The sequence below is a fragment of the Natrialba swarupiae genome, assembly GCF_008245225.1.
In the GTDB taxonomy this organism is placed as follows: Archaea; Halobacteriota; Halobacteria; order Halobacteriales; family Natrialbaceae; genus Natrarchaeobius; species Natrarchaeobius swarupiae.
The window spans coordinates 1-55793 of sequence record NZ_VTAW01000002.1 but is presented as its reverse complement, the minus strand read 5'-3'; the positions used below and the strand labels follow the sequence as shown (position 1 = coordinate 55793).

Sequence of the window (55793 nt, the reverse complement as noted above, 5' to 3'; positions counted from 1 at the left end):
TTCATCAGGAGATCGAACTCGGACAGGTCGGTCTCCTCGATCGGGTCGCCGCCGCGCCAGGTTCCAGCGACGTTGAGCAGGTGATCGATCCGACCGTGGTCGTCGACGATATCGGCGACGAGCGCCGACACGTCATCTTCGTCCGTCAGATCTGCCTGGTGGAACTCGAACGCCGAATCTCCCTCGCGCTCGAGTACACTGTCGTCGTCGGGCTCGACGACATCGACACCGCAGACGGTCGCGCCAGCGGCGCGAAACCGATCGACCGCCGCACTACCGAGAGCGCCGCTCGCACCGGTGATCACGGCGACGGTTCCGTCGAACGTTACGTCGAACGTTGTCTGTGGGGACATAGCGGTGTGTGATACGGACTGGCGTAAGTCAGTTCCGGCGGATTCCGGAGCAGTTCGAGGGACATCCCAGCCCGGATCAGGTGCTCTGATACGTCTTCGGTGGTGGAAGCATCACCTGTTCGAACCAGAACTCGACCACGGAGTTTACCATCTCACCGTACTCGTCGGGATCGGTTGGTTTGGTCAGGTAGGCATTCGCTGCGAGTTCGTAACTCTCGAGGACGTCTTCGTTAGCCTCCGAATCGGTCAGGACCAACACTGGAAGGTGCGCGAGAACCGGTTTCGATCGAACGGTCTCGAGGAACTCGAACCCGTCGGTTCGCGGGAGGTCGAGATCGAGAAGAACGAGATGGGGGAGAGAGGGTGGACCGGCTTCGTTCCGGACGCCGAGTTCCTCGAAGGCTGCCTCGCCGTCAGTGGCGACGCGAATCGTCACCGCTGTCGACGATTCGTCGAAAGCGTCCCGAAGGAGGCGGACATCCCCTGGGTTGTCCTCGACGTGCAGTATTTCGATCGGCCCCTCGAATCGGTCACTCATCGTCAATCTCCACGTGCATCGTCGGTCGAGAACGCATACGCAACATTCGACACCGTCCTCGTTCGCCCGTATTCACGGAATCCGTTTAAGAGTACTTGCTAAACGGTTTGGAACGAGCGCACGTGGGACTTCTGTTGGGGGCTGTCCCCTATGTTACCGTCGTTCCCGGCTCCCCGATAGTATATATTATCATCGTCCCTTCGGCTACGTACGGAATGCGATTGATCGCTCATCGCGGATTCGCCTCGGAATCGCCGGAGAATACGATCGTCGCGGTTCGATCGGCGACCGAATACGCCGACGCCGTCGAGTTCGACGTTCGTCGGTGTGGATCCGGAGAACTCGTCGTCATTCACGACGAAACCATCGACCGCGTGACGGGCGGTATCGGAACCGTCGCCGACAGTTCCCTCGAGGAACTCAAAACCCACACCATCCTCGAATCCGACGAACGAATCCCGACACTGGAAGAGATGCTCGAGGCCATCCCGTCGACCGTCGAGGTCAACCTCGAGATGAAAGCGCCAGGCATCGCCGCCGACGTTCTCGGGGTACTCGAGGGCGTCGAGAACCGCGTCGTCGCCACGTCGTTTCTCCGTCAGGAGCTCCGGACGATCCGCGACCTCGATCCAACTCAGCCGACCGGTTTGCTCGTCAGCCGCCGACTCGAATCGCCGGTGACGACGGCGGTCGAACTCGACTGCGACGTCATCGGTGCGAACTACTGGCGGTGTCTGGGTACGCGACTCGTCTCCCGGGCGAAAGCCGTCGGCCTCGAGGTTCACGCCTGGACGGTCGAACGGCCGTTGACCGCGATGTTACTCGGGCTGCGGGGAGTTGACTGCGTCTCTGCGGATCGGCCGATCGACCTTCACTAGCGGGTAGGGCATCCTCGTTTTCCCCGATCGAACTCGAGCGAGAGTCGCCACTGCACGTCGATGCACACCTGATCGCACGACGAGAGCCCGGTTCGGAGTGGACGGCTGAACGAGAACCACGATGGAAACGGGGAGGAAGTGATCCGTGAGCGGTGCGATCAGTGTGTAAAACGGTACGGTGGGCGTGAAACGGTACGGGGTCGCAGTTCCGATCCCGTCACTCGATGGAGTCGACGCCTTCAGCGTCGACCGTTCCGCCGTCGTCGGCTCCGATCGGAACGAGCGTCGAGATGCGGGCGTTCTCCTTGATTCGAAGCCCGCCGTCCGCGACCGAAAGCGGGATCAACGGCAGATGGGATGCGACCAGCATCGACGGGTGAGAGCCACCGCGAGCGAGGAGTTCGTTCCGGGGCTGAAGCTGGAGCGACTCCTCGAGGTCGGTCAGGAACTCGTTGTGCTGGACGACGTACTGGCCGCCCTCGAGATTCCACCAGCCGAACTCGTCGTCGGGGTTCCGAGGCTCCGTTGGCATCGGCTCGAGGTCGGCGTCCTCGAGTTCGTCGCCGCCGAAGTCGATTCGGCCGGGTGAGGCGACCTCGTAGACGGCGCTGACCGTCAGATCGATCCCGTGTTCGTGAACCTGCGTCGGTTCGTACACCAGGTTGTCGACGGACTCGACGAGGGAGTGTTCCGCTGACATTTCGAGTGGATGAACGGTTCGTGGACGCAAAAAGGATACCGGTCACGATCTCTCCGCTGCCCGGATCGACGTGCACCCGGCCAGTACGTGACGGCTATCCGTTCCCGTGGACGTAATCACTCGGTCGGTGGCTCGATCGGAATCTCGAACGTGATCGACGTCCCGACGCCGGGAGTCGAGTCGACGTCGATCCGCCCGTCGTGGATCGCAACGATCTTCTCGCAGATCGCAAGTCCCATCCCGGTTCCCCCGCCGTCGCTCGTCCGATCACCGCGTTCGAAGAGATCGAACACCCGATCGGCATACTCGGGAGCGATTCCGACGCCCGAATCCTGGACGGTAAACACCCAGGTAGATCCATTTCGTTCCCCCGAGACCGTGATCTCCGGAGGCTCGTCGCCGCTGTACTCGAGTGCGTTCGCAAGCAGGTTCTGGAAGAGTCGTCGAAGCAGGTGGTCGACCCCGTGAACCGTCGGCAGCTCGTCGACGTCGACCGTCGCGTTCCGGTCGTCGATCTCGAACCGGAGCCCATCGAGGACTTCCGTGACGAGACGGTCGCAGTCGACGGGGCCGAACTCGTTCGTTTCGCGTTCGATCTTCGAGTATGCGAGCAGGTCGGCGATCATCCGCTGGGCGCGTTGTGCGTTTTCCCGTGCGACACGCACGAACTCCGCATGTTCGGGGTCGAGTTCGTCCGCGTTCGGCTCGACGATCGAGAGAGACTGCTCGATCGTCCGCAGCGGTTCCCGGAGATCGTGTGAGACGACGCCCGCGAACGACTCGAGTTCGGCGTTCGACCGACGGAGGCGCTCGAGCGTCTCCTCGACTTCCGCCTGGAGTCGCCGTGTCTCGGTTACGTCGCGAACGACGATCGATCGACCGAGTAGATCGTCGCCGACGCCGCGGACGGGAGTCGAGGTGAGTCGCAGATGTCGGCGGGTCGCTCCGCGACCGACGACGAACTCCGCTTCGTTAGGGGAGCTCTCGTCGGTTGGAGTGCTCGAGACGGACGGCCCCACGTCGACCGATTCCTCAGAGGATGGGAACTCGAGGAGTGGCGGCGGCACTGTCGTCCGGCCGGTCTCCGAGGAGGGCTCGGTCGTCGAATCGGGGTCGGTCGTGACGCCGCCATCAGTTCGCTCGGTGGGATCGTAGCGCGTCGGATCGACGAACGTGCCGTCGTCCGGAAACAGCGACTCGAACGGGTCGCCGATGACGTCGTCGGGATCGACTGCGAGCAGACGACCGGCGGACTCGTTTATGTCGACGACGCGGTCGTCCGTATTCAGGACGATCATTCCGTCCTGAAGGGTGTCGACGATCAGCGACCGTGCGACGGGCGTCAGATCGAACAGCCGGTAGTGATAGATCGCGAGGAAGAACAGAAAGCCGGAGATCGTGAAGCTGAACGCCGTGAGGTCGACGTACGGGAGAGGGCCGAAGCCGGCGTGATAGAGAACGTTCGTCGCGCCGGCGATCGCCGCACCGACGATCAGCAATCCGACCTGTCGCCGATAGACGCGAGGCGACCAGAACAGCAGATGGGTGAGTACCAGGACTCCGACGGCCATGAGCGTGTAACTGTACGCCGCGTGCGCCCAGAAGGCAATGCCGAACTCGTGTTGAGAGACGACGAGCGTTCCGTCAGCGACGTGTTTCGTCTCTATCGGCTCACGAACCAGGTGGTGATAACGGTTCGTCGAGACGAGCAAGAGATACACTGCCGGGACGACCGAGAGGCCAAGGATCGTCCGTCGGTTCAGCCAGCGGTCCCTGGCGGCGAACTGGAGCGTAAAACAAAACCAGGCGACGGGCACGATCGTGACGCCGACGTGGTTCGCGTCGGCCCAGAAACCGATCATCGCTTCGTTCGCACCCGCGAGTTGGAACGCGTAGGTGATCGCCCACAGCGCGGTCCCGACCATGAGGGCGGCAAAGCTACTCGCGCCGGTAACCTCGCGGTTTTGCCAGGCGTAAACACCGATCGAGGCCATAATCGACCCCGCGGCAAGCAGGATCGGCGTAAACGGGGTATACTGCCACTCCCACCCAACCGTCTCGAACACTGACGTCTCGTACACTGGGAGACCGGACTACTAAATCCACCGCCACAGTTCGATTCCCCGCGGGTTCGACGTTCGGCGTCTTCGCCGTGGGTCGGTCCGTGAATACTTCTATGGGCGTCGAATCCGTGCATCGAGCATGGACATCCTCACAGACGAGATCGTTCGCTTCGTTCGCGCGGTCGGCCCGAAGCAAGACGACACGATCCGCGAGATGGACGAGTTTGCCCACGCGGAGGGGTTTCCCCACGTCGGACCCGAAGTCGGCGCGTTCCTCCGGTTCGTCGCACGGTTAAGCGACGCCGAACGAATCTTCGAGTTCGGGTCCGGATACGGCTACTCGGCGTACTGGTTCGCCGACGCGCTTCCCGACGACGGCGAGATCGTTCTCACCGAAGTCCACGAGGACGAACTCGAGTTAGCCAGGACGTACATGGCCGAGGGTGGGTACGACGACCGTGCGCGGTACGAACTCGGCGACGCGATGGCAACCGTCGACCGATACGACGGCCCGTTCGACGTCGTGCTGATCGACCACCAGAAACATCGGTACGTCGACGCCTTCGAGGCCGTCCGACCGAAGGTGCCCGTCGGCGGCGTGATCGTCGCGGACAACGCGATCACCGCGGCTCCGATTCAGTTCGAGACGCTCCTCGAGCTCGTCGCGGGCGACTCGAGCGACGAACAGCGAGAACGACGGAACGCGAAGCGAGACGAACCGCCAGAGCCGAACGAACACACGCGAGGAATCGCCGACTACCTCGAGCGAGTGAGCGCCGATCGGGCGTTCGAGACGATCGTCCTCCCGTTAGGGGAGGGGATCGCGGTCAGTTACCGGGTGGAGTAATCCGAGCTCTCTCCGTCGAGAATCTGTTCTTCCGGTATCTCGGCACCGCCCGAGGCACCGTACTCGCGGAAGCCGAGGAAGGTAGTCGTCGAACAGGCAACGAACAGCGTCGCCCACGTAATCGCCCACAGCGAGAGCGCGAGGATCTCGGCTGGGCCGGGGATCGCACTCGCGACGACGTCGACGCCGACGACGTGAACGACGGTGATCGCCAGGAATCCGACCCAGAGCGCAAGCGAGCGGACGGCGAGCGTGCGTTTGGAGACGCGGTTTGCGTACCGGGCGACGCAGTAGACCCCGACGATTGCGAGTGTGGTCGCACCGGCCGTCGGCACGAGTGCGTCGGTGGCGACGGTCGTCCCACCGGCTGTCGCGAAGCAGGCGAACGATACGGCCAGCAGCAGTCGATCCGAACGGAGTGTTGTCGGAATCACGTCGTGCACCGCTTTGCTGGCACCTATAGCCGGTCGGATATATAGCTGTTGGCTGGCAGTCGACGGCAGCTAACCGAGCAGAAAAGGGGCGTTCCAACGGGTTAGGGACCGGGTTCGGGCTCGAGATCGGAGTCCGTGAGGAGTTCTTCGAGGGGGCGTTCGTCGAGCCACTCGAGTAGCGCCTCGAGTTGGTCCGTAGCGGCCTCGAACAGCTGCTGACCGATCTCGGGGGTTGCGTCGGTCTGATCGCCGAAGACGCCGTTCGGGCTGTGTTCGATCGTGTCGTAGAACGTCGTCGCCCCGTGGACGCGTTCGGCGTCGTGCTCGAACGTCGCCCCGCCGTCGCGGGCATCCTCGAGTCGGTCCTCGCGGACGAGGTCCGGGGCGATGTGCATGACCATCGCGGTCTCTTTCGGCCCGCCGTGGGGGCCCAGAACGTCGAAGGCGTCGTCGATCAGGTCGGGGATCGATTCGTTCCACATCCACTCGATGGCGAACGCGGTTCCATCTTGCTGGAGCCGGCGGCCGACCTCGCGGAGGTGGACGACGTTCCCGCCGTGGGCGTTGACGTAGACGACCCGGTCGATTCCGTGGGCGGTGAGGTTTCGTGTGAAACTCTCGACGAAGTCGCGAAACACCGGCGGTTCGACCCACATCGTTCCGGGGAAGTGGCGATGGTGACTGCTCACGCCGATCGGAAGCGTCGGCGTACAGAGGTGGCCCGTTCGATCGCTCGCTTCGCGTGCGAGCGCTTCGGCGATGAGGTAGTCGGTTCCCTCGGGGAGGTGTGGTCCGTGTTGTTCGGTCGAACCGATCGGGACCACGGCGACCGACCCGGTCACGTCTTGGAGTTCGGGCCAGGTCCGATGTGAGACGAGCATACCTCCATCTCGGTCCCTACGGACAAAACCTTGTGTGGCCGGTCGGACGCTCACTCCGCCGCTCCCGTTGGGTTCAGAGCCGACACTCCTGTCCGAGGACCACGTGATGATAAGGCTTAATAGAATTCTTCCGCTGAGTTATTATATGGCAGTCGTAAGCGTCTCGATGCCCGACGAACTTCTCGAGCGCCTGGACCAGTTCGCCGAAGAGCACGGCTACACCGGTCGAAGTGAGGTCGTCAGGGAAGCCTCGCGAAATCTCTTAGGCGAGTTCGAGGACACCCGACTCGAGGACCGAGAGCTGATGGGGATCGTCACGGTACTGTTCGATTACGAGACGACGAGCGTCGAAGAACGCATGATGCACCTTCGCCACGAACACGAGGAGCTCGTCGCCTCGAACTTCCACAGCCACGTCGGCGACCACTACTGCATGGAACTGTTCGTCCTCGAGGGCGACCTCGAGGATATCTCGACGTTCGTCGGAAAGATCCGTGCGACCCAGGACGCACTCACCGTCGATTACTCCGTAATTCCCGTCGACGACTTCGATCCGATCTCACAGGACCATTGATACGGATTGCTGTAACTATTTACCGGGGCAACCGCGCCTCGCCTTGCGGTTGCCCCGGTAAGGACTTACAGCAGTCAGTATGACGGTACCAACAGTCCGTCAGGGACGTAGCGAGCGAACGCTCGCTTCGTTGGGGAAAGTGTCGAGGCGGTACTGGGCGGTCAACGACCACAGCGGAACGTACCAATTCGCGACGGAACACGTAGTTTTACTGTCGTCCCGTCAAAGGATACCGTATGTCTTACCGGAAGGTGAACTACGAAGATGTCGATCAGGTCTCGAGTGCGATGCACTTTCTCAGCGACCCCCTCGAGACGGAGCGGGTCGGCGTGACGGTCGCACGCTGTGACCCCGGCTGGAAGAGCCGTCCGCACGATCACACGGACAACGATCACGAGGAGGTGTACGTCTTGATCGAAGGAGACGCGACGGTCGTCGTCGACGACGACCCAGTCGAGATGGAGACCGGCGACGCACTCTGGATTCCGCCGGAGTCGACCCGACAGATCCACAACGGCGACGACGAGAGCGCGTTCGTTCTCGTCAGTGCCCCTAGCATCGGCGACGACGACGGTGACGACGGCGAGTGGCTCCTCACCGGCTTCGCCGGCTGAGCGAAACCGAGTCGATCCGACCGCGTCCCCCGACCGGACGGTTTTGACGATCGACGTGGTCGTCGAAGACGGGTGATCCGCGATCTACTCCACACACCACGCAGCGATCTCGCTCGTCGTCTCGAGCGTCCTCGTCTACGCCATCGAATCGGTTGCCGTCTTCGGCCACGCCGTTCCGTCCCTCGTCCTCGTCGTCTACGGGACGCTCCTCGGCGTGGTCGTCGATCTCGATCACTTCTTCATCGCCCGCGCGAAGACCGGCAACTGGGCTGCGGTCCGCTACTGTTTCGCCAACCCGGTCGCAGCGATCCTCGACCAGCGTCGGATCTTCGACCGCGGCGACGTCGGCGTCCTCTCTCGTCTCCTGAGTCACCTGTTGATCGCCGGGGTGCTCGTCCCGTTGTTCGCCCTCGAGAGCGTCGCGGTGGCGATCCTCACCGGCGTCGTGCTCTACGTTCACGTCGTCTGTGACGTCGCCTGGGATCTCCGACGACTCCGCCAGGAGACCGATCCGATCGCGGAGAGCGAACGCGGATCGGCGGGTAACGGACTATGAGCTCGAGTCGTCGTCCGGAACCGTGGGAACCGACCCTGGCCTATATTCCGCCTCGTGTAGTGTGGACGGACATGAACCTGCTCGACGATGGCATCGTGCCGGAGCACGCACGCGAGATCAAAGCCGAGGCCCGCGAGTTCGCCGAGGAATACATCGAACCGAACGCCCGCGAGTACTTTCAGTCGGGCGAGTACCCCCACGAGATTCTCGAGGCCGGCCAGGAGGCGGGTCTCGTCGCACAAGACATTCCGGAGGAATGGGGCGGTCGCGGACTCGATCTCCCGAAGTTGCTCGCGCTCACGGAGGAGTTCTACCGCGCCGACGCAGGGATCGCCCTGACCCTTCAGTTGGCGAGTTTCGGCTGTGAGATCACTTACGACTACGGCTCCGACGAACAGTGCGAGGAGTACGTTCGACCCGTCGCCGAGGGTGATCAGCTCTCGGGGCTTGCGGTATCGGAACCCGAGACGGGAAGCGACCTCGCCGGAATGGAGACCCGCGCCGAAAAAGAGGGTGGCGAGTACGTCATAAACGGCGAGAAGTACTGGATCGGCAACGGCGTCGAAGCCGACTGGATCACCCTCTACGCCCGCACCGGTGACGACGAGACCAATCGGTACGGCAACCACTCGATGTTCATCGTGCCGACCGACGCCGACGGCTACGAGGCAGAACACATCCCCGAGAAGATGGCGATGCGCGCCTCGAAGCAGGCTCACATCACGTTCGAGAACTGCCGGATCCCCGAGGAGAACCTGATCGGTACCGAGGGCGCTGGCTTCTGGATGCTCGCCGAGTTCTTCAATCACGGCCGGGTCGTCGTCTCGGGACACGGACTCGGCCTCGCCGCGGCCGCTATCGAAGAGGCCTGGGCGTTCACCCACGACCGCGAGGAGTTCGGCCGAACGATCAACGAGTTTCAGGCGGTTCAACACGCCCTCGCGGACATGCTGATCGATTTCGAACGCGCACGAGCGCTCTCCTGGCGAGCCTGCGAGAACGTCGCTCGAGGAGACCGTCCGGGCTACTGGGCGGCACTGGCCAAGACGAACGCGACGGAGGCGGCCGTCGACGTCTCTGATCGCAGTATGCAACTTCACGGCGGACGGTCGATCCTCGATCGCCGGCGGATCGCACGCGTCTACCGCGACGCGCGAATCCCGGTTATCTACGAGGGGGCAAACGAGATCCAACGGAACCTGATCTACAGGCAGGGATCGTAGGAAAGCCGTCGTCGAGAGCGATCGCGGGTGTCGTCCCCTGGTTCGAGTCTGCCACGACCACCGCCCCCGATCGTGTGCCGAAAGAACAATCCGTTCAGACGAGAACCATCTGCCAGAGACGCCGGACCGAGAATGACTACCCGTTTCAGAGAGGGACGACAATGAGTCGACCGCGAGTTTTGTGTGTGAGCACGGACCGTGCGACGCGTGCGTCAGTCACGCTCTCGCTGACCGACGCCCCGGTCGACGTCGTCATCGCACAGCGGCCGTCCGCCGCCGTCGCCCGACTCGAGGAGGAACGGATCGACGCCGTCCTGGTCGACGCGGCGACGGTCGAGAACGTCCCGGACGTCGTCGACGCCGTCGATTCCGAGGCACCGGGCGTTCCAACGTTCGTGCACTGGGGTGACGGGGACGCCACGGGTGCGGATTCGGTGGCCGTCCTGGGCGAGGTCGTCGCCCAGTCGGAGCAAGGAGAGTCAGCGACGAGACTCGCAGACGTCGTGACGGCACGCATCGAAGCCGACGGACCGTCCGAGGACGGTGCCGCGGTCGGTTCCGACGACGGGACGACTCGAGGCGACGCCACGACTGAACCGGCAGTTCCCGACGACGAACCGCTGCCGGCCGACCTCGACCGGATCGTCGGGTCCGTCCGGCGACAGTTGATCGACGTTCGATCGCCACTTACCGTCGAGCGAGTACTCCGGGAGTCGTTTACGGCGAACGATCGGTTTCTGTTCGCCTGGGTCGGCGAGTACGACCGCGGCGAGCGGGAGATCGTCCCGTGGCTCTCGGCATCCACGGAGATCGACTGGCCACTTGGCCGAACGTTCGCGATCGGAAACGACGAACACCCGTTGCTCGAGCGAGTGATCCGAAGCCGACGCGTTCAGGTCCAGCAACCGCTCGAGGACGACCCTGTGGTCGCCCCGTTTGGCGACCGCGCAGTAGGTCGCGGCGTCGACGCCGTCGCTGCGGCACCGCTCGCGACGTCCGACGACTTGTACGGCGTGCTCGTCGTCTACGGACGCGACTCGCTGTCTTCGGCCGAACGGAAGACGATCGAATCCGTCGCCGAGGCTGCCTCCTACGTCCTCGAGACGATCGCGGTCCACGGACAACTCGAACAGCGCGAGCGGGCGCTACAACGCTACGAGCGCCTCGTCGAAACGGCGGGGGACGGGATGTACGTCTCCGACGACCAGGGCCATTTCATGACCGTCAACGACGCGCTCGTCGATATCACCGGCTACAGCCGGGAGGGGTTGCTCGGCGAGCACGTCTCGTTGCTGATCGGCGAGGAGGACGTCGACGCGGGCGAGGAGACGATCGTGTCGTTGCTCAAAGGCGACGGGAAGGAGACGACCGACACCATCGAGGTAACGCTCGAGACCAAAGACGGCGAGACGATTCCCTGTGAGGTACAGATCGCCGTCCTCGTTCGTAACGAAACGTTCCGTGGTTCCGTCGGCGTCATCCGGGATATTACCCAACGAAAGCTCCGCGAACGAAAACTCCGGGAGCGAAACGAACGCCTCGATGCGTTCGCGCGGATCGTCAGCCACGACCTTCGGAACCCGCTCAGCGTCTCACAGGGGTATCTCGACGTCATCGAGGAGACGGAGTCGCTCGAGCACGTCGAGAGCGTCCGGAGCGGGCTCGATCGGATGGAATCGATCGTCGAGGACGTTCTCGCGATCGCTCGAGGCGGCGAGTGGGCAGCCGAGACGGAGCCGGTCGAGTTCGAAGACGTCGCGACCGAGGCCTGGGATCACGTCTCGACGGAGAACGCTACCCTGTCGATCGACGAGACGATGACGATCGACGCCGACAGGCCGCGTCTGCTCCGCTTGCTCGAGAATCTCTTTCGCAACGCAATCGAGCACGGCTCCGTGGGCCAGTCGCGACTCTCGGTCCGAACCGGACCGCTCGGCGGGGGCGAACGAGGGTTCTACGTCGAAGACGACGGAACCGGGATTCCCGAAGGGGTTTGCGAGCATCTCTTCGATCCGTCGGTCTCCTCGTCGTTGGACGGACTCGGTATCGGGCTCTGGATCGTCAGAGAAGTGGCTACCGGACACGGGTGGTCGGTTACCGCCGTGGAGAGCGAGAGCGGAGGGGCACGCTTCGAGTTCCGATTCGACGATCAGTTCTCCGGTTGAATGTCCTGGAATGCGCCGACGAAGTCGTCGTGACTCGATAGACCGGACACGCTTTCGTCGACGCGTTGTTCGAGTTCCTCGATACGCTCACGAAGCTGCTGGTACTCCTCGTTGTTCGCGAGGACCCGATCGGCCTTTTCGGACTCGAGTAACGCCTTCTTCGAGACGAGCGCGTAGTACTCGAGGATGTCCGACTCGTACTCCGATCGGCCCGAAACCTCCTCGACGATCCCGAGGAGTTCGTCTTTCGACACCGGCTTGACGAGGTAGTCGTCGAAGCCCATCTCGATGATGTCGAAGTCCGGATCGACCGCGGTCACCATTACGACGCGACAGTCGTATCCGTCGTCACGGATCGCCTCGAGGACGTCGTCGCCCGACAGACCCGGCATCCGACGGTCCAACAGGACGACTTCGATCGACTCCGCCATCTTCTCGAGCGCTTCTTCGCCGTCGTAGGCCGTGTCGACGGACCACTCGGTCTCGAGCCACGTGGCAAACAGATCGGCGAGACGGGCTTCGTCGTCGACGACGAGTACCTCTAACCCGTCACTCATTGGGAACTCCCTCCGTTCTCTTCATCGATTAGAGCCACGGGACACCAATGGTACCTCTGGGTGATAAATCTCGCGACCAGCTATCAACATATCTATGATTCATCGGGATTCGGTTAGCCGTTCTTCCGATAATCCCACACTAAACTCCAATTATCCATCCACATTCCACGTTAGTTTATTCATCTCTCGGCCGATATATGTCGAGGGAGCGATTACTTCCCTTCGAACTCCGGCTCGTGGTCACCCATGAACGCGGTGATCCCTTCCATCAGATCGTCGGTCGTCAGCAGGTGGCCGAACGCCGACGCCTCGTACTCGAGGCCAGCGTCGATGTCGGTCCGTCCCGCGAGCATCGCGCGTTTGGTGAATTTCTGGGCGATCGGCGGACCCGCGGCGAGCTCCGACGCGAGATCGAGGGTCCGCTCCTCGAGCTCGTCGTTATCCACGACTTCGTTGACGAACCCGTACTGTGCCATCGTCTCGGCGTCGTACCGATCGGCGGTGAGGATGATCTCCTTCGCTCTCCCCTCGCCAACGATCCGGCTGAGCCGCTGGGTTCCACCCCAGCCAGGGAGGAGCCCGAGATCGAGTTCCGGCTGACCGAACTCGGATCGCTCGCTCGCGACGCGGAGGTCTGTACAGGTCGCCAGTTCCATCCCGCCGCCGAGGCAGTAGCCATCGATACCGGCGACGACGGGCATCTCGCAGGCCTCGAGTTCGCCGAACGTCGACTGGCCGTTCCGGGAGAGCTCCTGGCCTTCGATCGGGTCGGTACCGGAGCCGGCCATGCTCTGGACGTCCGCTCCAGCGGAGAACGCCTTCTCACCCGCACCCGTGATCGCGATGGCCCGGACGTCGTCGTCGGCTTCGAGCGTCGAGATCGCCGCCGAGAGCTCCTCGAGCAGTTCCCCGCTGATCGTGTTCATCCGATGGGGCCGGTCGATAACGACGTGAGCGACCATCTCGCCGGGGTACTCGATGCGGATCGCTTCGAAGTCGGTCGACTCCGCATCATCGACGTCGTAGAATCCGCCCTCCTCGGCGCGTACTGCCAGGTAGTTCGCCGGCGCGTACCGCTCGTGTCCGGTTGCCTCGTAGGCTTCCTCGAGGGTCCGGTGGAGCTCCTCGAGGCCGTACTCGTCGACGAGTTTGACGGGGCCGTCGGGGAAGCCAGCGCCGAGCTGGGTGGCCTCGTCGATCGATTCGGGCGGTGCGACGTCGCCGCCGATCAGCTTGGCGGCCTCGTTCGCCATCGTCGCCAGCAGGCGCGCCTCGACGAGGTCGGACTGTTCGTCGGAGGGGATCTGGGCACCCTCGCCGTCCTCGTAGTCGTAGAATCCCGTGCCGGTCTTCTTGCCGAGTTCCTCATTTTCGACTTTCTCCTCGAGCAACGCCGCGGGCTCGTAGGCCTCGCCGAGTACCTCGTGCATGTACTCTAAGACGTGGTAGCTGACGTCGTTGCCGACCTGATCACCGAGTTCGAACGCCCCCATCGGAAGCCCCAACCCGTACTTGGCCGTCGAATCGACCGTCTCGATCGTCGCTTCCTCCTGGTCGACCAACCAGCAGGCCTCGTTCATGAGCGGGACGAGGATGCGGTTGACGATGAAGCCGGGAGAGTCCTTGTGGACGCGAACCGGCGTCTTCCCGAACTCTTCGGCGAGCGCTTCGGTCAGGTCGAGCGTCTCTTCGGCCGTCTGTGCACCCGAGATGACTTCGACGAGTTGCATCCGGACCGGCGGGTTGAAAAAGTGCATCCCGCAGAACCGCTCGGGGCGTTCCGTGACCTCGGCGAGTTCCGAAACCGAGAGACTCGAGGTGTTCGTCGCGAAGATCGCGTGGTCGGGCGCGACCGACTCGAGTTCCTCGTAAACGTCCTTTTTGATCTCCATCTGTTCGGGAACGGCCTCGACGACGAAGTCCGCGTCCGCGACGGCCTCCTCCATGGCGACGAGTGGCGTAACTCGATCGAGGGCGGCGTCGGCTTCTTTCTGGGTGAGCCGATCCTTTTCGGCGAGTTTGGAAAGCGACCACTCGATCTGCTCGTAGCCGTTCTGGACGAACTCGTCTTTGATGTCGCGCATGTTCACGTCGTAGCCGGCCATCGCGGCGACTTCCGCGATTCCGTGGCCCATGTTCCCGGCACCGAGAACTGCGACGGTGTTGATATCTTCTAACTCCATGGGTGAATATGCAATGGGGAGCCGTTTGAACGTTTCCCTCTCTTATTGTAAAAACTACAATTACGTTCATATCTGGTTACAAAGGTCTTTATCGAGCGATCAATAACGATCGACTATGGAGTTCGGCCTCACCGACGAACAACGACAGATCCGCGAGGAAATCACGCGGTTCGCCGAAAACGAGATCGTCCCCGTCGCCGAGGAACACGACGTCGAGGAGAGCTACCCCCACGACGTCGTCGACGCGGCCGCCGAGATGGGGCTGACCGGCGCGTACATTCCAATGGAGTACGGCGGTGCCGGCTACTCGATTCTCGATACGGCGATCATCACGGAGGAACTGTTCGCGTACGACCCCGGCATCGCTCTCTGTATCGTCTCGACGTCGTTTGGCTGCGAGGCGATCATGAACTTCGGCACCGACGACCAGAAAGAACGATTCTTAGAGCCGGTCGCGCTGGGCGAGAAGATCTCCGGCGCGGCGATCTCCGAACCGGATACGGGATCGGACGTCTCGTCGGTCTCGACGCGCGCCGAAAAAGACGGCGACGAGTGGGTAATAAACGGGAACAAGATGTGGATCACCAACGGCACCGTCGGTGACTTCTTCGTCGTCCTCTGTGAGACCAATCCCGACGCCGAGGGCCGGTACAACGGCTTCAGCCAGATCGTCGTCGAGTCGGACCGCGACGGCTTCTCCGCCGAGAAGATCACCGGCAAACTCGGCATTCGTGCATCCGACACCGCCGAACTCGTCTTCGACGACGTTCGCGTCCCCGAGGAAAACCTGATCGGCACGAAAGACGCCGCGTTCATGCAACAGATGCAGTTCTTCGACGAGACTCGAACCGCCGTCGCCGCCCAGGGCGTCGGCATCGCCAAAGGGGCCACGCGGGCCGCCCTCGAGTACGCCCAGGACCGCGAGCAGTTCGGGCAGTCGATCTCGGAGTTTCAGGCGATCCAGCACAAACTCGCCGAGATGGCAACGAACACCGAAGCCGCCCGCAACCTGACGTACAAGTCGGCCTGGAACGTCGACCAGGGCGAGGACATCACGAAACTCGCCTCGATGGCCAAGGAGTACGCCTCCCGGATCGCCGTCGACGTCGCCGACGAAGCCGTCCAGATCCACGGCGGTGCCGGCTACGTCAACGACTTCCCCGTCGAACGGTTCTACCGCGACGCGAAGATCACCCAGATCTACGAGGGAACCTCCGAGATCCAGAAGAACATCATCGCCCGCGAGATGCTTGGAAAAGGGTTCTAAGCCGGCTTTCAGTGTATCAACTCCCGTTTTCCTGTGTTCGACTGGTGTCGAGACGTTAGTTGCTCCGACCGGGTAAATAAACGATATTTTACAGTTACTCACTTCCGGAAGCTATCCGCTGTCGGTCACGAGGCAGTGGAATGGCGTCTCGAGTTCAGACAGATCGACAATTTGACGTCGGTCACGACGGTCGGTGCGTATACGCTCGAGTGCCATGGGAGCCCAACAGACCGAAACCCGTGACTCGTCGATTCCGTGGCACTCCAGTGCGCTGTACGTCATCCTCTCGAGTTCGCTGATGGGCGTGATGGGCGTTTCACTCGTCAGCCCGGTGTTGCCCTCGTTGCGGCCGGCGTTCGGCGTCTCAGATGCGCAGATCGGGCTGGTCATCACGGCTTACACGCTTCCCGGAATCTTTTTGACGCCGTTCGTCGGGCTCGTCGCCGATCGGATCGGTCGGCGACGCGTCATCGTTCCGCTCCTGTTTACCTTCGGAATCGGTGGTGCAGGCATCGCGTTCGCGACCAGCTTTACCGAACTGCTCGCGTTGCGGTTCGTCCAGGGAGTCGGTGCCAGCGCACTCGTCACGCTCTCAGTCACGCTGATCGGCGACTTCTACGACGGGCCACGCCAAAACGCCGTGATGGGGATCAACTCGAGTATGCTCGGGACCGGTGCGGCCGCGTATCCGTTGATCGGTGGCGCACTCGCTGGGATTCGCTGGAACGCGCCGTTTCTCTTCTTCGGGGTTGGGATACTCGTCGGCGTGTTCGCGGCGATTGCGCTCCCCGAACCGGAGAGTACTCACTCGAGCGACGTCAGAACCTACGTCGGTCGACTGCGGGACGTCGTCGTCCATCCCCAGGCGCTGGCGATCTTTGCCGCGATTTTCGCCATCTTCTTCGTCTTCTACGGTGCGATCCAGACGGCACTCCCGTTGCTTCTCAGCGACGAGTTCGCGCTCAGTTCCGGTGAAATCGGGCTGACGCTGGCGATGGTCTCCGTCGCTGGCGCGGTTGTCTCTTCACAGTATGGCCGTATCTCGAACTGGCGGAGCGCGCCCGAACTGATCGCGCTGGGATTCGTCGCCTACGGTGTCAGCCTGCTCGGAGTCTGGATCGCACCGTCTCCCCTGTTCGTCGGTGCGGCGCTTTTGGCGTTCGGGGTGGGTTTTGGCATCGTCATGCCCTCTGTCGATACGACGATCGTCCAGTTCGTCTCCGATCGACTCCGGGCGGGAATGATGGGGATGCGGACGAGCGTGCTTCGCCTCGGGCAGACGCTCGGTCCAGTCTCGTTTACGTACCTCGCAGAGACTGCGTTCGACTCCCCTATCGACGGATATCGGTGGCTCGTCCTCGGGTTCGGCGTGGTGATCCTCCTCTCCGGTCTGCTGGTCTATCCGCTCCTCCGTAGGTAGAACCTGTCTCGTGCCCGTGTTGCATATCGCAATTACTATTGGATTGTAGCGTCCTTCCCGTAGATATGACCGTCGAACGGCTCCAGAACACGAAGCCGACGGTAGAACGATGGAACGAGGTGTTCGAGGCGCTGTCGGCCGAACCGAGGAGACAACTTCTGATGACGCTACTCGACGCGCCGGCCGGTCGGCGCGTGTTACTTCCCGACGCGGCCGTCGGCCCCGCCGAGTCAGCGGATCTGACCGAACGTCGACTCGAGCTCGCTCACCGACACCTTCCGTTACTGTCACAACGAGGGTTCGTCGACTGGGCGACGGATCCGTTTTGTGCCCAGCGCGGCGAACGGTTCGACGAAGTTGCGGCGGTCGTCGGGATCGTACACGCAAACGTCGAGGATCTTCCGCCCCACCTCGTCGACGGCTATCGGCGACTCGAGGACGAACGCGACGAGTGATACGGTCTCTCGTCAGTCAGTATCGCCTCACCCCGAAAACGGGGCCCGGGTGCGGCGGTGAACAGGGACAGCAATCCGTAGCGGATCGCGCCAGCATCGACGCGTGGTCCGCTACAGCAACAGCGAGACCACCGCCAGGACGAGAAACAGCAACACGAGCCACTTGGCTATCGACATCGTCAATCCGGCGACGCCGGTTGCACCGAGTGCTCCCGCGACGATTGCGATGACGAAAAACAACAGTGCAAGTTCGAGCATACTCAGTCGGACGGTCCGAACACGGGAAGGAGTTCGGCCGGAACATGCCGACACCGAATACGGACCCGGACAGCCACACGCCTACTCGTTGAGATGTGAGCGATACCCCTTCGGCTCGAAGCCTCGCCGACAGATCACCCGCTTTCGGCCGACGGTGATCGCGCTGATCTGGTCGTCGTCTTCCATACGCGAAACGACTTTCTCGAGGTGGTCCCTCGACCAGCCGGTTTCCTCGCGGACGGTCGACTGGTCGACTCGACCGCCGCGTTTGACGAGGAGTCGGAGCACCTTGTCCTCGTCCGGAAGTTCGCGCTCGTCGACGCCGTACTCGATTTCCTCGGCGTAGCTGAGCGTTTCGTCGTCCGCATCGTTCTCCATCTGTTCCGCTGTGGGTTCGGTACTGGATCCATCCGCGGTCGTCTCCCCGGTCGATGAACTCCCCCAGAGAGACGAGAGACGGGCCCAAAGTGTGCTGAAGACCATGTATTGATCACCTTACTGAAACGATTCCTGTGGGGACGCAGTTACCTCCACCTTCAGTACTATCATTTATATTTGTGCCGCTGGCATTCGACTCACGGCTTCGCTGACGCCGTCGCCCCGGAAGGGCGGCCGCCTTGCGAGGTGCAAGTTGATTATCCATCACAGATGGTGTACGTTCACATTGCCCATAATTCGGCTACAGGTGACTGCGAACCCGTCTGACGATCTCGTCGACGTCGTACTCGTCCTCCGCGACGTCGAAGACTCGTTTCTCGTCGACGCGGACGACGAAGACCCCATCGCGTCCCGTCGAGAGCGTGACCGAATCCAGCCGTTCACCGAACGTTGTCAAGAGCACGTGCTGGACGTCTTCCGCGCGCGAGAGATGACCACAGGGAACGCAGTACTCGATGTCGACCGTCGTCATGTTCGACAGTTCGACCGGGACCCACATAGCACTCGGGGTCGAGGCGGGACTATCTGTCGGACGCTGTTTCGACACACCCGTACGCAGCCCCCGACCGTGTCTCTGTCCGGTGTCCCGTCCTCCCGAGAACGCAGGCTGTTTCCGGTCACTGGAAACCGCATACGACAGTCCGACGAGGACGCAACGACGTGTGGCCGCACTAGTACTCCGACAAGCGTCGACTGATAGGTCAAATCGACCCGCACAACAGGATTTGACCCATCAGTTCAGGTTTGGGCCGGCACTAGTCCGACACGTCCGCCCTGAGGGATCCCCTCATCTCGGCGTACGCCTCCGCGAGCGACTCGAGGATCTCATGGTGGTTCGTCGAGTGGGGAGGTGCCAGTGGCGAAATGCTGATTCGCCCCTCTGCGACCGCGCGACGATCCGTCCCCGGTGGATCGGGGATAACCTGGGGGTCCATCGAATCCCAGACGTGGTCCGTGAGGTGAATCGTCTCACCATCGCGTTCGGCGTCCATCTCGTAGCGTTTCGACGGGTGTGTAATCTCGACCGGGGCGGGATCCCCACCGGCGACCGGGACGTTGACGTTCAGGTAGCCTGCGTGCTCGAAGACGCCCGCCTCGAGTGCGTTCTCTGCGAGAAACGTGGTCACTCGCGTCGCCTCGGCGTACTCCTCCTGTCCGAGGTCGGCCTCGTGGACCGGCCCTCGTTCGATCGGGACGTACATCGACGTGGCGATCGCGGGGACGTCGAAAAACGCCGCCTCGACGGCCGCGCCGATCGTTCCGGATCGACCGAGTACGTACTCGCCGAGGTTTGCCCCTCGGTTACAGCCTGCAACGACGAGATCCGGAACAGGTCCGAGTTCGGCAAGTCCGGCGACGACGCAGTCCGCCGGCGTTCCGTCCACCGCGTATCCGAGTTCGTGTTCGACGACGTCGACTTCGTGTGAGAGCGACCGTCCCGTAGCGCTCTGGTCCTCGAGGGGTGCGACGACCGTCACGTCCGCGACCTTGGCGAGGCTGCTGGAGACCGCACGGATGCCTGCCGAATCGATACCATCGTCGTTCGTCACGAGCACCTCGAGTGTATCGCCCATATATTGCAGGTCGAAGGCCGAGACGAAAAGCCCACTGCTCGGAACGACGGCGCTACGGTGGCGCTCCAAGAATCCGAGTCGATCGGTTAAGCGATCCGATCGACGGCCGTCTCCTCGTCGACGATCAGGTTGTACGCCCCTTCGTCGTCGTTCCAGAGCGCGAGTGCCCCCTCGAGCGAACAGAGTTCGCCGTACTCCGCCTCGAGCAACGGCCGGTTGAGCGCTGTCTCGGCGGTGAGCACCGCGTAGTGGTCGACCGACTCGCTCCCGTCGCTTATCTTGAACAGCGGATTGGCGTTCCGGTCGTCGGTCAACGAGTAGCTGAGTTTCGCCGCGACGAGATCGATCCGGTTGGTGACGTGGCGATCCATTTCGGCCATCTTCGCCCAGTCGCTCGTCTCGAGGGAGAGATCGATCCGCCGGCTCCCGTCCCGTCGCAACAGCGAGTAGGAGTACTGAACGTCGACGTTGACGAACTCGCCCGGCGCGTGTTCGTCGTCGTCCGCAGGCGTCGCCTCGTCGAGACGCCGTTGAAACGACGGTACCTCGAGATCCGGGCCGACGTCGAACGACCAGCCGCGATCCGTCGGCCGCTCGCCGGGCCAGAGACGGACCGTCGGACTGTAGACGGTTACCCTGTCGCCGTCCGCGGACCCCTCACCCGGGCCAGTCCAGAGCTGCTCGTCTTCGAGTTCGCGTTCGACCTCCCGAAGCTGGATGCTGGTGTGTTTGTCCGCCGGTGCCATCGCGAGCACCGTCCCGTCGGGCGCGAGCGTCTCGAGGTACGATCGGAGGACTGCGACGGGGTCCTCGAGTTCGCTCAGAACGTTACAGAGGAGGACGAGATCGAACCCGTCCGACGGACCCGTGGGATCGAACGTCCCGCTCTCGTCGACGGTCCGAGGGTCGAACGCCTCGGCGGTCGTCCGGTGGATCGTCGTGTGGACGTTTCGATCGGTTTCGGCGAGCAGTTCCGACAGCACGTCCGCGGCCGCGCTCGGCTCGACGGCGTGGTACTCACAGAGCGCATCGTCGGGCAGGGACTCGAAGAGTCCGAGCGCGGGACCGCCGACGCCGGCACCGACGTCGAGGACCCGAAGGCGCTGGCCCAGCAGACCGCGCTCCGCGAGGTCGTCGAGGGCGTACTGAACCGCGGCGTAGTACCCCGGCAGGTGGTAGACCGCGTACCCCGCGGCGACGTCGTCGTCGTACTCGACCGGACGCCCCTCGAGGTAGTCCGCCTTGAACCGCCGGATCGTCGACCGCAACAGGTCGCCGCTCCCGCCGTCGTACCAGCGCGGGCCGTAGCGGTCGGCCAGCAGGTCCTCGAGTCGCCGTTCGTAGTCGGCGGGGAACGCCCGGATCACCCTCTCGAGCGGGGCGATCGGCTCGTCGTCGACGGGGACGAACGTCCCGTCATCGCGTTCGATCAACCCGAGGTCGACTGCCTCCTCGCGGAGCGTCTGGCGGACGACCGCTGGATGTGGGCTCCCCTCGACGTACTCGCAGATCTCCTCGGGGTCGACCGGCCGCACGTTCCGGAGGTACTTCGCGTTCGATCTGATCGACTCGCGGCGATCGGTCATTCGGTCTCACCGACCGTGGGTTCGTCCGTCGATCCATCCTCGTCGTCCGTCGACCCATCTTCGCCGTCCAGCGGCTCGCCGTCGTGGCAGCGACTCGACGCCTCGCGATACAATACCTCGAGTTCGCCGTGATCGGCCCTTGCGATCTCGGATGCGGCGTCGGCGACCGCGTCGGCACCGTCGAACGTGTGCTGGATGTCGGCATACACTCGTGGTGTTCCCGCTGTCACCTGTTGGGCCAGCGCCCGGAGTTGTTCGTAGACCGGCGTTTCGAACCCGTCGGGAACCGACTCGGCAGCCAGCGCGAACGAGAGCACTGCGGCGTGTGCCGACGCCTGAACCGTCTCCATCGCCTCGTCGTGTTCGGTCGCCGTCGTCTCGAGCAGGTCGTTTCCACAGTCGGCGAGCGCCTCGCGGACGGTGTCGGTCGTCGGCCCCGACCGATCGCTGACGACGGCGATCGATCCGGGCGCGCGTTCGGGCGCAAAAAGAGGATGTAGGCTGAGGCGTTCCCTGTCGGGTGCGTGCTCGGCCATCGCCTCGAGGGGCGGCCCCATCACGCCGGATACATCGACGAGCGCCCGCTTCGCTCGCGGCGCGTGCTCGGCGACCGCGTCGGCAACGTGAGCCATCGGCACCGCGAGACAGACGACATCGTACTCCGTCCCACCGCGAAGATCCGCGACCGACCCCCCGACCGCGTCGGCAGCCCGACTAGCCGCATCGGCGTCGACGTCGGCGAATGCGACCCGGCCGTCGATCGCACTGCCGAACCACGTCCCCATCGACCCCGCACCGACGATCAGTACGTCCATCGGCTGTTCGTATCCACCGGCGTTGCAAAAGCAGTTCGGTCGAACCCCCGCCGGTTTCGGTCGAACCGATCGACGGCGCTAGCGCTCCGGGGTCGTTGGTATCCGAAAAACGGCCAGCGTGGACGACTTACTCGTCCTCGAGGGCGTCGGCGATCCGTTTTAACGCACGGGTCTGATCGCGCATCTCGTCGCGGAGCTGGCGGACCTCACGGACGAGTTCCTCGTTGCTCTCGTCGCCGCGGCCGCCCGGGCCGCCGGGGGCGCCACCGGGGGCGCCACCCGGTCCGCCGCCCATCATGCCGCCCATCATCTGGGCGAACGGATTCCCGCCCATTCCGCCGGGGCCGCCACCGCCGCCACCGAACGGACTCTCCGGCGGTTCTCCCTCGCCTTCACCTTCTTCGGCGCGTTTTTCCCGAATCTCTTCGACTCGCTCGCGGAACGATTTTTCTTCGCCCTCGCCCTCGTCTGCGCCGCCGTTTGAATCGGGTTCGTCCGACATACTCCCGGCTTCTCCACCTGCGGGGAAAAGGGTTGTCATGTCGAACCCAAAACGCCAGGAGATGGCGTTCTCGAGCGAACGTTGCCGGCTTCCTAGCTTCGAACGATCACTGCTCTGGCTCCCCCAACGACACGTGAGGGTCGTAGACGAACGTGATTCGAGCCACCGTCCGTTCGAGGTTCGAACCTAAACCGTCATTACGCTCGAGTCGAACGCATACACGAACGATGAACGAGCCAGGCATCCAGTCGTTGATGGACCAGGCGACCCTCGACCGACGGGTTCGAGACGGACAAACGCCGTCGTGGGTCGAAGACCACTGGCGCTCGTTCGAAGCCGGACTTCTCGGCGAGCGAAACGGCTCGCCGTTCCCCTGCTTTTTCGGCGCCGAATCCGTCCAACACGGCGATCCACTCTACACTGCGGTGCCGTCGATGAGCGACCCCGAGGCGCTGTTGAGTCTTCGCGACCGCATCCTCGAGTACCTCGACGTCTATCAGGACCACGCCGACAAGGCCTCGCTGGTGACGTTCTTCAAACCCCCCGAGCGACCCCTCTCCGAACGCGAGTATCACGACGCGCTCTGGCACGTCCTGCAGACGTTACATCTCCACGACCCCGAGCCCTGGCCGGCGGACATTCCGACCGACCCCGACGACCCCTACTGGGAGTTCTGTCTCGGCGGCGAACCCATGTTCCCAACCTGTCGCGCTCCGTTCTACGAGAACCGCAAGAGTCGATACTGCCCCATCGGTCTCGAGATCACGTTCCAGCCCCGCGAGCTGTTCGAACGCCTCGACGTGACCGCCGACACCGACGCCGGACAGCGCGCCCGCGGGGTCATCCAGGACCGCCTCGAGGAGTACGACGGCGTCTGCCCCCACGCCGACCTCGGCGACTGGGGTGTCGAGGGCGACCGCGAGTGGCCCCAGTACATGCTCTCGGCGGACGACCAGCAAGCGCCGTCCGAGTGTCCGGTCACGATCACGCGCGAGCACCCGAAACCCGCCGCGAGACTGCCGTAGCCCGATCCACTTTCGGTGCTATCCATCCCGTTCGAACGCCGCCGTCGCCGACTCGACCACGAGATCGGCCTTCTCGGCGTAAGCGAGCGTGTAATAATCGCGCTCCTCGAGTTCCGAGGGATCGTCGGTGACGGCCGTCTCGCCCTGTTCCATGAACAGCCGACGGCCGTAGGTGACGTCGTAGCCGGCCTCGACGAGACCCTCGTGGGTGGCTGGGATGTCAGTGACCTTGAACAAAATCATCCGACCCGGCCCCGTCGGGCTCGCGCCGTCGGCCGCCTCGCGCAGGGAGAGCCCCGCGCCGGCTTCGACCTCGACGCCGAGTGCGGTCGCAAACGCCGTCATCGCGCTCACGCCGGGGACGACCTCGAGGTCGACGTCCGGATGAAACGCCTCGAGCGTCCGCCGGAGGTGGCCGAACGTCGAGTAGACGTTCGGATCACCCAGCGTGACGAAGGCGACGTCGCCCTCCATCGCTCGCGGGGCGACTTCCGCGGCGGCCGCCTTCCAGGCCGTCCGCAGTTTCTCCTCGTCTTTCGTCATCGGGAAGTCGAGATCGCCGATCTTCGATTCGTCGACGTGCTCGAGGGCGACCGACCGGGAGAGCCGACCCGGGGAGTAGACCACGTCCGCGTGCTCGAGGACGCGCTTGCCACGAACCGTCACGAGATCCGCTTCACCAGGACCGAGTCCGACGCCGTACAGTGTCATCGCTCCCTTATTTTCGCGCCTGTACTAACAAGCGTTCGTTCTCGATCACTCCTGGGCGAAGAGAACCCCGCTACGTCGCGCCGATCAGTACGCGAACAGCCGCCAGAACCACTCGCCGAGACCGGGCGATCCGATGTCGTCCGGCCGGTCGATGGAGACGTCGGTTTCGTACTCGTAGGCGAGGTGGTAGTCGTAGGCGTCCTCGGGATCGTTTCGCTCGCTCACGTTCATCCGGAGGTCGCCGTGTGACAACGTCTTCCGGCCGGTGTCAACCGTTATTCGGGCCCACGCCTCGTGGACCTCGGGATCGTCGAACGACTCCTCGAGGCTCCGTCCATGCTCGGCAGAGTAGACGTCGTCCGGATCGGTGAGTTCGAGGGTGATCTCGTCGTCGTCTTCGGCGACGACGGTCCAGTTTTCAGCCTCCGGCGAGGGCTCGCCGAGCTTCGGCAGCCGTTCGTCCTGAGTCATCATCGCGTAGCCGGGCAGGGGAGCGGGTTCGCCGTAGTAGTACATCCCACTCTCGAAGTACATCTCGATGCCCTCGAACGACGTCGAGAGCTGTCGTTCCTCCCTGTCGATCCGGAGTTCGTACATCACCTCCTCGTCTTCGGCCGACCCGTTCAGCCACCGATACTCGTGGCTCGAGCGCTCGGTGTTGTCGTGGGCGGTCGCGTACAGTTCGTCGGGATCGCCGGACAGCGGTTCGGGTTCGGTGTCGATCGGGCGAATCTCGTTCATCCGGACGGCACCGGCGGTCGCGACCAGCGCCGTCACGAGCAAGACGACGATCGCGAGACGAGCCACCGGAACGGACTGGGAAGCGGTGTTCCGTGACGACGGGCGGGACGGCAGGCTCGAGTCCGAGAACCGATCGAGCACGAGGCCGAGCGCTCCCGCGAGCCACACCGCGCCACCGGTGACGAGGACCGAGAGGCCGAGGGCGATCGGAACGATCTCGGCGTCGACCGAGCCGACCGTGAGCTGGGCGTCCTCGAACCGGCGCACCACGCGGTCGGTGACGGCGAACGCGCCGGCCGAAAATCCGACGAACGCAAGCGTCCAGCCCGTCGCCGTCGCGAGCGACCGCGGGGCCGAGGACGGTGCGGCCATCGCCGTTCGGAACGCGTCGGTGACGCGCACACCGCGTCCGATCTCGGCGACCGCGATTCCCGGAACGATCCACGCGACGAGCGCGCCGATCCCGATGCCGGCGAACGGGCCGAACGTGACGACGGTAAACGTGAACAGATCGCCGTAGCCGACCCAGTACAGGACGAACCTGATCGGCGTATCGACCACCAGAAAGAGCGCGGTTCCGACGACGATGGCGATCCAATGACCGACGGTCGCGAGCGCGGCCAGTGCCGCCAGCCGTCCCGCGATCTCGCCGTCCCACCCGCTGGCGACGTCGTCTTCGGCTCGAGTTTCCTCCTCGGCGATCACATCACGTGCCGTCGAGGAGACGGCCGCGAGGCCGAAGACGGCGAAGACCGGCGGCCAGAGGACGACCGCGGCGGCCAGCCAGAGGTCGCCGAAATAGGGGTCGAGAAAATCGACGAGCGCGATCCGGACACCCCCCTCGAGAGCCGCGACGAGCGCCGCGACGGCGACGAGTCGCCAACTCGACGTCGTCCGCGAGAGGACGGTCCTGAACGAAGACATGACCAGTACTCGAGACGACGCTGCCATAAATTATTCGACAGTCCCTCCGAATCAGCCAGGGGCTGGCTATCGGTTGTCCGAGGCCGACGACGTAATCGACTCGAGGAACCGATCGAACGCTCCGCTCTCGGCGTGGACGTGAACGTAGGTGCCCAGAGAGTCGTACTCGGTCAGTCCGTCGTGGTCGCCGTCGATGCCGCTCCCGCGGACGGTCTCGAAGGCAAAGCGGGCGTCGTCGTCGACGTCGGCGCTCGAGTAGTGGAACTCGTGTCCCCGGATTCGCTCTCCGGCTGTGGCCGTGAGTGTGCCGTTCACCGCCTCGAGTTCGACGTGGTCGAGCGCCTGGTACCGGTCGTGCATGGTCACGTCCGCCGGCAGGATCCCGGCCATCTCGTACCGATCGCCCGCCGCCGTCGTCAGCGACTCGCTCATCGCCATCAGACCGCCACACTCCCCCAGCACGGGTAGTCCGTCGCTCGCGAGGTCCGCGAGTTCCGAGAGCGTTCCGGACGACTCGAGTTCCGCGGCGTGGAGTTCCGGGTAGCCGCCGGGCAGGTAGACGGCGTCGCAGTCGGGAACCTCCTCGCCCGCGACGGGCGAGAACGTCACTACCTCGCCGCGCTCGCGGAACCGTTCGATCGTCGCCGGATACCGAAAGGCGAAGGCGACGTCGCTGGCGATGGCGATCCGCGGCTCGGTCGATAGTGGATTGACGGCCGCGCGACTGCCCTTGGCGGCCGATTCGGGTGGATCGCGGGCCACAGCCGCCAGCCGCTCGGCCTCGAGCGTTTCGGCCGCTTCGCGGAGCGCCTCCCGTGGCAGGGCCGCTTCCCCACCCATCTCGAGGCCGAGGTGTCGGTCCGGAATCTCGAGGTCGTCGTTCGGCGGAATTCGGCCGAAGTACGCGAGGTCATCGGGAAGCGCCTCGCGGATTCCCGCCTCGTGGCGGCCGCCGTGGGCGCGCTGGGCGACGATCCCCGCAACGTCGACCTCTCGGCCGATCGCGTCGGCGTACTCGCGAAAGCCCAACGCGGTCGCCGCGACGCTTTCCATCCCTGCTTTGGCGTCGACGACGAGGACCACGGGGAGGGAAAGCGCCTCGGCGACCATCGCGGTGCTCGAGCCGTCGCCGTCGTACAGCCCCATGACGCCCTCGACGACGCAGACGTCGCCCTCGCCGCGGTGGTAGTTCCGCCCCAGACCGCCCTCGCCACAGAGCCACAGGTCGAGCGTTCTCGAGGGACGTCCCGCGATCGCCTCGTGGTGGCTCGGGTCGATGAAGTCCGATCCCGCTTTCGCCGGCTGGACCTCGTAACCGGCGTCGGACAGCGCCTGGGTGATCGCGAGCGTCGCGACGGTTTTTCCGACGCCCGAACTTACGCCCCCGAGGACGAACCCCTTCATCGTCGCCGCCTCGAGACGCGACCCGCCGCCCCGTTCGGGCCGATCAACTCGCCGTTCTCACCGCCCCGTCCGCCGCTCGGTTCGTCATTCATCAGTCTAGTTGCGTTCGTACAACCGAACTTGAATCCGTCGGTGGTCGGCGTGGCTCTGTCCATGTTAGATGTTCACATATCCACCGACGGACTTAACCGCGCGAATCCGTTATCAGTGTTCCCGATTACCATGTCCCCCACCGACGAGACGCTGACCGAACACCACCTCCGTGAGGCGCTTCGCCACCTCGAGTGTGCGCGAAACGGCGACCTCAGAAAGACCAACGACGTCGCCATCGCACAGGTGACGGATACTGTCGCGGCAGTTCTCAGCGAGTACGAGCACGACGAGTAGCAGTACGACCGTTCGACGTCGGTGTTACAGACGACACTCGAAACGGAGACAGCGGTGACGGTCGGCCGAGATGGAGACAGCGGTGATAGTCGGCTCGAGACGGAGACAGCGGTGATAGTCGGCTCGAGACGGAGACAGCGGTGACAGTTGACGTACGCCTGTGGGCACCGATCAGAGTCAGTCTGTGCGGTCGACGGGTCGGCGAACCGCGAGCACCACGAGATCCGAAAACGGCGTGTCCTCCTTCCCGTCGCCCCCGGCGTGGGCTGCGAGTCCCTCGAGCGTGAACCGGTGGATCTCCTCGTCCGCGAGGGTGAGCTTCTCCAGGACCAGCGCCTCGAGATCCGGATCGGCACCGTTCTCGAGCAGAAAAGCGGCGAGATCGCCGGGCATCCGATCGAACGGGCGCGGGAGGACGAGCAGGTGACGCTCCCCGACGGCGGTCGCGAGGCGATCTACGTCGGCCTCGAGGTCGCCGCTCTTGTGGAGCGTGACGAACTCGGTGTCCTCCATCGGGGTCCGGGCCCGGCTGGCGGCGACCTGAAGCGAGGAGATACCGGGGACGACGCGGACGGGTGTCGGCTCGACACCCCGCCGATCGGCGACGCGCTCGACGACGTTTTCGACCTTCCCGACGAACTGATAGCCCGAGTGATTCGGGTCGCCCATCGCGACGGCGGCGCCGGTCTCGCCGTCGGCAACGCGCTCGCCGAACGCCGACAGCGCCTCGGCTTCGTCTTTGTAGCCACAGGTCAGCAGGTCCGCCTCGGTTCGATCCTCGACGAACTCGACGACGGTCGAGAAGCCGACGAGGACGTCGGCCTCGCGGATCGCCCGCTCCCCTCGTGGCGTCAGGTACTCGAGGTTTCCAGGGCCGATGCCGACGACGTGAACGGGATCGTCGGTCTCCGAGCCGAGGTCGGGCTCCGACGCTCCGGCCGCGAACGTCGCCGGGTCCGGCCCCGACTCGAGGTCGTAGTCGTCGCTCATCGACCCACCTCCGAACCGTCCCGGCTCGTCTCGCCTTCGACGTGACGTGGCCGCGAGCCAGTCGGGGCTACGTCCATCGATCCAACCCCGTCTGGGTTGCGCTCTCTTCGATCCGCTCGAAGCCGCGTGCGACCTCGTCGGCGTCGACGCTCCACTCGTCGACGACGTACGCCCTCGCCGCCTCGAGGTCCGGGTCGAGGTCCGGGTCGAACGCGTAGTCGTCGGACACGTTCGGCTCTCTGAACAGCGCGCGAACCCGGTCGCCGTACTCGACGTGGTCGCCGCGGGCCTCGAGGACGCTCCAGAGATCGCCGTGTTCGGTGATCGCCGAAATCGCAGTCTTCGGGCCGATCCCCGAGACGCCCTCGTTGAAGTCCGTCCCGATGAGGATCGCCGCGTCGATCAGCTGTTCCAAGGTGAGATCGTGATGGGCGAGCGTCGCCTCGAGGTCCATGAGTTCGGGATCGCCCTTGCTCGTCAGCTGTCGGAGCGTCAGCGGTGCGCCGAACAGCAGGGCGTCGTAGTCCTCCGAGCCGACGTAGTCGGCGTCGCCGCGCCGGACCATGTGCGCCGCCTGCGCCTCTCCCTCCGCGGGGGCCTCGACGACCGGCACGTCGAGCAGTCGGAGGAGTTCCCGGCTGGTTTCCTGGATCTCCGGCGTCAGTCGTTGCGTGCGGGACTCGAGTTGGGCGATCGCGAGTTCGTCGCCTTCCTCGCGGGCGACCTCGAGTTGCTCCTCGTACGTTCGGCGCTGCTCGCGGCGGGACTCGATCTCGTCTGCTTTGAGTTCCGAGGGGCCGCCGTCGAACACCATCACCGGCACGATATCGTTCTCGAAGAACTTGGGGAGTCCCTGGACGATACCGATCAGATTCGCCACTTCGGTCCCGTCCGCCGTCGTATACTTCTCGCTCGAGGTCCACTTGACCGTCGTCGTCAGATACCGGTAGAGCCAGTTGTGGGCGTCGACGGCGACGACCCCCTCGACGTCGTCGAAGGGAATCTCCTCGATAACGGCGATGTCGCGTAGTGCGGCGTTTCCCATTGAGAGGGTATTGATCGGACTGGGATTTGAATCGTTGGCTTCCGGATTGACTTCCGATCGGGACCGGAACCGCCGTTCGCGGGGAACGAAAACGCCTTTGATAGCGAGATATGTAGCGACAACAACGTATTCGATGACTCGAGCCCTCCACCTCGACCGCCGCGGAATACTCGCTACTGTCGGCGCGGCCCTGACAGCTGGCTGTCTCGGTTCTGGACGGGCATCCTCGTTTCTCGGGGTCGACCCCACGCCCGCCGAACGGGGCGACGACTGGCGAATGTACGGCCGCGACCCCGGCCGGACGCGATACGTTCCAGACGCATCGCTCCCACGAGATAGCGTGAGCGTCGCGTGGGAACGCTCGACCGGCGCCTCGAGCTGGCGCCCGCCAGTCATCGCCGACGGAACCGTCTACTGCCAGTACGCCAACGGCCTGTTCGTCCTCGACGTCGAGGCGGGGGAGGGTCCCAGGCCGGACACCCACGGCGGGTTCGGCCGCGGGACCGGGCCGATGGCGTTCGCCTCGACGGAGGTCTACCGGGACGGCACGTTGCTCGTCCCGTACGGCGAATCGGTGGGTGGCTACGCCGCCGATCCCGACAGCTGGACGGGACAGGTCGAGGGGCTGGGCGAAGGCCGATCCCGCTGGTGGATCGACGGCGATACCGTCAGCGCGAGCGTTCCGGGCGTCTCGAGCGAATCCCCGTGGCTCGCCTCGCCGATCGTCGTCGACGGAACGATCGTCACGGTTCATCCAACCTCGAGCGTCGTCCGCGCGTCCGATCCGAACGACGGCAGTTCGCGCTGGCGCGTCGACCTCGAGGCGACCGTCTCCGAGGAGGACCATCTCTTCCCGCACGGCCACGTCGTCGATACTGCGACCGGAACCGTCGTTCTGAAGGCGCGGTTCCTCCGAGACCAGCAGATCGTCGGCGAGCCCCGTCTCGTCGGCATCGACCTCGCCGACGGTTCACTCGAGTGGACCGTCGACGAGGGGCCGACGAACGAGCGGACCGAGTTCGCCGAGGAGACGGACAGTCTCGCCGCGCGCGACGGATCCGTCTACACCGTCGACTGGACGGATTCGAGCCGCGAGCTACGGATCCTCGAGATCGACGCCGAAACTGGCGAACGCGGCTGGTCGCTGTCGCTCGACCGAAGCGCACACGTCGGTATCGCCGTCGACGAGTCGACGCTCTATCACGTCGGCCTCGAGGCGGAAAGCGGGATGGATCCGTCCGCGATCGCGGCGGTCTCGCTCGAGGACGAGAGCGTCCGCTGGGAGCGGACGATCGACGACTCGCCGGGAAACGTCTGGAGCCCGCAGACGCCACCGCCGACGGTTGCCGACGAACACCTTCTCGTCCCCGGTGGCCGCGGATTGCACGCCCTCGAGCGGGCGACCGGCGACTCACTGTGGACGTTCACCGAGGTGGTCGGGACCTCCGGCGGGGGCGAGACGGAACGCGCCGGACTGACGCCCGCCGTCGTTTCCGGTGATCGGATCGTCCTCGGAACGACGCTCGTGCTATACGGACTCGAGGGGGGTGCGTAGCGTGGCCGACGTCGACACCGACGGGACAGATGCGACCGACGATAGCGTGGCGGCGACCGATGGAAGCGGAGCGAGCGTGGCGGGTGAACTGTCGACGGCGTCGGACTCGAGCGACGGTGACGGGTTCGTGTCGATTCTCGTGGCCGCGACCGCCCGAATTCGGGCGGACCCGACGCTCGCTCTCCCGTTCGTCCTCGCGGGTATCCTGGCTGGGGCGAGTTCGGTCGCCAGAATCGCCAGTCCGTACCCGACGGGTGTCACGCCGTTCCCCGGTCGCGGATACCTCGTGATTCTCGTACCGTTCGTTCCGGATCTCGAGCCGGCGATCGAGATCGGGCCGTCGATCCTACCCGGAATGAAAGCGCCGTTTCTGCTCGGACTGGTCGGCTGGCAGGTCACGATCACGGCGATAACAGTCCTCGCGTTTGCCGTCGTCCTCCGTGGGTTTTCGCCCGGGACCACGGAAGCGACGCCCCCACTCGAGTCGACGGGCGCGATTCCGCCGCTCCGTCGGGTCGGTCGGCTCCTCGGACTCGTCCTCGTGGTCCAGGCCGCGACCTTCGGCATGACGTTCGTCGCCGGCGTCTGGGGTGACGGCACACTCGGCATCGTCTCCCTGGCGATGCTCGTCACCGTTCCGCTCTCGATCGGACTCCTCCTTGCGCCAGCGTACATCGTCCTCGAGGGGACAGGGGCCAAGGCGGGGGTGCTCGAGAGCATCCATCGGGTCCTCGAACGGCCGATTTCGACCGTCACGCTGGTGGTCGGCCTCGGCTACCTCGGCTACGCGCTGACCGGGTTCGCGACGCTCGTCCCGTCGACGCCGGTCGGCGTCTTCGTCGGGACCGTCACGAGCGTCGCGGTCGTCGGGACGATACACGCGGCTGTCGTCGCGACGGCGTACCGACGGTGGAGCGAGCCGCCGGCGACCTCGTCGTAGCGATCGCCTCGTACACGTCTCACTCGGAGACCTCACGATCGCCGACCGAGTCGGGCGGATCGCTCCCGCGTCGGGACTCGAGGAACTCCTCTTCTGGGTCCGAGAGCTCCCGGTCGCGAAACTGCTCGAGGCCCTGCTGGTAGCGTTCGTGGCGCATTTCGGCGGACCCACGTGCATCCGGAACCGGGGACGGGAACTCGAGGACGAGTTCGGCGATCCCCGTCGTCTCGCCGGTGTACGCGAAGCCGGTCCGGTAGAGCGCCTCGTAGGCGAACGGGTTGTTGACGGCGATCCGGAGTCGATCGTAGCCGCGTTCGGTCGCCCGGTCGCGGACCAGCGACAGCAGCTTCGGGCCGATGCCCTGTCCGCGGCGCGTTCGGTCGACGGTGACGTACCGGATCCACAGCGTTCCCTCGTCGGTCCGATCCTCGTTGAACGCCGCCGCCGCGACGATTTCGTCGTCGGCGCGGGCGACCGCCTTCCCCGTGTTCGTCATGACGAACTTGCCGGCGTAGCTAAAGCGCTCGTGGTCGAGTCGGAGTTTCGGGCCGTCGGGCGGCCAGCCGAGTAGGTCGTACTCCACGGTCGGCTCTCGAGTGCCGCCAGCAAAGTAGCCACCGGAGCGTGTGCGACACTCGAAGACTCGACGACGGTTCCGCTGTTGATGCGTATGCCGGTCGAACGCTTTTGACGCTGTTCGTGGTACGAGTGGTCACTATGAGCACCGAATCCGACACGGCGACCGCGTTCGGGATCAGTAGCCAGCGGGGATGGCCGATCGGCGGGGCACTCGGCGGGGCGATCGGTGCCGCGGCCTTCGGTCTCTTGATGTGGCTGTTCGACCCCGAGGTCCTCACGGCGGCGATCCCCTCGATCTACGGGTTCGAACCCGTGGGTGTCGTCGGCTGGGGGATCCACATCCTCCACGGGATCGTCCTGGGGATCGTCTTCGGTTTCCTCGTCACGCGGGAACTGATCCTGGGTGCGGTGACGATGAACCCCGAGACCGACGTGCTCTCACAAACCAGCATCAGACTGCGAATCGTCGCCGCCGGCTTCGTCTTCGGACTCGCGATCTGGGCGATCCTCCCGCTGATCGTCCTCCCTGTCTGGCTCGAGACGATCGGAACCGCTGCGGGGGGTGAGTTCCCCGCGATCGCCGTCGAGAGCCTACTCGGCCACCTGCTGTTCGGTACGGTCCTGGGGATCGTCTTCGCGATCTCGATCGACCTGAGCGATCGATCTCCGGACGGTCCGTTCTCGGGGTGAGGCGACACGCGAGGGCCAGCAGTTTCGAATCTGGCGGTGGTGCAGAAGTCTTCACAGACCCTCTACTCCCGTATTTCGCCTATACGCCGAATGTAGTTTCGACCCCATCAGCAGTGAGTAGATCGCGAAATCAACATCTGTTTGTCAACCCCGGAATTCGCCGAGTTAGGCCTTGATACCTATTCTGCAATACCGCCTCCCCGATTAGGGATTTGAACCACACCTGATACGGATTACTGTAGCGATGTACCGGTGAGACCGCCGTCCGGGTCGCGTCTCACCGGAACTGATCTACAATAAACCGTATGAGAGCCTGCTCCCTTCGTTCGCAGAACCACAGTCTGAATCGAATCCTGAATACGATTTCTGCTGCTCACGAAGTTGCTCGCAGCAGAAATGCGCGGACCGGGATTTGAACCCGGGCCATGAGCTTGGAAGGCTCAGGTCCTACCACTAGACCATCCGCGCTCAGTCTTCGATTTCGGCTCCACGTTTAAGGCTCTTCCTTTTCGACTCGAGCGTGAGTGGACTCGAGTCGAGCGGTTTTCGGTCGGTCGGACCGGCAGGTCACGGAACTACTCGCTCGAGCCGGCGACCGTCGCGTAGCAGTTCCCACTCGAGAGCTCCCACTCGCGGATCTCGAGGTTGCTCTCGAGGAGGTCGCGTTCGAACTCTTCGGGTGCGTAGATGTGATAGAAGCGGTCGACCGTGGTGCCGCCGGGGAGCGTCCACTCGACGGTCGTATCGAAGCCGTCAGTCTCGTCGAAGCGGTCGTGGGCTGTCGACCACGCGCTGACGAGGGCCCGGGCGCCGGGTGCGAGCACGCGAGCGAGTTCGTCGAGACTCGCCACGCGCGTCTCTCGAGTCGGGAGGTGATGAAGCGTCGCGACGTAGACGCCGACAGCGACGGAGTCGGCGGCCAGCGGGAGCGACGCCGCGTCGGCCTGACAGAGGGCGACGTCGAACCCCCGGTCGGTCGCGCGGTCCCGGCCGGTCTCGAGCAGCCCGCGGCTGACGTCGACGCCGAGGACGGACTCGAGACCGGCGTCGGCGAGCAACTCCGCGTGTCGGCAGTTACCACAACCGAGGTCGAGACCGACGCCATCGGCCGAGTGGTCGGTGTGCTCGCCGACGAACGCCTCGACCTCGGGCCAGGCGTACTCGCGCGTAGACGCGAAGTGGGTCGCGATCCGGTCGTAGGTGTCGCGAACGTCGGCCCGTCGCGTTTGCTCGCCGTCCTCGTCGGCCATCGTCGGTGATCCGCGGTCGACTCGCAAAAAGCGTTCGACTGCGGGCGGCCCACCGCGTCCACACCGGAAACGACGTCGGAGTTCGACGCGTTCACACCACGAGCACGAACAGCGCGAGCGCGAGTGAGATCATGATCGCCGCGTGTTTCGCTCCCGCCTTCACGTCACCGGTGCTCAACTGACCCGCGATCAGCCCGGAGAGCAACCCTTGGACCAGTGCCGCGTGGTAAAACAACATCCCGTAGGCATCGGCTGCACCCTCCGAGAAGCCACTGAACGAACCTGCAGCACCACCGTTGCCCACGTCGGCCCCTTCCGTCGGGAGGTTCGGTAACAGGTACGCCCCGAGTACCGCGATGATAAACAGGAAGACGAGAAACGAGACGTAGACGACGACCATGTACTCGACCATCGCCTGGGCGCGTTCGCGCTCGAGGCGGCGATCCGCCGCGGCCTGTCTGGCGGCGATTCGAAGCACCGTGGCGAGATTCCCGCTTGCGTTCATCGATTCGGTGAGCAGAGTGACGACGCGAGAGACCGAACGCGTCCGGACGCGCCCCTCGAACCGGTGGAGTGCGGTCTCGAGGTCCGCTCCCCATTGGACGTCCGTCCAGACGTGCTCGAGTTCCGCGCTGAGCGGGCCGAGTTCCGACTCGCGCACGTGGCCGATAGCCGAGACGATCGACATCCCGGCCTCGTTGACGCTGGCGAGGCGATCGAGCAGGTCGGGAACCGCCGCCTCGATCGCCCGGATCCGTCGGCGGTGGAGTTCGTAGGCGATCGCGAACGGGACGAGGACGACCAGCAAACCGAGTGCGACCGTGTCGTCGATCGCCGCCGGGTCGAACCCGCCATCGCCCGCGGTAGACCGAAGCTGCCAGCCGATCGCGCCGGCGGCGACGGGAACGGTGATCGCGAGCGTTCGAATCGGGCGCTCTATCAACGAGCCAATCGGATCGCCGAACCGTTCGCGGAGCGATCGAAGCCGGCGATAGTGGCCGAGCCGGTCGAGGTTCGTTTGCACGGTCTCGGATCCATCGGAACCGCCGTGAGCAGCGCCGGGCGAAGAACCACCGACGCCGCCGTCGGCTTTCGCCCGGTGTCCGGGGCCGGCGAGTTCGGCCTCGGTACGTGAGGAACTGTCCGGCGCGTCGGTGCCGGGAACGATCGCGTCGGTGACCATACTCAAGTAGACGATAAACACGAGGTTGCCAAGCGGCAGGATCAGGTAGATCAGTGCCTGTAGCGGGTCCAGGGTGTCGCCGACGGCGATGCCGATGACGACGAGTATCGTGATGAGAAACAGCGGCCCAGCGACGAGTACCGTGACGTACGCCTCAGCCAGCGTGCTGAGCGTCTCGAGCGTGCTCTCTTGTTGGGCTTCGGCTTCGTCCTGAAAGTCGTGGTACTGACGTTCGAGGAACTCGGAGAGGTTGTGACCACTCTGCATCACGCTGACGAGGTTCTCGGTGAACTCGCTGAACTGAGTGCTCGGCGACCGCCGTCCCATCGTCTGCAAGGCGGTGACGACGTCGGTGCCGAACGTGTCCATGTGGCGGACGGCGACGTCGAACTCGGCGGCGGCTTCGCCGTACGTCTTCTGGTGGCGGGCGACGATTCGAACGACCGTGGGAAACGACATGCCGCTTCTCGAGAGCGCGTAGATAAACGAGACCGTGGTCGGGAGTGCCGTCTCGATTCGCTGGGCGCGGGCGTCGGCGACGTAGCTGGGGTACCACCAGCGAAGCCAGTACGTTCCGGTGCCAGCGAGCGTGCCGACCGTGAGGCAGGCGAGGACGACCAGGCCGAACAGTTCGACCGGCGACAGCGCCGGCAGACCGCCGAGGCTCGCGAGGAACTCGAGGGCACCGGGCAACGCCTCGCGCATCGTCTCGGGGTCGATCGCGAGGACGAGCAAGAGGAGCCAGATGGCGTAGATGCCGACGATCGAGCCGACGACGGCGAGCGCCGCGGCGTACAGCATCGTTTTCGAGCCGTACTCTCTGTAGGTCGTCGGAAACTGCGCCGCCCGGAGCGCCGACTGCCTCGACGGATGCTCGCGTTTGAACTCGTCGATATATCGGCCGAACAGGCGAACCGAAGTTCGGGTAAGCAGGCGGTCGACACGCGCGTGAAACTGGGAGAGGACGATCGGGACCAGACAACACAGCGCAATCGCGAGCGGAACGACGGTCACGTACTCCATGGCGGTCAACGACGCTCGCTCCCGACCGGTGAGTGACTCTCTGCGTCACGCTCGAGTCGGTCGTCACGTTCGCGTTCAGACCGGTCCTGGTGCTCGTGTTTGGGCTGGTCCGTCCGTTCGTGTTCGATCGTTTCCTCGCGCTCCTCGAGTGGGGCGTCGTGATCCGCGCCATCGGATGCCCCCTCGGCACCCTCGTCCGCCCCGCTGTTTTGGGTAGGGAGCCCGTCGCGGTCGTCCCCGTCGTCGGCTGCCGCGGGATCGTCGACGCCGAGTCGCTCGAGAACGCTCTCCCGGTCGGCGTAGTACTCGTTGACGAGGGCGGTAAACCGACGGTAATCGGAGATGTCGTTTTCCTGTAGATACTCGAGAAAGCGCTCGCGGTTTCGTAACTCGGACAGTAGTTCGGTTCGGCTCCAGCCCCGTTCGTCGCGAATCTCCGCTAAGAGCTGGCTCCCCTTCGACTGGAAGGTGTCCGTGTCGCCGTCCCAGGTGTACGCTGGCGAGTAGTCGAGTTCGCCCGTCCGCTGGTCGATGCCCTCGATCTCCGCGAGCACCTTGTTTCGGCGGACCCGTCCGTCCTCGAGGCGGGTGAGCGTCTGGATCGAGAGTACGTCGAGGCTTTGGACCATCGGCCGCGGGACGTTGATGGGCTCGTTCTCGAGTCGGTTGATTACCGTCTGGACGGAGTCGGCGTGCATCGTCGAGTAGGTGGTGTGACCGGTGTTCATCGCCTGGAAGAGCGTGATCGCCTCCTCGCCGCGAACCTCGCCGACGACGATGTACTCCGGACGGTGACGGAGTGCGGACCGCAACAGGTCGTACATCGTCACGTGTTTGCCCTCGTGGGTGCTCTCGCGCGTGACCGAGGAGAGCCAGTTATCGTGATAGAGCTGGAGCTCGCGGGTGTCCTCGATCGTCAACACCTTCGATCGCGGCGGGATGAACATCGAGATGGCGTTCATGCTCGTCGTCTTGCCCGAAGCGGTACCGCCGGCGAAGATCAGGCTCCGGTTGTGCTCGATGACGAGCCAGAGGTAGGCCATCTGTTCGACGCTGAAGGTGCCGTACTCGATCAGATCGATCGGAGTAAACGGCTCGTCGGCGTACTTGCGGACGGTAAATGCCGACCCTCGTGGGGTAACCTCTTCGCCGAGTGCGAGTTCGGCCCGCGAGCCGTCTGGCAGGGTCGTCTCGACCATCGGATCCCCGATCGAGATGTGGCGACCGGAGTGTTGGGCGAGTCGGACGACGAACTGGTCGAGTGCCGCCTTCTCGAAGGAGACGTTCGTCTCGATGTCGGTGTACTCGTCGTGGTAGACGAAAATCGGGAGTCCGTAGCCGTCACACGAGATATCTTCGACGTGGTGATCGTGCATGATCGGATCGAGACGGCCGTAGCCACGAAAGTCGCGATAGAGGTAGTAAAACAACCGATAGAGCGATCGCGTATCGATCTCCGCACCGTAGCGCTCGAGGTACTCACAGATCGTGTCGGCCAGTAACGTCTCGACGTCCTCGTGATCGTCCTCTCGGTAGAGAAGCGGGTCCCGAACGTCCTCGAACAGCGTCTCGAGTATCGCCCGCTCGTCGGCCCGAAGCGTCGGCTCGATCACGTCGTACCGGTGGTGGTTCGCTTCCGGATCGTACCCGATCGAGACGAACGAAAACGGCGCGTTGACCCAGTAGCGTTCGACCTCGTCTAGACCGTCGATACCGTCGAACTCGAGGAGCGGCCCGTGGGTCGATGGCTCGTATTCGACGAACTCGACTTGCGATCCGCGAAGCGTCTCGACGAGTCGCCGAACGGTTCGGCGAACGGCTTTACCTGTCGACGCTGATTCCGCAGTTCGTTCGGACATCGATCTCCCGAGGGCCAACTCGGTTCTATCCAGTCTCGGGTCGGCCGGCCCTTAAATCGGTTGGCCGTGTGGAAACTCGCAAACGACGAACGGGTTCGGGAGATCGGTTAGATTGTCGACGTATCGTGCGTTACGTTCATACGGTGGGAGCGCTAACCGACTGGTACGGAATGAGGCGCGAGCATTTCACGTTAACTGTCAGCAATATCGACTGGGTCGAAACCGGCGACGAACCGAGCAAACCCTCGGTAACTATTGACTTTACCGGCCCGGCGACGATGCTCCGTGAGCGCCTTACTGGTCCCGACGGCGACGCGCTCGAGGCGGCCGAAACCGACGTTGCCCTCCGACTACAGGAGCCGTTGGAGGCGGACGCGTCGGGCGTGGTAAGTGTGACGAACCGGATCACGGGGGAGTTCATCCTCGAACTCAACGAGGAGGCCGAGGACGTCTTGCAATTTATTCGGGCCGCACGCGGATACGGCGAAGACGCCTCCGACGACGAGGGACGGTACGACGTGGAGATTAGCCTCGAGGGCGACCACTTCGTTACCTACGACAAACGGACGTTCCTGGTGTACGACGACGAAGGGAACCTCCTCCGACAGCACAGCTTGATTCCGTCGGGCGTCGAGTTGTAACGTCTCACCGCCGCGTCAAACTGTCACTCCCGGCCGCCGGGAACGGACCGGCAATTATAAGTGTTTTAGGCACCCCTAAATCGAATGTGCGCCGGCAGACGCCGGGGGCTCGACAATGGCGAACGGACAACTACTCACGACGACGGACGACCCTGCTCGAGAATCCGATTCGACGTCTGGCGACGTCGTTCTCGAACTCGATAACGTCGCGAAACAGTTCGGAACCGAAGACGTCATTTCAGGTCTCTCCCTGTCGGTTCGTGACGGAGAAATTCTGACGCTGCTTGGTCCGTCCGGCTGTGGAAAGACGACGACACTCCGGTTGATCGCCGGTCTCGAGCGACCCAGCGCGGGTCACATCCGGTTGGACGATAGCGCCGTCGCGGGCGAGGGCCGGTTCGTTCCGCCCGAGGAACGCGGTGTCGGCGTCGTCTTCCAGGAGTTCGCGCTCTTCCCCCATCTCACCGCACGCGAGAACGTCGCTTTCGGCCTGCAGAAGTGGACTGACGAGCAACGCGACGCACGCGTCGAGGAACTGCTCGAGTTGGTCGGTCTCGAGAGCCACGGGGAACATTATCCCGAAGAGCTCTCGGGCGGGCAACAACAGCGGATCGCGCTCGCCAGATCGCTCGCACCCGAACCCGAGATGCTGTTGCTCGACGAACCGTTTTCCAACCTCGACGTCGATCTCCGCGTCGAGATGCGCGAGGAGGTTCGCCGAATCATCAAGGAGGCAGGCGTCACCGCAATTTCGGTCACGCACGACCAGGAGGAGGCGCTGTCGATCTCCGACCGCGTCGCCGTCATGTACGACGGTACACTCGAGCAGGTCGATACGCCCGAACGCGTCTTCCAAGACCCCAAATCGCGGTTCGTCGCCGGGTTTCTCGGACACGCAAGTTTCCTCTCGGGTTCAGTCCACGGCGACCACGTCGATACCGCCCTCGGTCGCGTGCTCCGTGACGACGTCAACGGCCTCGCTCACCAGTACGACGGAACGGATATCGATCTGCTCGTTCGACCGGACGACGTTACCGCCTATCCGTCGAACGCAGCGGAAGCCAACGGCCGCGTGGTCTACCGCAGATACCTCGGTCCGACAGTTCTCTACCGCGTCGAACTCGACTCCGGCGAGACGATCGAGTGTATGCACAACCACTCCGATCGGATCGACCTCGACGAGCGCGTCGCGGTTCGCGTCACGGCCGACCACGAACTCGCCTGGTTCCCGGTCGGCCAACGCGACGGCGAGACACAGGTTGCCGCCGACTGATCGGGGCCGATTGCCGACGAGAACGCCCGCCAGTTCCCCGGATTGCCGAAACTGATTGCTGGGTACGTTCGAGTCGATTGCCAACCGGTAGTGAGAGCCGGGTGCACACAATCCTTAAGCCGAAACCGTTCGTACGCACGTCCATGCACAAGGACGAACTTCTCGAGTTACACGAAGAACTCGTCGTCATCATGGAGTACTTCGCTGACCGCGAGGAAGTCGACGAGGAACTGTTCGAACCGTACCGCCAGCTGGACGTTGACCCTTCCCACGTCCACAAATCGAAGAGTGAACACAAACACGCCGTCTTCGTCCTCGGAAACGCGCTCGCGTCGGCGATGAGCAAAGACGAGTTCTCGAGTGCGGGTCGAATCGGCAAGCGGATGAAAGAACTCGCCGAAGATGCGGAGTCGAAAATCTAGGCGAAACGTATTTGTCCTGCTTCCCGCTTGTTAAACTATGCACTCGCGCACGAAAAAGCGCGTCGAGCAATGGGACTCTCGCTCGTTTAGTGGGGGTTACGACGGCCTTTCTGATCTCGCTGACGACGGGTTTTCGGGGGCGGTCTCCGGAGCCGGGACCTGGCTGTTCATGCTCAACGGTCGAATCGTCGGCGTTTTCGACGGCGACATCGACGACTTCGAGAACGCCTCCGGAACGATCTATCAGGCACCCCACCCCTCGCTCCCGTTGCTTTGCTCTATGGACGAACGCGGCGGCGAAACACGTGCGAACTACTACACGAACGAAACACCCCTCGAGGACGTCGACGCCACGCTTCAGGACGGATCGTTTACCGGATACATCGAACTGAGCGAGAACGTCTTGAGCGGGGACTACTACGCCGTCTACTACGGCGGTCGCCGGATGGCTGCCGCGTACATCGGAAACGCCGAACGACTCATCACCGGCGACGAAGCGTTCGAACGGGCGAACGACGAGATCGGCATCTACGAAGTCATCAACGTCGACCTCGAGGTCACCGACGTTCCCGAAACGAACCACGACGGGTCGGCATCGTCGGCATCGTCGGCATCGGAAACCTCGTCTCCGACCGAGGATAGTTCCTCGCTCGAGTCGCTGTCGGTCGGATCGATCGATATCTCCGACAGCGACCCGTCCGACAGGGAGAGCAGTTCGTCCGATTCGGACACCGGATCCGGAATCGAGGGCATCACCGCAGACGACGGCTCGTTAGCGATCGAAACCGACTCCGAGGAAGAGTCAGCCGGGATCACCGACGATTCGCCAACGGAGTCGGTAACACTCGAGGACGACACGATCAGCGGTTCCGTGGCGGCTGAGGGGAGCCAGGATACCGACTCTGTACGGCCGGAGGGTGAATCGAGTCCGGATCCGTCGCCAGATCTGGATGTCGACCACTCGGAGCAAGCGGATCCAGAGTCGGGGCCAACCGAACCCACAGATCCGACCGCTACCGGAGAACGCGCCCGCTCGAGTAAGGCCTCGGAGACAGCGGATGTGAGTAGTTCCGAAGACGAATCGGCACTCGACCCCGACGAAGTCGAGGCTGCCGCGGAGGAGTTGGATCGAAACGACATCTCCTGGACCGAAGATGACGTCGATGACGGATCGGTGACGATCCGCGACGAGGAATCGGACTCCTCAGCCACACGGGACGACGGTCGGCCGGAGGGCCAGGAGGAGCCGACCGACGAGCCTCTGGAAGAACGGTTCGAGGAAGAACAACAGTGGCAGTCGACGCGACGGATTCCGTCGATCGATCCGGAGAACACGGCAGCCGAAGGAGCGGCCGAAAGATCACCATCAACGTCGGGCAACTCACCGTCGAACGGCGCTCGAACCGGTGAGGATCGACGGGCGCGAAACTCGTCGACCGGGCGGACGAAACCACGCTCGACGCGCTCTTCGAACGCCGCCTCGAGTTCGGCCGAACCGAGTAGTTCGCGAGCGAACGACACCACGGAGTCGTCCTCCGATGGCTCACGGACGACGTCCTCCTCGAGTAAGTCACGAGCGAACTCGAGTGAGTCGCCGACGGAAGCATTACAGCCATCGAACGCACGGTCCTCGAACACCCCAGAACAGGCGAAATCGAGTCAAGCAGTCACACAACTCAAACGGCGTCTCGAGGCGGCGGAGAACCGCCGCGAGGAACTCGAATCGAAGGCGACGACGCTCGAATCCGAACGCGACGAACTTCGCTCGAAGAACTCGGAACTCTCGGAGACCGTCGAGCGCCTTCGGTCGCGAATCGGTGAACTCGAAGCGGCGCTCGAAGCGGCCAGAGAGCAAGACGACGCTACCGACGCTTCGAGTGCGTCGACACAGTTGCCGCCAGGCGAGGCGCTCTCGCGGACGAACCTGTTCGTTCGGTACGACTCGAAGAGCAATCCGACCCTCGAGTCGGCTCACGGGAGCGGTGCAAACCGGGACGACGTGAACACGAACCTGCGGATCGAACACCACACGGAGTTCGACGCCGCCGATACCGCCGTCGACGGTCGCCCCTACGACGAGTTTCTTACGTCGACGATGGAGTACCGATTCGTCGACTGGCTCACCCACGTCCTCCTCTACGAGATTCGCGATACGGGTCACGCAGACGGGCTGACGGATCTCTACGACGCTCTTCCGCGAATCGATCGGGCCGAACTCGACGCGACGATCTCGCTCGAGGACGACGATACGGAGAACGTTCCCGACGAACTCACGTTCGACGTCGTCGCGTTCGATAAGATGGGGAACCCGTTGATCCTCGTGAGCCTGAACGATTCTCGGGAGCCAGCGACCCGAGAGATGCTGGTCCAGATGGAAGAAGCCGCATCAGCGGTCAAGGCCAACTATCCGGATCTCGCCGCAGCGATGGCCGTCACCTCGAGTTACTTCGACCCAGGTGCACTCGAGGTGACCGAGCAGGCGACCAGTAGCGGATTTCTCAGCCGTGGCTCGAAACAGAGCTACGTGAACCTCTCGCGAAAACAGGGGTATCACCTGTGTTTGGTGGAATCACGTTCCGAAGGATTCCACATGAACGTTCCCGAACTCTGAGAGAAGATTAACTTTCGATCTCGGCGACGTCTTCGATCTTCATTCCGTCGAGTTTGTCGACGATATCGTCGAGTTTCTCGTCGAGTTCGTCGACGAACTCGGCGGTGCGCTCGGTCTTGATCGCCCCCTGGCTCGAGGGCTCGATCAGGTTTTCCTCCTCGAGGACGCGAAGCGAGTACCGGACTTTGTGATGTGGGTATCCCGTTTCGTTCGACATCTTGACGATCCCGATCGGTTCGTTTTCGATGACCATCTTCAGGACCTGCAGATGTCGTTCCAACATATCGACTTCCTTCTCAAGTCGGTCTATCATGGCATTTGTTAACTTGTCTTTGGACCTTTTAAAAGTTACTCTCACAGAGTGACGGGTCCAGTCCTAACGTGTCATTCTCTCGTGACAGTAGTTAACACTTCCGTTCCCGGAGGTTGGGTCACGGGGGGCCAGTGGTTGGTGGGACGGTCGGTCCGACCGCGTGACGATCGACCGGCGTTTGGCCGCGAAGACCGTAATCTGTTTATCGGCCCGGCAAGAACCGGTCGCTGTTATGACCGTCACAATCGTCGGGTCGCAACTCGGCGACGAAGGCAAGGGCGGCGTCGTCGACCTTTATGGCGACGCTGCTGATGTCGTCGCCCGCTATCAGGGCGGAGACAACGCCGGACACACCGTCGTCCACGACGGTGAGAAGTACAAGCTATCGCTCGTGCCCTCGGGTGCCGTTCGGGGAAAAGTTGGCGTTCTCGGCAACGGCTGCGTCGTCAACCCACGAACGCTGTTCGACGAAATCTCGACGCTCGAGGAGAAGGGTCTCTCCCCCGACGTCCGCGTCGCGGAGCGCGCCCACGTCATCCTGCCGTTCCACCGCGTGCTGGACGGCATCGAGGAGGACGTCAAGAGCGAGGACGATCAAGAGGTCGGTACCACCGGACGCGGTATCGGCCCGACCTACGAGGACAAGGCCGGCCGCCGCGGCGTCCGCGTCGGCGACCTGCTCGATCCTGATGTGCTGCGCGAGCGCCTCGAGTACGTCGTGCCCCAGAAGCGCGCGCTCGTCGAGGACGTCTACGGCGTCGACGTCGAGGACCTCGAGGATCCCGACGCGTTCGACGTCGACGCGCTCTTCGAGGAGTTCCACGACTTCGGCGAGCGTCTCGCCGCCGAAGACATGACCGTCAACGCGAGCGCCTTCCTCACGGACGCGATGGCCGACGGCCAGACCGTCATGTTCGAGGGTGCCCAGGGGACGATCATCGACATCGATCACGGGAACTACCCATACGTGACGTCCTCGAACCCGACCGCGGGCGGCGCAGCAGTCGGCACAGGCCTGAGCCCGAACGTCATCGCCGAGGGTGAAATCATCGGCATCGTCAAGGCCTATCTGACGCGCGTTGGCAGCGGCCCGCTCCCGACCGAACTCGGCGGCGTCGAAGGCGACACGCCGGGCTACGACGAGCAGGGCGACGGCGAAAACGAAGAACTCGCAACCTACATCCGCGAGGAGGGCGGCGAGTACGGCACCGTCACCGGTCGCCCCCGCCGCGTCGGTTGGCTCGACATGCCGATGTTGCGCCACTCCGCGCGCGTCAACGGCTTCACTGGCCTTGCGGTCAACCACATCGACGTGCTCGCCGGCTTAGACGAGGTCAAGGTCGGCCACAGCTACGAACTCGACGGCGAGGAACTCGAGGCGATGCCCCCGACGACCGAGGAGTGGGGTCGCTGTGAGGCGACCTTCCGCACGTTCGACGGCTGGGAGGAAGTCGACTGGAGCGCGGTCGCCGCGGAAGGCTACGACGCCATCCCCGAAAACGCCCGCACCTACCTCGAGTACATCAGCGACGAACTCGAGGCGCCGATCTACGCGGTCGGCGTCGGTCCCGGACGCGAGGAGACGGTCGTCGTCGAGAATCCGACCGAATAGCTTCGCCACTCAGATTTTTCATCGGTCGACGAGAGTCACCGCTTCGTGTCTCTTGGCGATCATTCATGCGTCCGTCCGGTGACGGGTACCGCATGCGCCACGTCGAGATTTCGCTACGGGCCGAGACGCGCGAACCGATTCTGGCGACGCTCGACGCGAAATCGGTCGACTACACGGTCGTTCCCGCCACCGACGAGAGTGAGTACGCCGCCGTCGTCTCGTTTACGCTGCCGGCGAATGCCGTCGAGACCGTACTGGACGACCTGCAGGCGGCGGGACTCGGCGAAGATGACCACACAGTCGTCGTCACCGCGGAGACGGTGATATCGAAACCGTTCGGTGCGCTCAAATCGGAGTATACGGGCGATGTACTGAGCGACGAACGCCTCGCCCGTCACGAGTTGTACGCCAACTCGGACAGCCTCATCCCGACGCTGCCGGTGTACGTGACGATGACGGTTCTCAGCGCGATCGTCGCGACGGCCGGGCTCTTGCTCGATTCGGCTGCCGTCGTCGTCGGTTCGATGGTGATCGCGCCGCTGATCGGCCCAGCGCTCGCGGCCAGCGTGGGGACCGTTCTCAACGAGAACCATCTGTTCTGGAAGGGGATCACGTACCAGGCGGTCGGCGTCGTCCTCGCGATCGTCGGCGCGACGGCGTTCGCTTGGCTCGCCAGAACGATGGCGCTCGTCCCGCCGGGGATCGACGTCGTGGCGATCGACGAAGTCAGCGAGCGGCTCCTCCCCGATCTCCTCTCGCTGTTTATCGCCTTCGGCGCGGGCATCGCCGGCGTGTTGAGTCTCGCGACCGGCATCTCGAGTGCGCTCGTCGGCGTGATGATCGCCGCGGCACTGATTCCGCCCGCTGCGGCGGCGGGAATCGCGGTCGCGTGGGGAATTCCCGACGCCGCGACCGGGTCGCTCATCCTCGTCTTCGTCAACCTCCTGGCGATCAACGTCACCGGGCTGTTCACGCTGTGGATCATGGGGTATCGGCCGCACGTCTGGACGGAGACGAGGACCGCACGCTGGAAGGTTCGGCGAAACGTCGTCGCGTTCACGATCGCCATTCTCCTCCTCTCGACGTTTCTGATCGGCGTCACGTGGGCGTCGTACGAACGCGCCACCCTCGAAAGCGAGATCGAAGCCGAAACGGAGAGCGTCCTCGAGGAGCCGGCGTACCAGAACGTCTCGGTCGTCGAGGTCGAACTGTTCCTCGAGGAGGGGGTGCCGTTCGAACCGGCGACGGTCCTCAAGGAGGGGACCGGCCTCGAGCGGCCCGATACGGTCGTCATTACCGTCGAACAGCCGATCGGAGCGTCGAATCCGGAACTCTCCGGGACGTTAAGCGATCGCATCGACGAGCGAACGGGGTACGAGATGACGGTACACGTCCGATTCATCGAGTACGACGCGAGGTGACGGTCGCGATCGAGAGAACGAGCAGCGGTCATCGATGTTCCCGAAACCTTTTGCTGGATGCGGCCAGCCTACGTACTATGAAGGAGTCGTTACTGGAGATTCTCCGCTGCCCGCTCGACAAAAGCGAACTGGAACTCGAGGACGCAGAGTACGCTGACGACGGCGAGGAAGTCGTCTCGGGGACGCTCGTCTGCACCGAGTGCGGCGAGGAGTACCCGATCGAGGACGGAATCCCGAACCTGTTGCCGCCGGACATGCGCGAGGAGACACCGGCCTGATCGGCCAGATCGACCGTGCGCGACACCGAGATCACCGTCCACGTCAACCGCGGGAGCGCGAACACGCTCGAGGCGGATCTCGAGTCACTCCAGACGCATCGGCGGATCTCGGTCGTCCTGCGTGGTCACGAACGACCTGCCCACGTCCACTGTCGACTCGGTGGCGATCTCGATCGAGCCGCATCGATCGACGCGCCGAACTACTACATCGAACCGGAGGACGTTACCGTCGTCCCGGTCGCCGTCGACTCGGATCATCTCGACGACCCGATCAGCGGCGAACTCGAGATTCTGACCGGTTACGGGTCCGAATCGCTCGAGATCGATCTGACGATCGTTCCCAGTCCAGCCGACGTGGAGATCGATAACTCACTCGCAACTCCCGACCGGTCTCCGCCGGAGCCGACGACTATCGAACGAATCGCGGAGGCGTTCGGGCACGGAGCGTCGACCGCTGGCGTGCTCGTACTCGGCGTTCTCGCGCTCGCGATCGCGGCAATGACGGCAGCCACGATCGGCGGCCTCGTCGCACTGGTCGGCCTCGGGATCGTCGCAGGGGGCGTGGTCGTCGCGCTCTGGTTACTCGTACACTAACCACCCGAGCGGATTCTCGTCAGTACTCCTCCGGGCGTTTTCGCGCCTCGAGGCCGTCGTCGTCGAACCGCTTTGCGCGCAGGTACCGCGCCCGGTATCGGTTCGCGCCGTCTCCCAGGTCCGCCTCGCGGATCTCGTCGGTTCGCCCCTCGGCGACCGCATCGATCAGCTCTCCGAGCTGGTTGAACTCGCTCGTCGTCAACTCGAGTTCGTACGTCCGTTCCGTCTCCGACTCGAGGATCGCCCACTTGCGGGCGGCGGCGACGACGAGCGAGCAAGGCTCCCGGCAGGGGAACGGGCCGTCGCCGCCGTCGACGTCGAGTTCGTCGCCCTCCTCGTACTCCCACTCGCGACGACGGAGACACTGTGAGTCGACACAACAGGCGTCAGCCATCCACTCGACGGCGTCGCGGGGCAGTTCGTCGACGACGTCGTAGATACCGGTCTGGCGCTCGGCGGTCTCGAGCCAGTGGTCGACGTCGAGTTCACCCAGTCGTTCGCGGTGCCAGTTGGCGATCGTCGCCGGATAGACGGAGCCGACCGTTTCGACGAGTTCGTCGCCCGACAGACCGGTGAACGCCCAGCCCGACGGAAGCGTCGGTGCCGTCTTCAGCGGTCGGTATCGGCCGTCCTCGTCCGTCGTCGCGATCTCGCGGGCGGTCCGGGGGTCGTCGTATACCTCGAGGTCCGCGACGTCGCTGTCGGCGTCGTCGACGTGCCAGAGGTCGTAGACGCGAACTCCGTCGGGTTCGTCGACGTCGACGAACCGGGCGGTGATACAGAGCTGTCCCCACTCCCGGTCGATGCCGTCACGAAGCGCGTCCTGTCGCTGTGGTACCTGGAGTGACTGATCGGCTTCGGCAGTCGTCTCCGGCGCTGTCCCGTTCGCCGTCTCCCGTGCTGTTCGGTTCGCCTCGAGTGTCGTCTCCGCGCTAGGGGCGGTCACGGCCTCGCCGACGACGGGTGCCCGTTCACACCACCGCAGGAACGCCCGTCGAGCGGTTCCCTCACCGCCGACGTCTCCCTGCCAGTAGTACCAGTTGGTGACGTACTCCTCGACCGTCTCGAGGACGTCTCGGAGCTCCGACCGCCCGAACGTCGATCGATCGAGCGTCGGCGTCTCGAGGGCAAACCGCCCGTCATCGCCGTCGGCTACGGGCTCGAGGCGGAGCCCGTCGAACGCGACGTCGCCGTCGTCGACCGTCGCGAGCAGGGCGTCGACGGGATCCGACGAATCGGTCGCGTCAGCCACGATCAGTCACCCGTTTTCGTCGTCCCGGCCGTTCCGTCCACATCGGCGGGTTCCGTGACCGAACCGCCCGCTCCTGCTCGAACGATCTCGATGGCGTCGCCGAGTTCCGCACCGGCGTCGGCCGCACGCTCTAAGACGACGTCGGCCATCAGGTCCTCCGTGCCGACGGCGCCGGCGTACCAGATCCGGTGGCCGTCGACCGCCGCCGGGACGTCCCACCCCAGGCGGAAGTCATCGGTCAGGCCCATATCCTCGGGAATATCCTCCTGGGTGTGGTAGCCGTCGGCGACGAACAGCGGGACGACGACGACGTCCTCGCTCTCGAAGAAGTCGGTGACGTCGTCGACCTCGGGCTCCTCGTCCATGAACAGCGCCTGTACCTCGTCGAAGCGGTCGCGCTCGCGGATGCGGTCGGTGTGGTACTCGATCGCCTTCGCGGAGTTTTCGTTCCGTTCGGTGCCGTGGCCGACGACCGCGAGGCCGAACCCCTCTCCGACGTCCGGGTCCTCGGTGACCCGTTCGGCGCGTCCGACGATCACGTCCGTCATCGCGTCGTGGGTCCCGACGGGTCCACAGTAGTGGACGGTCTTGTTCGCGTCGCCGACCGAGAGGGTGACCTCCGTGGCGCTGGTCCCGTCCGAATCCCACTGCTCAGGGTCCCACCCCTCGAGGCGCAGTTCTCGTGGAATCACCTGCTCGGTGAAGTATCCCTCGCTGATAAAGAGCGGAACGACGAACACCTCCTCGGACTCGAGGGTACGAATCACCTCGCGGAAGTGCGGTTCTTCCTTCCAGAACGCCTCGCGGACCTCGTCGAACGCGCCCGTCTCGCGGATGGCGTCCGCGTGGGCGTAGGTCGGATCGGAGGCGTCCGGATTCAGATGCGATCCGTGTGCCGCGACGACCAGCGCTTGCATGTCGAGCCATTGGGAGAGCGTCGATTTATACTCTCTGACGAAGTCGAATATATCTCCTATACCTCCGAAAATGGTTTCTCGTCCATACGACCTGAATTCCGATATCGTACTCTTCTCGATACCTCGTTGATCGTGTGATGGTGCTTCTCGTTCCAATCTCACGAAAATCGAACGGAACCGTACGAACCCTGTTTGGATTGGATAACGACTGATACGGACTACAACGAGTCTGTCCCGGCCGATCGCACACCGGCGGGCGATCGGCCGACAACCAGTCAGCCCACACCTACGAGAGGGTGGCGACTGACGTCAGTCGCTCACTCCGGGACGTCGAACTCGGTTCGCCCTTTGCAGTCGTGTTCTCTCGACCGAAGCGCTGCGACGGCGGTGTACGTTCCCGGGATCGGATCGTCCCACTCGCCCTCGTAGGTCGTCGACTCCCCGCCGCCCAACCGTTCTGACCCAAGAACCTGTGCGAACGCACGGCCCTCGGTGAATCGCCAGACCTCGCGTCCCTCGTCCTGGACGACGAACTCGGCGTTCGCCGCGTCCGGAAACTGCAACTCGAGCGGGTCCGACCCCGCGTTCGTGACGGTGAACGCGAACGCGACCGTCCGCTCGCCGCGTTCGTCCCTCGAGACAGCCACCTCGAGCGTCCCCTCGAGCGTCATGGCTCGACACTCGATGCCCGGGCGTAAAGTGATTGGTGCAGTCGTGGTGGGTGGCCAACCCACCGTGGTGTTCCGACCCGCCGCGAGGCGAACGCTATATCGGTGATCGGGGTCTACCCGGTACCGTGCAACTGGTCGGGTACGAGCCGAGCGGACGCGGTTCGGCGCTGGTGATCGCCGACGACGGGGAACTCACCCGTCACCCCCTCGAGCCGGGGGAGTCGTTGTCGTACTCGCTCGGGACGCGGCGGTGTGCCGGCGTCGTCGACGACGGCGACCACGTCGCCTGCGACCGGTCATCGGCCCCGTACTGTGAGTACCACACCAGTACGTGGGTCTGCGCTCGCTGTACGGGAACCTGCCTGAAAGACGAGATGGACTGCTACGAGGAACACGCCGTCTACGTCGCCGCGTTCGCACCCGAGACGTTCAAAGTCGGCGTGACGAAGCTCCGCCGGCTCGAGACCCGCCTCCGCGAGCAGGGCGCCGACAGGGCGGCCCACGTCCACACCGTCTCGAACGGCCGCATCGCCCGCGAACTCGAGGCCGAGATCGCCGACTGGCTGGTCGATCGGGTACGAACCGGACCGAAAGTCGAGTCGCTCGCGAGCGAGGTCGACGAGGCGGCGTGGGAGGACGTCCTCGAGGAGTTCGACGTGATCGATCGGTTCGCGTTCGACTACGGATTCGACCTCGAGAGTCGACCAGTCCGGGAGACTATCGCGTCGGGGACCGTCGTCGGCGTGAAGGGGCGACTGCTCGTCCTCGAGCGCGGCGGGACGACCTACGCCGTCGACGTGCGGGATCTGGTCGGCTACGAACTCGAGGACGGCGAGACGAACCGGTCGCTGCAATCGTCGTTCGCTTCCTTCGAGTGACCGCAACCCGTTTGCTCCTCGGTGGCCTCAACTCGTTCGTCTCTCATACGGTCTGCTGTAAATCGTTACCGGTGAAACCACGAGCCGTCTGTGGTTTCACCGGTAAACCGTTACAGCAATCCGTATCACTGGCTGCTATCCGCTCGTTCCGGTGGTGACCGTCACTCGTTTTGATTCGTAGGACCCGTCCGGGAACGCGTTCCGGCTTCGAGTCGCACACGCAAGGCCAATTACGACAACGCTGTCGCTGGTGGTTGGTCTCGGATAATGACAGCGGGACCAGGACACGATGGGAACGAGGAACTCCTCGAGGACCGGCTCCTGTCGAACCGCCGTTATCGGTCGGAGGACGCGAGCGACCGCGCTCGTCGCGTGCTCCCCGACGGCGGCCAGGCGGTCGAAGAGGAATCGGACGGCCAAGAACCCGAGGCGGAGGACGACGGCGACGACGAGAGGGAGGCGGAGTCGGACGAGGGGGGCGCACCGGAGGGCGGAGAACAAGAAGACGAGACGGAGGCCGAAGACGGCGACGAAGCGGACGAAGAGTCGACGGACGAAACGGACGAAGACGAGGCGGAAGAAGAGGCATCGAAAGAGGAGGAAGAAGAAAGCGAGGGCAAGAGTCAAACCTCGGCCGACGAGGAGGACGAAGCGAACGAAGACGAGGCGGAAACCGGCGACGAGGAAGACGAGGAGGAGTCCACTACGGAGGACCGCGAGGAGGGCCACGCCGACGACGCCGAGGACGTCTACGAGAGCGACGAGGCCTCGGGCGTCCTACATCTCGACCTCGACGGGCTGTTTCTCGACCTGCTCGGACTCGAGGTGAACCTCAATCCGGTGACGCTCGACGTCTCGGCCCGGCCGGGCGAGGGTAACCTGCTCGGGAACCTGTTGTCCGCGGTAAGCGGGCTGTTGAACGCTCCAAGCTCGGCGCTCGAGAAGGTGAAATCGGTACTCGGGAAGCCAAAATCGTGGCTCACCGGCGCGTTGAACAGAATCACTGGCTGGATCGCGGGACTGGCGAACAAGCCACGGGAGTTCGTCGGCGGCCTCCTCGGCAGCGGGGAGGAACTCGTCCCCGAGGACGTGACGCCCGATATCGGAGGTGAAGGGGACGACGAATCGTCCGGCGGCATACTTTCGTCGATCGCCGGCTGGGTACGCGGACTGTTCTCTTCGGTGGCGAGCAAGCTCGCGGAGGTAATCGCCGCGCTCGTGCCGAGTCTCCCGATCGAAGAACTCGTGGCGACGGTCGTTCGCGAGCTCGTTCGGGGACTCATCGAGTACCTCGAGCCGGAGACCGAGAAATCGAGCGGCGGAGCGGAGCCGAGTGCGGAGCAAGCGGAGGCACACTCATGAGCCAAGATACGACATCGGAGTCGGGCGAGGAGTCCGACTCGTTGACGGGACGGATCGACTACGAACGAATCACGGAGAACGTCGACGTCGGCGAACTCGTCGAGGGCACCCAGTGGGAAGACGAGGTCGACGAGGACGCGCCGCTCGGCCAGACCATCGGCGGCTTGATCGGTGCCGCCGTCGGTCGACTGATCGGCGAGCGCCTCGGGCGTACGATCGGCGAACTCGTGATGGACGAACTGCTCGGCACCACCGAGGACGCCGACGAGCGAGAACTCGAGGACGAATCCGAAGCGGAAGAAACCGACGAGGGCGAGGAAGAGACGACGGAGGACGGCGAAGAGGAGACGCCAGAAGACGAAAAGGACGAGAGCGCGGACGAGTCAGAGACCGTGGACGATGAGGAAGAATCCGAGGCTGACGAGGACGAGTCGGAAGCTGCAGACAGCGAGGGCGAATCCGACGAATCGGGAGCAGAAACGGACGACGAGCAAGAATCCGGGAGCGACGAAGAGAGTGAGGAAGGGTAACCGTGAGTATACCCCGTTTCGAGGACCGCGACAGTCGAGGTGTTCGCGATGGGTGAGGGCTCGGAGCTGCGAGAACTCGTCGTCGAGGAGATGACCGAACAGGTAGACGTCGGCCAGCTACTCGGCAATGGCTCGCTCGAGGACGAGGTCGACGGCGGCGAGATCGGCGCTTCGGTCGGGCGGACGGTCGGCGAACGCCTGGGTCGCGAACTCGGCGAGTCGGTCGGCCGGAACGTTCACGAGGCGCTTGCAAGCGGGTTCGAGGACGAAGATCGCGACCTCGGAGAGATCCGGTCGGACGTGACGTCGGCGATCGGAGAGGCCGTCAGCGAGACGATCGATGGCGAGTCCGTCCGGTCCGTCGGCGAGGACGTGGCCGAGGACGTCGAGTCGGCGGGAGAAACGGTCGCCGAGGAGACGCCGCTCGAGGGCGTCCTCGAGGAGTCGGACGACGAAACCGACGCCGAAACGGAGGAGGAAGAAGACGCCGAGGCGAGCGAAGCCGACGACGGAGAGACCGAGGAGGAGCCAACGGCTGTGGACGAAGCGGAGTCCGGGGCGGACGAAGCGGAGTCCGAGGCGGACGAAGCCGACGACCCCGAGTACGACGCGGCGGATCTCGAGGACCTCAGACGGGAGACGCTCGAGGATTTCCTCGGAGTGTTGTCGTACCAGGACCTCCAGTCGATCGCCAAAGACGTCGACGTGAAGGCGAACCTGAGCCGCGAGGAGATGACCGAGGAAATCGTCGAGACGGTTGCGACGGCGGCGGAGGACGACGGCGCGGAGGCCGGTTCGGAAAAAGAGTCGGAGGCCGACGCGGACGGCGAGTCGAACGCGGAAGCGGACTGAAATCAGTTGACGTGCCGTGTCGATGCCAGCCGAGCAGACACCACAACGACAATGTCACACGATCTCGAGAAGCGGGTGGACGACGTACTGGAACGGGCCGACGCGGCCGGCGGATCGGCCGTCACGGACGACGGCGAGTCGGTCGAGTCGCTCCTCGAGGTGGCCGCCGACGCCGACGAGATACTCGCGTCCGCCGAACCTGCAGCGGTACTCGAGGCCGTCGGGTTGGATCGGTTCCCCGATGGGTCAGAGCCCGAGTCGATCCCGGCGGCGATCGCTCACGGCGATCCCACCGACGTCGAGGTACTCGACCGGCTGATCAGTCTCTCGAGGCTCTCGGAGCAGTCGGACGCGGACGAACTCGAGGGTACCGTCGGCGCTCTTCGAGAGACGCTCGGCGAATCGGGGGTGGCAGGTGACGAGGGCGAGACGGTAGCCGACGAGAGCGAGGTGGTAGACGGCGAGGACGAGGGGTCGGGTCGTGACCCCGAGTCGGCCGAGGACGGCGATCTCGGCGATCGCCTTCGTTCGGCAATGAGCGAGCCGTTCGAGACGTTCGGAGACGAGGTCGACCAGCTCCGCGACCGTCTCGAGGAGGCTGGTTCGGAGGCGGTCGCCGACGCTGGTGGCGAGGAAAACGCCGACGACCAAGAGGACGGACGCGGGGAGGAAGACGACGGCTTCCTCGAGCCAGATCTCGGCTCGGATGACGGGCGCGGCGGGCAGAGAGGCGGCGCGGATCGACACTCCACGGTCGCGCCCTCGCCGTCGGACCGGCCAGATATGAATGCGGTCAAACGGTTCTCGACGATGCCCGACCGGAACGACCGCTGATACGGTCTGGTGTCAGTCAGTCCCGCTGCACCCGGGGCCCATCTGCGGTTTCGCCGGTACATTATTACGAGCGTGTCATAGAAACGTTCTCAACGAAGGCAGCAGGGTGTGGAAACTGTGTCCAGCAGCGCCACAACCCTGCAAG

At 64.1% G+C, this 55793-nt stretch carries 57 protein-coding genes and 1 tRNA gene (1 of these 58 running past the window's edge); 28 read left to right on the top strand and 30 right to left on the bottom strand.

Annotated features, from left to right (window positions below; all coding sequences use genetic code 11):
- Together FYC77_RS02355 and FYC77_RS02350 are read right to left on the bottom strand one after the other, a co-directional pair.
- Window positions 1-353: the 5' portion of an SDR family oxidoreductase gene (locus tag FYC77_RS02355; RefSeq protein WP_149079903.1), read on the bottom strand. It extends 373 nt beyond the left edge of the window; 353 of the gene's 726 nt are visible here — the first part of the coding sequence; it begins with the start codon at window positions 351-353; its stop codon lies off the left edge, out of view.
- A gap of 76 nt (window positions 354-429) precedes the next feature.
- Window positions 430-891, bottom strand: a complete 462-nt coding sequence (locus tag FYC77_RS02350) for a response regulator (protein WP_149079902.1) — start codon at window positions 889-891, stop codon at window positions 430-432.
- 215 nt (window positions 892-1106) lie between these two features.
- Here FYC77_RS02350 and FYC77_RS02345 point away from each other — a divergent pair, with 215 nt between their 5' ends.
- Entirely contained in the window at window positions 1107-1769 is a 663-nt protein-coding gene (locus FYC77_RS02345; protein ID WP_149079901.1) for a glycerophosphodiester phosphodiesterase, read from the top strand.
- Window positions 1770-1986: 217 nt separating this feature from the next.
- Here the strand turns inward: FYC77_RS02345 and FYC77_RS02340 are convergent, their stop codons facing one another.
- Together FYC77_RS02340 and FYC77_RS02335 are read right to left on the bottom strand one after the other, a co-directional pair.
- Window positions 1987-2469: a dCTP deaminase/dUTPase family protein gene (locus FYC77_RS02340; RefSeq protein WP_149079900.1), complete on the bottom strand. Its 483-nt coding sequence runs from the start codon at window positions 2467-2469 to the stop codon at window positions 1987-1989.
- 116 nt (window positions 2470-2585) lie between these two features.
- Window positions 2586-4550 carry a histidine kinase N-terminal 7TM domain-containing protein gene (locus tag FYC77_RS02335; RefSeq protein ID WP_149079899.1) on the bottom strand — a complete coding sequence of 655 codons (1965 nt, stop codon included), beginning with the start codon at window positions 4548-4550 and terminating at the stop codon, window positions 2586-2588.
- A 121-nt stretch (window positions 4551-4671) separates the two neighbouring features.
- Between FYC77_RS02335 and FYC77_RS02330 the strand changes: the two genes are divergently transcribed.
- Complete coding sequence (locus tag FYC77_RS02330; RefSeq protein ID WP_149079898.1) at window positions 4672-5379, top strand: O-methyltransferase; 708 nt, start codon at window positions 4672-4674, stop codon at window positions 5377-5379.
- Here FYC77_RS02330 and FYC77_RS02325 read toward each other — a convergent pair.
- Both FYC77_RS02325 and FYC77_RS02320 read right to left on the bottom strand, forming a co-directional pair.
- Window positions 5364-5822: a hypothetical protein gene (locus FYC77_RS02325; RefSeq protein WP_149079897.1), complete on the bottom strand. Its 459-nt coding sequence runs from the start codon at window positions 5820-5822 to the stop codon at window positions 5364-5366. The genes FYC77_RS02330 and FYC77_RS02325 overlap by 16 nt on opposite strands.
- A gap of 92 nt (window positions 5823-5914) precedes the next feature.
- Window positions 5915-6694 carry a creatininase family protein gene (locus FYC77_RS02320; protein WP_149079896.1) on the bottom strand — a complete coding sequence of 260 codons (780 nt, stop codon included), beginning with the start codon at window positions 6692-6694 and terminating at the stop codon, window positions 5915-5917.
- A 145-nt stretch (window positions 6695-6839) separates the two neighbouring features.
- Here FYC77_RS02320 and nikR point away from each other — a divergent pair, with 145 nt between their 5' ends.
- The gene (gene nikR, locus FYC77_RS02315; protein ID WP_149079895.1) at window positions 6840-7268 is read left to right on the top strand and encodes a nickel-responsive transcriptional regulator NikR; all 429 of its coding nucleotides are present in this window, start codon (window positions 6840-6842) and stop codon (window positions 7266-7268) included.
- 236 nt (window positions 7269-7504) lie between these two features.
- Window positions 7505-7882, top strand: a complete 378-nt coding sequence (locus FYC77_RS02310; RefSeq protein ID WP_149079894.1) for a cupin domain-containing protein — start codon at window positions 7505-7507, stop codon at window positions 7880-7882.
- Here FYC77_RS02310 and FYC77_RS02305 read toward each other — a convergent pair.
- Entirely contained in the window at window positions 7863-8117 is a 255-nt protein-coding gene (locus FYC77_RS02305) for a hypothetical protein (protein ID WP_149079893.1), read from the bottom strand. The genes FYC77_RS02310 and FYC77_RS02305 overlap by 20 nt on opposite strands.
- On the opposite strand from FYC77_RS02305, the gene FYC77_RS02300 reads away from it, so the two are divergent.
- The 3 genes from FYC77_RS02300 to FYC77_RS02290 all read left to right on the top strand — a co-directional run bounded on the left by FYC77_RS02300 (window position 8097) and on the right by FYC77_RS02290 (window position 11826).
- Window positions 8097-8438, top strand: a complete 342-nt coding sequence (locus FYC77_RS02300; RefSeq protein ID WP_149079892.1) for a hypothetical protein — start codon at window positions 8097-8099, stop codon at window positions 8436-8438. The genes FYC77_RS02305 and FYC77_RS02300 overlap by 21 nt on opposite strands.
- A gap of 71 nt (window positions 8439-8509) precedes the next feature.
- Window positions 8510-9661: an acyl-CoA dehydrogenase family protein gene (locus FYC77_RS02295; RefSeq protein ID WP_149079891.1), complete on the top strand. Its 1152-nt coding sequence runs from the start codon at window positions 8510-8512 to the stop codon at window positions 9659-9661.
- A gap of 161 nt (window positions 9662-9822) precedes the next feature.
- Window positions 9823-11826 (top strand): PAS domain S-box protein, encoded by a 2004-nt coding sequence (locus FYC77_RS02290; RefSeq protein ID WP_149079890.1) that lies wholly within the window; start codon window positions 9823-9825, stop codon window positions 11824-11826.
- Here FYC77_RS02290 and FYC77_RS02285 read toward each other — a convergent pair.
- Complete coding sequence (locus FYC77_RS02285) at window positions 11811-12383, bottom strand: HalX domain-containing protein (protein WP_149079889.1); 573 nt, start codon at window positions 12381-12383, stop codon at window positions 11811-11813. The genes FYC77_RS02290 and FYC77_RS02285 overlap by 16 nt on opposite strands.
- 212 nt (window positions 12384-12595) lie before the next feature.
- The gene (locus tag FYC77_RS02280) at window positions 12596-14566 is read right to left on the bottom strand and encodes a 3-hydroxyacyl-CoA dehydrogenase/enoyl-CoA hydratase family protein (RefSeq protein WP_149079888.1); all 1971 of its coding nucleotides are present in this window, start codon (window positions 14564-14566) and stop codon (window positions 12596-12598) included.
- Between the two features lie 115 nt (window positions 14567-14681).
- On the opposite strand from FYC77_RS02280, the gene FYC77_RS02275 reads away from it, so the two are divergent.
- The 3 genes from FYC77_RS02275 (at window position 14682) to FYC77_RS02265 (ending at window position 17708) form a co-directional block, all read left to right on the top strand.
- The gene (locus FYC77_RS02275; protein WP_149079887.1) at window positions 14682-15833 is read left to right on the top strand and encodes an acyl-CoA dehydrogenase family protein; all 1152 of its coding nucleotides are present in this window, start codon (window positions 14682-14684) and stop codon (window positions 15831-15833) included.
- 214 nt (window positions 15834-16047) lie between these two features.
- On the top strand, window positions 16048-17253 hold the full coding sequence (locus FYC77_RS02270) for an MFS transporter (protein WP_149079886.1): 1206 nt from the start codon (window positions 16048-16050) through the stop codon (window positions 17251-17253).
- A gap of 65 nt (window positions 17254-17318) precedes the next feature.
- Window positions 17319-17708 (top strand): hypothetical protein, encoded by a 390-nt coding sequence (locus tag FYC77_RS02265; RefSeq protein WP_149079885.1) that lies wholly within the window; start codon window positions 17319-17321, stop codon window positions 17706-17708.
- A gap of 111 nt (window positions 17709-17819) precedes the next feature.
- On the opposite strand, the gene FYC77_RS02260 is transcribed toward FYC77_RS02265, so the two are convergent.
- From FYC77_RS02260 to FYC77_RS02230, 7 genes are all read right to left on the bottom strand, one after another.
- Window positions 17820-17966: a DUF1328 domain-containing protein gene (locus FYC77_RS02260; protein ID WP_149079884.1), complete on the bottom strand. Its 147-nt coding sequence runs from the start codon at window positions 17964-17966 to the stop codon at window positions 17820-17822.
- An 81-nt stretch (window positions 17967-18047) separates the two neighbouring features.
- On the bottom strand, window positions 18048-18449 hold the full coding sequence (locus FYC77_RS02255) for a helix-turn-helix transcriptional regulator (protein WP_149079883.1): 402 nt from the start codon (window positions 18447-18449) through the stop codon (window positions 18048-18050).
- Between the two features lie 196 nt (window positions 18450-18645).
- Window positions 18646-18876, bottom strand: coding sequence for a SelT/SelW/SelH family protein (locus FYC77_RS02250; protein ID WP_149079882.1), 231 nt, complete (start codon window positions 18874-18876; stop codon window positions 18646-18648).
- 283 nt (window positions 18877-19159) lie between these two features.
- Entirely contained in the window at window positions 19160-19978 is an 819-nt protein-coding gene (surE, locus tag FYC77_RS02245; protein ID WP_149079881.1) for a 5'/3'-nucleotidase SurE, read from the bottom strand.
- An 86-nt stretch (window positions 19979-20064) separates the two neighbouring features.
- The gene (locus FYC77_RS02240) at window positions 20065-21564 is read right to left on the bottom strand and encodes a small ribosomal subunit Rsm22 family protein (protein ID WP_149079880.1); all 1500 of its coding nucleotides are present in this window, start codon (window positions 21562-21564) and stop codon (window positions 20065-20067) included.
- Window positions 21561-22379 (bottom strand): prephenate dehydrogenase/arogenate dehydrogenase family protein, encoded by an 819-nt coding sequence (locus FYC77_RS02235; protein WP_149079879.1) that lies wholly within the window; start codon window positions 22377-22379, stop codon window positions 21561-21563. The genes FYC77_RS02240 and FYC77_RS02235 overlap by 4 nt, the downstream gene beginning before the upstream one ends.
- Before the next feature lie 127 nt (window positions 22380-22506).
- Window positions 22507-22881 carry a hypothetical protein gene (locus FYC77_RS02230; protein WP_149079878.1) on the bottom strand — a complete coding sequence of 125 codons (375 nt, stop codon included), beginning with the start codon at window positions 22879-22881 and terminating at the stop codon, window positions 22507-22509.
- A 227-nt stretch (window positions 22882-23108) separates the two neighbouring features.
- Here FYC77_RS02230 and FYC77_RS02225 point away from each other — a divergent pair, with 227 nt between their 5' ends.
- Entirely contained in the window at window positions 23109-23906 is a 798-nt protein-coding gene (locus FYC77_RS02225) for a YqcI/YcgG family protein (protein ID WP_149079877.1), read from the top strand.
- Window positions 23907-23924: 18 nt separating this feature from the next.
- Here FYC77_RS02225 and FYC77_RS02220 read toward each other — a convergent pair whose 3' ends face one another.
- The 3 genes from FYC77_RS02220 to FYC77_RS02210 all read right to left on the bottom strand — a co-directional run bounded on the left by FYC77_RS02220 (window position 23925) and on the right by FYC77_RS02210 (window position 27686).
- Window positions 23925-24617, bottom strand: coding sequence for a cobalt-factor II C(20)-methyltransferase (locus FYC77_RS02220; RefSeq protein ID WP_149079876.1), 693 nt, complete (start codon window positions 24615-24617; stop codon window positions 23925-23927).
- A gap of 84 nt (window positions 24618-24701) precedes the next feature.
- The gene (locus FYC77_RS02215; RefSeq protein WP_149079875.1) at window positions 24702-26282 is read right to left on the bottom strand and encodes a hypothetical protein; all 1581 of its coding nucleotides are present in this window, start codon (window positions 26280-26282) and stop codon (window positions 24702-24704) included.
- Window positions 26283-26348: 66 nt separating this feature from the next.
- Window positions 26349-27686, bottom strand: a complete 1338-nt coding sequence (locus tag FYC77_RS02210; protein ID WP_149079874.1) for a cobyrinic acid a,c-diamide synthase — start codon at window positions 27684-27686, stop codon at window positions 26349-26351.
- A gap of 222 nt (window positions 27687-27908) precedes the next feature.
- Here FYC77_RS02210 and FYC77_RS20315 point away from each other — a divergent pair, with 222 nt between their 5' ends.
- Window positions 27909-28073, top strand: a complete 165-nt coding sequence (locus FYC77_RS20315; RefSeq protein WP_202911758.1) for a hypothetical protein — start codon at window positions 27909-27911, stop codon at window positions 28071-28073.
- A 177-nt stretch (window positions 28074-28250) separates the two neighbouring features.
- Here FYC77_RS20315 and FYC77_RS02205 read toward each other — a convergent pair whose 3' ends face one another.
- Together FYC77_RS02205 and fen are read right to left on the bottom strand one after the other, a co-directional pair.
- Window positions 28251-29063, bottom strand: coding sequence for a cobalt-precorrin-7 (C(5))-methyltransferase (locus tag FYC77_RS02205; protein WP_149079873.1), 813 nt, complete (start codon window positions 29061-29063; stop codon window positions 28251-28253).
- Between the two features lie 67 nt (window positions 29064-29130).
- A complete protein-coding gene (gene fen / locus FYC77_RS02200; protein WP_149079872.1) occupies window positions 29131-30108 on the bottom strand; it encodes a flap endonuclease-1 in 978 nt (325 codons plus the stop codon).
- 133 nt (window positions 30109-30241) lie between these two features.
- On the opposite strand from fen, the gene FYC77_RS02195 reads away from it, so the two are divergent.
- Both FYC77_RS02195 and FYC77_RS02190 read left to right on the top strand, forming a co-directional pair.
- A complete protein-coding gene (locus FYC77_RS02195; protein WP_149079871.1) occupies window positions 30242-31663 on the top strand; it encodes an outer membrane protein assembly factor BamB family protein in 1422 nt (473 codons plus the stop codon).
- 1 nt (window position 31664) lies between these two features.
- The gene (locus FYC77_RS02190) at window positions 31665-32603 is read left to right on the top strand and encodes a hypothetical protein (RefSeq protein ID WP_149079870.1); all 939 of its coding nucleotides are present in this window, start codon (window positions 31665-31667) and stop codon (window positions 32601-32603) included.
- Between the two features lie 19 nt (window positions 32604-32622).
- Here FYC77_RS02190 and FYC77_RS02185 read toward each other — a convergent pair whose 3' ends face one another.
- Window positions 32623-33186: a GNAT family N-acetyltransferase gene (locus FYC77_RS02185; RefSeq protein ID WP_149079869.1), complete on the bottom strand. Its 564-nt coding sequence runs from the start codon at window positions 33184-33186 to the stop codon at window positions 32623-32625.
- Window positions 33187-33320: 134 nt separating this feature from the next.
- On the opposite strand from FYC77_RS02185, the gene FYC77_RS02180 reads away from it, so the two are divergent.
- On the top strand, window positions 33321-33872 hold the full coding sequence (locus FYC77_RS02180; RefSeq protein WP_149079868.1) for a hypothetical protein: 552 nt from the start codon (window positions 33321-33323) through the stop codon (window positions 33870-33872).
- A 397-nt stretch (window positions 33873-34269) separates the two neighbouring features.
- Here the strand turns inward: FYC77_RS02180 and FYC77_RS02175 are convergent.
- From FYC77_RS02175 to FYC77_RS02160, 4 genes are all read right to left on the bottom strand, one after another.
- A tRNA-Gly gene (locus FYC77_RS02175) sits at window positions 34270-34340 on the bottom strand.
- A gap of 107 nt (window positions 34341-34447) precedes the next feature.
- Entirely contained in the window at window positions 34448-35122 is a 675-nt protein-coding gene (locus FYC77_RS02170; RefSeq protein WP_149079867.1) for a class I SAM-dependent methyltransferase, read from the bottom strand.
- A 91-nt stretch (window positions 35123-35213) separates the two neighbouring features.
- Window positions 35214-37328 (bottom strand): type II secretion system F family protein, encoded by a 2115-nt coding sequence (locus tag FYC77_RS02165; RefSeq protein WP_149079866.1) that lies wholly within the window; start codon window positions 37326-37328, stop codon window positions 35214-35216.
- Window positions 37329-37333: 5 nt separating this feature from the next.
- Window positions 37334-39187 carry a type II/IV secretion system ATPase subunit gene (locus tag FYC77_RS02160; protein ID WP_149079865.1) on the bottom strand — a complete coding sequence of 618 codons (1854 nt, stop codon included), beginning with the start codon at window positions 39185-39187 and terminating at the stop codon, window positions 37334-37336.
- Between the two features lie 170 nt (window positions 39188-39357).
- On the opposite strand from FYC77_RS02160, the gene FYC77_RS02155 reads away from it, so the two are divergent.
- The 4 genes from FYC77_RS02155 (at window position 39358) to FYC77_RS02140 (ending at window position 44134) form a co-directional block, all read left to right on the top strand.
- Window positions 39358-39828 carry a DUF5793 family protein gene (locus FYC77_RS02155; protein ID WP_149079864.1) on the top strand — a complete coding sequence of 157 codons (471 nt, stop codon included), beginning with the start codon at window positions 39358-39360 and terminating at the stop codon, window positions 39826-39828.
- A gap of 115 nt (window positions 39829-39943) precedes the next feature.
- Window positions 39944-41101: an ABC transporter ATP-binding protein gene (locus FYC77_RS02150; RefSeq protein WP_149079863.1), complete on the top strand. Its 1158-nt coding sequence runs from the start codon at window positions 39944-39946 to the stop codon at window positions 41099-41101.
- Window positions 41102-41244: 143 nt separating this feature from the next.
- Window positions 41245-41523, top strand: a complete 279-nt coding sequence (locus FYC77_RS02145) for a UPF0058 family protein (RefSeq protein ID WP_149079862.1) — start codon at window positions 41245-41247, stop codon at window positions 41521-41523.
- 37 nt (window positions 41524-41560) lie between these two features.
- Window positions 41561-44134, top strand: a complete 2574-nt coding sequence (locus FYC77_RS02140) for a DUF7527 domain-containing protein (RefSeq protein ID WP_149079861.1) — start codon at window positions 41561-41563, stop codon at window positions 44132-44134.
- A 7-nt stretch (window positions 44135-44141) separates the two neighbouring features.
- Here the strand turns inward: FYC77_RS02140 and FYC77_RS02135 are convergent, their stop codons facing one another.
- Window positions 44142-44447, bottom strand: a complete 306-nt coding sequence (locus tag FYC77_RS02135; protein WP_149079860.1) for a hypothetical protein — start codon at window positions 44445-44447, stop codon at window positions 44142-44144.
- A gap of 232 nt (window positions 44448-44679) precedes the next feature.
- On the opposite strand from FYC77_RS02135, the gene FYC77_RS02130 reads away from it, so the two are divergent.
- The 4 genes from FYC77_RS02130 to FYC77_RS02115 all read left to right on the top strand — a co-directional run bounded on the left by FYC77_RS02130 (window position 44680) and on the right by FYC77_RS02115 (window position 48352).
- A complete protein-coding gene (locus FYC77_RS02130; protein ID WP_149079859.1) occupies window positions 44680-46059 on the top strand; it encodes an adenylosuccinate synthase in 1380 nt (459 codons plus the stop codon).
- A 92-nt stretch (window positions 46060-46151) separates the two neighbouring features.
- Entirely contained in the window at window positions 46152-47480 is a 1329-nt protein-coding gene (locus FYC77_RS02125; protein ID WP_149079858.1) for a TIGR00341 family protein, read from the top strand.
- A 77-nt stretch (window positions 47481-47557) separates the two neighbouring features.
- Window positions 47558-47758: a methytransferase partner Trm112 gene (locus FYC77_RS02120; RefSeq protein ID WP_149079857.1), complete on the top strand. Its 201-nt coding sequence runs from the start codon at window positions 47558-47560 to the stop codon at window positions 47756-47758.
- 15 nt (window positions 47759-47773) lie between these two features.
- Window positions 47774-48352 (top strand): DUF7524 family protein, encoded by a 579-nt coding sequence (locus tag FYC77_RS02115; protein WP_149079856.1) that lies wholly within the window; start codon window positions 47774-47776, stop codon window positions 48350-48352.
- Between the two features lie 19 nt (window positions 48353-48371).
- Here FYC77_RS02115 and FYC77_RS02110 read toward each other — a convergent pair whose 3' ends face one another.
- From FYC77_RS02110 to FYC77_RS02100, 3 genes are all read right to left on the bottom strand, one after another.
- Entirely contained in the window at window positions 48372-49604 is a 1233-nt protein-coding gene (locus tag FYC77_RS02110; RefSeq protein ID WP_149079855.1) for a DR2241 family protein, read from the bottom strand.
- A gap of 2 nt (window positions 49605-49606) precedes the next feature.
- The gene (locus tag FYC77_RS02105; RefSeq protein WP_149079854.1) at window positions 49607-50521 is read right to left on the bottom strand and encodes a CbiX/SirB N-terminal domain-containing protein; all 915 of its coding nucleotides are present in this window, start codon (window positions 50519-50521) and stop codon (window positions 49607-49609) included.
- A gap of 317 nt (window positions 50522-50838) precedes the next feature.
- Window positions 50839-51192: a BsuPI-related putative proteinase inhibitor gene (locus FYC77_RS02100; RefSeq protein ID WP_149079853.1), complete on the bottom strand. Its 354-nt coding sequence runs from the start codon at window positions 51190-51192 to the stop codon at window positions 50839-50841.
- 125 nt (window positions 51193-51317) lie between these two features.
- On the opposite strand from FYC77_RS02100, the gene FYC77_RS02095 reads away from it, so the two are divergent.
- From FYC77_RS02095 to FYC77_RS02075, 5 genes are all read left to right on the top strand, one after another.
- On the top strand, window positions 51318-52070 hold the full coding sequence (locus tag FYC77_RS02095) for a DUF2797 domain-containing protein (protein WP_149079852.1): 753 nt from the start codon (window positions 51318-51320) through the stop codon (window positions 52068-52070).
- A gap of 267 nt (window positions 52071-52337) precedes the next feature.
- Window positions 52338-53432, top strand: coding sequence for a hypothetical protein (locus FYC77_RS02090; RefSeq protein WP_149079851.1), 1095 nt, complete (start codon window positions 52338-52340; stop codon window positions 53430-53432).
- Window positions 53429-53962: a hypothetical protein gene (locus FYC77_RS02085; protein ID WP_149079850.1), complete on the top strand. Its 534-nt coding sequence runs from the start codon at window positions 53429-53431 to the stop codon at window positions 53960-53962. The genes FYC77_RS02090 and FYC77_RS02085 overlap by 4 nt, the downstream gene beginning before the upstream one ends.
- A gap of 48 nt (window positions 53963-54010) precedes the next feature.
- The gene (locus tag FYC77_RS02080; protein ID WP_149079849.1) at window positions 54011-54814 is read left to right on the top strand and encodes a hypothetical protein; all 804 of its coding nucleotides are present in this window, start codon (window positions 54011-54013) and stop codon (window positions 54812-54814) included.
- A gap of 51 nt (window positions 54815-54865) precedes the next feature.
- Entirely contained in the window at window positions 54866-55648 is a 783-nt protein-coding gene (locus FYC77_RS02075; RefSeq protein WP_149079848.1) for a hypothetical protein, read from the top strand.
- Window positions 55649-55793: the final 145 nt, after the last annotated feature.

Coding starts and splice junctions, on each gene's coding strand:
- FYC77_RS02290 (WP_149079890.1), top strand. CDS start 9,823: ATGAGTCGACCGCGAGTTTTGTGTGTGAGCACGGACCGTGCGACGCGT.
- FYC77_RS02220 (WP_149079876.1), bottom strand. CDS start 24,617: ATGACACTGTACGGCGTCGGACTCGGTCCTGGTGAAGCGGATCTCGTG.
- FYC77_RS02160 (WP_149079865.1), bottom strand. CDS start 39,187: ATGTCCGAACGAACTGCGGAATCAGCGTCGACAGGTAAAGCCGTTCGC.
- FYC77_RS02215 (WP_149079875.1), bottom strand. CDS start 26,282: ATGTCTTCGTTCAGGACCGTCCTCTCGCGGACGACGTCGAGTTGGCGA.
- FYC77_RS02130 (WP_149079859.1), top strand. CDS start 44,680: ATGACCGTCACAATCGTCGGGTCGCAACTCGGCGACGAAGGCAAGGGC.
- FYC77_RS02270 (WP_149079886.1), top strand. CDS start 16,048: ATGGGAGCCCAACAGACCGAAACCCGTGACTCGTCGATTCCGTGGCAC.
- FYC77_RS02340 (WP_149079900.1), bottom strand. CDS start 2,469: ATGTCAGCGGAACACTCCCTCGTCGAGTCCGTCGACAACCTGGTGTAC.
- FYC77_RS02330 (WP_149079898.1), top strand. CDS start 4,672: ATGGACATCCTCACAGACGAGATCGTTCGCTTCGTTCGCGCGGTCGGC.
- FYC77_RS20315 (WP_202911758.1), top strand. CDS start 27,909: ATGTCCCCCACCGACGAGACGCTGACCGAACACCACCTCCGTGAGGCG.
- FYC77_RS02085 (WP_149079850.1), top strand. CDS start 53,429: ATGAGCCAAGATACGACATCGGAGTCGGGCGAGGAGTCCGACTCGTTG.
- FYC77_RS02100 (WP_149079853.1), bottom strand. CDS start 51,192: ATGACGCTCGAGGGGACGCTCGAGGTGGCTGTCTCGAGGGACGAACGC.
- FYC77_RS02165 (WP_149079866.1), bottom strand. CDS start 37,328: ATGGAGTACGTGACCGTCGTTCCGCTCGCGATTGCGCTGTGTTGTCTG.
- surE (WP_149079881.1), bottom strand. CDS start 19,978: ATGGGCGATACACTCGAGGTGCTCGTGACGAACGACGATGGTATCGAT.
- FYC77_RS02295 (WP_149079891.1), top strand. CDS start 8,510: ATGAACCTGCTCGACGATGGCATCGTGCCGGAGCACGCACGCGAGATC.
- FYC77_RS02275 (WP_149079887.1), top strand. CDS start 14,682: ATGGAGTTCGGCCTCACCGACGAACAACGACAGATCCGCGAGGAAATC.
- FYC77_RS02210 (WP_149079874.1), bottom strand. CDS start 27,686: ATGAAGGGGTTCGTCCTCGGGGGCGTAAGTTCGGGCGTCGGAAAAACC.
- FYC77_RS02120 (WP_149079857.1), top strand. CDS start 47,558: ATGAAGGAGTCGTTACTGGAGATTCTCCGCTGCCCGCTCGACAAAAGC.
- FYC77_RS02125 (WP_149079858.1), top strand. CDS start 46,152: ATGCGCCACGTCGAGATTTCGCTACGGGCCGAGACGCGCGAACCGATT.
- FYC77_RS02195 (WP_149079871.1), top strand. CDS start 30,242: ATGACTCGAGCCCTCCACCTCGACCGCCGCGGAATACTCGCTACTGTC.
- FYC77_RS02075 (WP_149079848.1), top strand. CDS start 54,866: ATGTCACACGATCTCGAGAAGCGGGTGGACGACGTACTGGAACGGGCC.
- FYC77_RS02145 (WP_149079862.1), top strand. CDS start 41,245: ATGCACAAGGACGAACTTCTCGAGTTACACGAAGAACTCGTCGTCATC.
- FYC77_RS02155 (WP_149079864.1), top strand. CDS start 39,358: ATGAGGCGCGAGCATTTCACGTTAACTGTCAGCAATATCGACTGGGTC.
- FYC77_RS02225 (WP_149079877.1), top strand. CDS start 23,109: ATGAACGAGCCAGGCATCCAGTCGTTGATGGACCAGGCGACCCTCGAC.
- FYC77_RS02105 (WP_149079854.1), bottom strand. CDS start 50,521: ATGCAAGCGCTGGTCGTCGCGGCACACGGATCGCATCTGAATCCGGAC.
- FYC77_RS02240 (WP_149079880.1), bottom strand. CDS start 21,564: ATGACCGATCGCCGCGAGTCGATCAGATCGAACGCGAAGTACCTCCGG.
- FYC77_RS02205 (WP_149079873.1), bottom strand. CDS start 29,063: ATGAGCGACGACTACGACCTCGAGTCGGGGCCGGACCCGGCGACGTTC.
- nikR (WP_149079895.1), top strand. CDS start 6,840: ATGGCAGTCGTAAGCGTCTCGATGCCCGACGAACTTCTCGAGCGCCTG.
- FYC77_RS02285 (WP_149079889.1), bottom strand. CDS start 12,383: ATGAGTGACGGGTTAGAGGTACTCGTCGTCGACGACGAAGCCCGTCTC.
- FYC77_RS02230 (WP_149079878.1), bottom strand. CDS start 22,881: ATGTCGGACGAACCCGATTCAAACGGCGGCGCAGACGAGGGCGAGGGC.
- FYC77_RS02255 (WP_149079883.1), bottom strand. CDS start 18,449: ATGGTCTTCAGCACACTTTGGGCCCGTCTCTCGTCTCTCTGGGGGAGT.
- FYC77_RS02080 (WP_149079849.1), top strand. CDS start 54,011: ATGGGTGAGGGCTCGGAGCTGCGAGAACTCGTCGTCGAGGAGATGACC.
- FYC77_RS02350 (WP_149079902.1), bottom strand. CDS start 891: ATGAGTGACCGATTCGAGGGGCCGATCGAAATACTGCACGTCGAGGAC.
- FYC77_RS02140 (WP_149079861.1), top strand. CDS start 41,561: ATGCACTCGCGCACGAAAAAGCGCGTCGAGCAATGGGACTCTCGCTCG.
- FYC77_RS02345 (WP_149079901.1), top strand. CDS start 1,107: ATGCGATTGATCGCTCATCGCGGATTCGCCTCGGAATCGCCGGAGAAT.
- FYC77_RS02235 (WP_149079879.1), bottom strand. CDS start 22,379: ATGGACGTACTGATCGTCGGTGCGGGGTCGATGGGGACGTGGTTCGGC.
- FYC77_RS02265 (WP_149079885.1), top strand. CDS start 17,319: ATGACCGTCGAACGGCTCCAGAACACGAAGCCGACGGTAGAACGATGG.
- fen (WP_149079872.1), bottom strand. CDS start 30,108: ATGGGAAACGCCGCACTACGCGACATCGCCGTTATCGAGGAGATTCCC.
- FYC77_RS02150 (WP_149079863.1), top strand. CDS start 39,944: ATGGCGAACGGACAACTACTCACGACGACGGACGACCCTGCTCGAGAA.
- FYC77_RS02260 (WP_149079884.1), bottom strand. CDS start 17,966: ATGCTCGAACTTGCACTGTTGTTTTTCGTCATCGCAATCGTCGCGGGA.
- FYC77_RS02170 (WP_149079867.1), bottom strand. CDS start 35,122: ATGGCCGACGAGGACGGCGAGCAAACGCGACGGGCCGACGTTCGCGAC.
- FYC77_RS02250 (WP_149079882.1), bottom strand. CDS start 18,876: ATGACGACGGTCGACATCGAGTACTGCGTTCCCTGTGGTCATCTCTCG.
- FYC77_RS02135 (WP_149079860.1), bottom strand. CDS start 44,447: ATGATAGACCGACTTGAGAAGGAAGTCGATATGTTGGAACGACATCTG.
- FYC77_RS02090 (WP_149079851.1), top strand. CDS start 52,338: ATGACAGCGGGACCAGGACACGATGGGAACGAGGAACTCCTCGAGGAC.
- FYC77_RS02180 (WP_149079868.1), top strand. CDS start 33,321: ATGAGCACCGAATCCGACACGGCGACCGCGTTCGGGATCAGTAGCCAG.
- FYC77_RS02320 (WP_149079896.1), bottom strand. CDS start 6,694: ATGCTCGTCTCACATCGGACCTGGCCCGAACTCCAAGACGTGACCGGG.
- FYC77_RS02310 (WP_149079894.1), top strand. CDS start 7,505: ATGTCTTACCGGAAGGTGAACTACGAAGATGTCGATCAGGTCTCGAGT.
- FYC77_RS02280 (WP_149079888.1), bottom strand. CDS start 14,566: ATGGAGTTAGAAGATATCAACACCGTCGCAGTTCTCGGTGCCGGGAAC.